The organism is Rhizobium sp. SRDI943, assembly GCF_057653695.1.
Map to the genome: position 1 here is coordinate 3241377 of NZ_CM172787.1, position 57336 is coordinate 3298712.

The window sequence follows — 57336 nt, forward strand, 5'->3', positions numbered from 1 at the left end:
CTGCCGCCCCGGCATTGCCGATGGCGGCAGCGGGCGGTGCGGCAACCGCATCGAAGGCCCGCCGCATCAGCGGCGGCAACGATCGTGAGAAAGTTGCGGGAGAAATATCGTCCCTGGCTCCACTGATATAGGTCAGCCGGGATTGCACGGCTTCCGTCACCGCCCGAATGGCCGCGCGCACGGGAGACGGATGAGCGCCGGTTCCGCCGGTTACCTCGACGAGGCGAATATCCCGGTGGCCCAGAATCGGATCTCCAGGGCCCAGCATGGCGGTGAAACAGGGGATCGCGATGTCGCTGGTGATATCGAAGAGCCTGAGCGCCAATCCCGATGTTTCGATCTTGTCGATCAGCCCGTCCAGGGCGCCGTCCTTAAAGCCGCGGGGATCGACGCAGCCGGCATAACGATCCGGTTCCGCGCCCACCTGCCACAGCACATGGGCGTCACGTTCGATACGCTCCAGGACGCCGTGGAAGATCGCTTCCTCGACATTGTTTCCCGATGCCAGGCCGTCCGACGACATCCAGTATCGCGCGTCACGTGTGCGGTCGAGCACCACCGCTTCAAAGGGGATATAGACCTCGCCGCCGGTGAGGATATCGACGCCGGCAACCCATTCCGTCTCCTCGTCCGGTCCGAGATCGGGTTTATGAAGAGCGGTGAGGCAGTTCAGCGTGTCGGTCTTGTGCCCCATTTCCTGCAGACGGGAAGAGGTGCCGCGGACAAGGTCGACGGAGGGTTCGCCGGCAACCGCCCGTTCGAGGGCTTCCATGACGGTGGAGACCTTGGCATCGAGATCGGTCAGGCCCTTTCCTTGGGCAATCACGATCGAGCGGGAATTCGGGGCGTATGCGCACCAGACGGGGATTCCGATGTCGTCCAGTCCCGTATGTCGCGCAACCCTGGTAATGCCGAACCCGGCCAAAAGAGGTTCGACGCGGGAAAGAGTTTCCCGCGGCGACATAACCCTGTCGGAATATAGGAACTGGTTTGTCAGAATGCCGGCTCAGCCGTCGACGTGACCGGAAAGGGCAACCTGCGCCGACGAAACCGCAACGGCGAGGTCGACGCCCTTGACGAAAGTGCCGCCGGCCTTGCGCAGGCCGTTTGCAGTCGCCAATTCCCCCGTCGGATTGAGAGGCTTGACCGTACCCGCGTCGAGATCGGCAAGCCAGAGACCCGCCTCACCAGGTATTCCTATAATAACAGCTTTTGCCATGTAACGCCCCTCAGCTATTGTTAAAAACCGGCCTTCAGCAGGCCCTCCCGATAAAGCTCTTTTTGCCAATCTTCCTTGAAGGGAACGATGGTGAGCCACTTCTCGACGTCGAAGACCGGGTTGATGCTTTCGGCTCGTTGCCGATGGAACAGCGCCCGTTTTCGATCGCCGATCATTGCGCAACTGGCCGCGGCGATGCGATGGGCCGGCGCCTTGTCTTTCATCGCCTCGACATAGGCGATGGCCTCCTCGTACTGTTCCAGGAAGAAGCTCGCTCCCGCAGCGCACCAGAGGTAGGCGTCAGGCGCGATCGGATTGAGCGAAATCGCTCTTCTGATCTTGGCGAGCGCGTCGCCAGGGCGGGATGCATGCACGAGCGTGTCGGCATGGCTGTAGATGACATCGGCAAAATGCGGGCTGAGTTGTTCCGCCAGATCAAGTGCGGCGACACTGGCATCGACATCGCCGAGATAGAGTTTGGTGACGCCAAGCTCGCGATGGCCCGCCGCCGAGGCCGGATCCCGCTCGATGGCCCGAAGCGCGTTCTGCTCCGCCAGATGCAGCAGCTCATTGTTACCCTGCGCCGTCACGAGCCACTCGCTGGTGAAGGTTCTCGCCAGCCCGGTAAATGACGGAGAGAAATCCGCCTTGTGCGACAGCGACTGCTTGAAAGCTTTTCGTGCCCGGCGGATATGCGGCAATGTCAATTTGCTCATCAGGCTCGAGCCGACCAGATAGGCGTGATAGGCCTCAGGATTGGCTTCGAAGCGTAAGCGCTCTTCCTCGTTTTCAGCCAGCTCGCGGGCCACCGACATGGTCAACTGCTGCGCAATCAGCCGTCTCTGACGCGGCAATATATCGGGCGTCATCGTAAAGCGATTGGCCCAGATGATCTCGTCCGTGGGAAAATAAACCAGCTGGGCGAACAATCCCTCTTCGGAAAGCCGTGTATCCAGAAGATAGGCGATCGAGTGACGGGCGACCACAGCAGCCTTCTCGGAATCGCGGCGGATCTGGCCGGCCGTATGGGGCGCTACGATGGAAATGTTTCTGAGCGCGCAGAGTTCGATCGTGACGTCTTCGATCAGGGCATTGGCAAGCGCAAGCCCGGCATCGGCATGTTTCGATGTCGGGGGAAGCAGCACCAGTCGAGGCAGGATCAGCGGCGCTGGCGACATGCGTTCGATGTCGGCAGTTGCCTCACCGCCGGCCTCGGAACGCTTCACCTGTACCCTGGCATGGCCGTCATCGTTCGGCAATCTTTCGCTGAGGGACGAACCGCCGGATAGCCGGTGCAGTAAGGCTCTGACCTGCTCGTCATTCGGATCCCGTTCGAGGATCTGCAGAGCGGCGCCGGAAATGGAGCGCGTAGCGCCGGGCTTTTGCGCATCCGGCAACGCGTCCAGCAGTGCCTGCCGCAACTGCAGCGCCTGAGCGTCCCGTTGGGCCCTGATCCAGGCGTCTATCAGCTTTGTCGCTGGTTTGATATTTCCGATGAACCCGCGCTGGGTTAATTCGGCGATTGCGTTCAGCCGCTGCAGCGGCGAACCGCCGGCGCGAAAAATATCCAGATCGCTGGAAACTGCCTGCGTGTTGAGACGAACCGTGGTGGCGGTGAAATCGAAGGGCAATTCGGCGCGCCCGCCGTCTGTCTCGCGGATGCGGGAAAGCAGTTTGCGCAGATTGAGCCGCGCCAGCTCTGGTTCGACATCATTCCACAGAAACTGGGCCAATTCGTACCGGCTGAGCTCATGGCTCGCGCCGGCATAGAGATGGGCCATCATCAACAGGCCCTTGATCGGATAGCGAACCTGGTCGCCATTCGTCTCGATCAACCGCAGATCGCCAAATGTCTGCAGATGAAGCACGATCCATCCTCAGCTGTTCACAACCGAATCTTGCAACTCATTGCCGCTGTCAGACAATCCCGTGACTGCCAGGCTTTTGGCCAACGCCACCAGCTTTTGCCTGATATTCGGGTCTTCGATGGCGATGAATGCCTTGTTGAGCGCCAACCCCTCCTTCGAGGACAAAAAGCTGTTCAATTCATTCGTCGCGCCGTCGATCGGTCCGGCGCCGCCGTTCTCGAAGAAAAAGCCGATGGGCACGCGAAGAATCTCGGATATGCGCTGAAGACGGCTGGCGCCTATTCTATTCGTTCCCTTTTCGTATTTCTGGATCTGCTGGAAGGTAATGCCCAGAAGTTCGGCCAAGCCGTTCTGGGTCATCCCGAGCGTCTTTCGCCGAACGCGCACGCGGTTGCCAACATAAACGTCAATCGAATTCGGCGATTTAGCCTTCATGTGAATAAGTCTCCCGCTTTATCAGCACGCCCGGCTGTATAATGGAGAGTTTAAGCAAGAATGCAACTAAAAGTAAATATTTCGTAAGGAATTTTTTCAGCAGCACACACAGTAAAAACAACCTGTGGATTATCGTAGCCAGCACCATCTGGCGCGGATGCGCATCGTGCTCTATCGCACCCGTCGCAGCGCACGAATGCCCTCCGAAATCAGTGTCGCTCCGACGCCATCTCTAAGAGGCTTTCGCGCAACGGCAATCATCGACTTGGCGAAAACGGGAATCCTTCCGACATATTCAAAATGAACATTGTCGAAGCCGGCATCCAGCAGCAGCGTGCTCAGCGTGTCTTTTGACCAAAACTTGATATGCCCATGATCCTTCAACGGCATGAAATGATCGTCCATTTTCCCCATCGCAGCCAGGGCCAGGTTCTTCAGATAACCGTGATAAGGCGTCGACATCACGGCGATGCCGCCCGGCTTGACGAGATCGTACATCGTCGAGGTGAAAGCCTTCGGATCGTAGACATGTTCGACGACTTCCAGGCTGATGACAGCATTGAAGGTGCCGTATTCCCTGGAAAGGTCGTCATAGGCCGAGCCGACATTCAACGGCAATTCGGGATAATTGACATTGGCCTTGGCGATGCCATCGCTGGAAGGATCGACGCCGACGACATAATATCCTTTTCCCGCAAGAGCCGCCGCCGCCCCGCCGGTACCGCATCCCAAATCAAAGACGTCGTTCTCGAGAGAACCGTCGAAATGGCTCTCCAGCACGTCGACCACCGCGGGCAAGATATAGGCGTGCGCGGTTGTTGGTTTGGCGTGAACATAGGTGGTTGCGTCTAGCTCGACGGACATGTTCCTCCCCTCGGCGATTGCGCGGCAACCCTATCGAAGAATACGTCGAAAATTTGATTGAAATCCGCCAAATCACAAGGATAGTCAGAATATAATCTATAGTTTTATAGTGCAAAATAAAACTTTTGCGTTAATGTTATTTATAAACATGATACATAATAATATAGTTTGGCATTTTACCTAATAATACCAAGGAATACCCTAGAAAATTCAACGGAATCCATAATGAGAGCGAACAAAATCTATGCAAAAGCGGACGATTCATAGGCTGAATGGCAAGATCATCCGCTATCTGCCATTGCGATTTCCCGCAGTTACATTGGAGATTGCCGATTGAAATGGTGTTACGGCGGCGGCGCCGAGATCTGTAGCCCCTGCCTGATGGCGAGGCACAAAGGTGCCCAATTGCCGACAAGAAGCCAAAGATATTTAACGGATAAATGTATACTGCTGGATTTAGACAGCCCGATCGAAACCCTTCTCGCGCCGGAGAAGACAAGCTTGCCCGATAATTCGTCGTCCGCATATGCGAAACAGCCTGTGGGAAAACCGCGGATTCCCGTGGTCTTCTGGTTGCTGCTGACGATTTCCCTCTCGCTGATCATGGGAACGGTGCTGCTTTCCAACAACATGAAACACTTAAAGACGGTCAGCCATTATTTTGGCTTCGATCTCTTCCCCCAGGAGGTCACACCGCCTCCCCCCAAAGCCCTTCCCCGCCCGACACCACCGGCCACCTTCACGCTTCCATTGCATGTCATCGAACCGCCCGTGGTAGAGACCGCGTCGACTTTCCTGCGGACATGGCGGATATCCGGCGCCGCAATGTGTGCGGCGTTGCGCAATGCCGGCATCGAAACCAGCGATTGGGCGGCGGCGAGCTTCAACGCCGATACGTTCGAATGCTTTTTCGAGCGGAGCGGCAAGCGCGAGAAGGATCAGCTCTCGAGCTCTATCTTCGTCATCGTTCGCGGCGACGCCGCCGGCACGATCAACAATATGCGCGTGAAAATCATCAATCCCGAGACCGATGAAAATGGCCAGCTCGATCCCGGCATTCTGCGAATTTTCGAAATCATGCTGCGCCAGCCGCAATGGCTCGATTTTCACGAAACCCTGAACGCGATCACGAATCTGAAGGACATCAAGGAAGACGGCTTCGGAGCCGGTATCAGCTTCAGCCGCGAGGTTCTCAATCCCGGGAATTACAACTTCACGCTCTCGCTGGATGCAACTTCAGGACCTCAGAAAAGAACCAGAAATTATTTTTCCGGCAGAAGATGGCTGCCGTTGCCGGATCCCGCAGTCGAGACCGACAGCCCACAACCGGAATCAGTCTCCAAGCCTCCCCATACCCAGGCTCCGGCTGAAAGTCAGGAACATCGGCATTAGGTTCTTCGGCTTCATGCCACGCGTCGGCTGATCACGCCATGTGACTGGCATCGTCGTGATGTCTGGCCATTATCTTGTAGAGCTCTTTCAAACTGTCCGCACTCGGCCGTTCGGTACAGTCCCCACCCGCCAGACGCCAGACACGCTCGACATTGAGGTCCTGCGTGACTTGCGCAAGGTCTTCGTTCAGCGAGCGAATGACGACCTCCGATCGGCGCAACCGCCACGACATTCTGACCAGCGCTGCGAACGGGAAAAAAATGATGCCGATAATGCCGAGAACAAGGACTGCGAACTGCCAGTCATCGAGAACAGACAGACCGTTTCGAACGGCCGCCATAAAAAAAACGGCATTTTGAAATGCCATGTGAAAATAGCTCATCAGATAGCTGGACCAATCTTCCATCACGAGCGCCCTCCCCGAGCGGTTTATATCTTGGAATATGCTGAAAAGTCTAGCAGACGCGAACAATATCCCCTGCCGGGAAAGTATATTTGAGGTTGTATTACTCTGCTGAATTGAACGCGAGGCCCCGTGATGGATCGGTGCCGACGAGCCCGGCCTTTCAAATTCCACCGCGGACATGAAAAAAGCTAACAGTGAGAGATAGAATGAATAGAAGACGTTTCCTCGCCTCGGTTCCGCTCGCCCTGTTGTATGTCCGTGCGGGCCAGGCCCTCGCACAGGTGCCTGCCTCCGCAGGGCTGCGCGTCCTTGCCGACAGGAAGTCGTTCCGATTCGGATCGGCAATCGACCTGCAAAACATCAACGATCCAACCGCTGCCGAGATCTACATCGACAACGTCAATTCAATAACGCCGCGAAACGAGTTGAAGTGGAATTCGACGGAAAAGAGACCGGGTGTTTTCAGCTTCGGCAGCGCCGACCGCATGGTTGCATTTGCGCGCAAAAACAACATGAGGGTTTATGGCCATACGCTGATCTGGTATCGCGTCCCGGGCTGGGTGTCTGACATCAACGACGCAAAGACCATTCAGGCGGCCATGAACCGTCATATAAAACAGGTTGTCACTCGCTATAAGAACTCAATCGATGCATGGGATGTGGTAAACGAACCGTTGGAGTATGATGCACCGGATCTGCGGGATTGTGTTTTCCGACGCCTTCTTGGCGACGATTATATCCGTATGAGTTTCGACATGGCGCACCAGGCCAATCCCGGCGCGACGCTGGTGCTCAACGAAACGCATCTGGAGAAAAAATCCGACGTGTTCGAACAGAAGCGCGCGCGTATCCTGAAAATCGTCGAGGATCTCGTCGCCAAAAAAACGCCGATCAATGCGGTGGGTCTGCAGGCGCATTTCCGCCCCGGACTCGACCGGATCGATCCGGAAGGAATGGGGCGCTTCTGCGCGGCGCTGAAGGACATGGGTGTCGGCGTTTTCATCACCGAACTGGACGCGTCCTGCCACTTCCTGAACCGCGACAAAGCCTTCACGCCGGCATCCTACGCCGATATTTTCAGTGACGTGATCACCGTGGCGGCCGAACATGGCGACTTGAAAGGCGTGACAGTATGGGGCATGTCGGAAAAATACGGCGAGCGCGATGAGAAAGCGGCCGATCCCGCTGCGGCTTGCACGAAGCGCGTTAATCTTTACGACGAAAATAATGCGCCAAGAAGTGCGATCGACGGTATCCGCCGGGCAATAGAGGCGATGTGATGCACAAGACAACGGAGACGCAAACAGATTCATGAAAAAAGCCGTTATTTATGTGGAAAAATTTTTGCCTGCCAGCCAGGCATTTGTTCTCAACCAGGCGGTAGCGTTTCGTTCTTTCGAAGCTGAAATTCTTGCCGGCTCGCGAATTTCTTCGGCGCATACAAAAAAATCCACTGTTCCGGTTCATGACATCCGTCGGTCTCCCATTGCGCGGGCCGGTGAACTGCTACTGAAAATCCCGCAGATCGGCCTTCCCTTCCTCTTTCCTGCGATCGGCAAAGCCGATCTCGTTCACGCCCATTTTGGCAAGAACGGGTATGTCATCGGCCCGTTGGCCCGGGCCGCCGGCAAGCCGCTGATCACGACCTTCCACGGCTTCGACGCCACCTATCGCGGCGACCCGAAAAAGCCGGGCGGCTTCAATCAGGTGCGCTTCTTCGCCAAGGGCCGGAACGAGATGGCCGGCTGGAACAGTTGGAACATCGCCGTTTCCGATTTCATCCGAGATCGGCTGCTGGCACTCGGCTTTCCGGCCGAACGCGTCTATCGCCATCATATCGGCATCGATCTCGATCTCTTCAAAATGGAGCCTCGTCCACGAAAAAAAGGGCGCGTGGTTTCAATTGCCCGCTTCGTCGACTATAAGGGCCATCGTTTCATGATCGATGCGCTTTCACGTGTGGCCGCCGCCGGCACTCCGGTCGAATTCGTCATGGTCGGCCAGGGTCCCTTGAAGGAGGAAATCGAAGCACTGGCGCGTCGTTCCTTGCCAAGCGTCACGATCCATGAAAATCTGTCGCAGACTGAGATAAGAGATCTGCTCGCCAGTGCGGAGCTTTATCTCCATGGAAGCGTGACCCTCGACAATGGTCACGCCGAAGCTTTCGGCCTCGCAAATCTCGAGGCGGAAGCCGTCGGTACTCCGGTCGTCGCATTTCGCTCGGGAGGCGTCGGCGAAGCGATCGAAGAGGGGAAAACTGGTTATCTCGTGGAGGAGCGGGATGTCGCAGGAATGGCGGAGGCGGTCGGAAGACTGCTCAACGACCAGGCTCTGTGGACAGCCTTTAGCGCGCGGGCACCGCTTCTGGTGGCCGAACGCTTCGACTTACGTCGTCAGACGGGGACGCTCGAGGACTATTACAGTTCCGTGCTAGACGAATTTTCCAGCCGGGGTCGGACTTGATGGTGCAGACAGGAAAAAAGCCGAAGTGGGGACTGAATGTATTTCGGCCACTGCGGAACGGATTTGTGAAGGCCAAGTGGCTCTACTATACGAAATTCTGGGGAATGGACATCGATCCGACGGCCAGCTTTTCCTTGAGCGTGCGTTTCGACAAGACCAACCCGAAGGGATTGCATATCGGCGCGGAAACTTACGTCGCCTTTGAGGCGGCGATTCTGACCCACGATCTCACGCGCGGGCTCTATCTTCACACGAGGATCGGCAAGCGCTGCTTTATCGGCGCCCGCAGCATCATTCTGCCCGGCGTCGAGATCGGCGACGAATGCGTCATCGGCTCGGGCTCGGTGGTGACCAAGAGCGTGCCGCCGCGCTCGCTCGTCGCGGGCAATCCGGCAAAGATAATCCGCAGCGACATCAAGATCATTTCGCGTTACGGACGCATGGCACGCGAAGACGAGACGGTCTCGCAGATCGTGACGCACTTGCCGACTGGAGAAGCGCGATGAAGATGTTTGCCTACCGGGGGAAACACGAGAATTTTGGCGACGAACTGAACCATTGGCTCTGGGAGCGTCTGCTGCCCGGCTTCTTCGATGACGACGAAGGTCAACTCTTTCTCGGCATCGGCTCGATCCTCTACGACAATTTCGACCCGAACATGCAAAAGATTGTCTTTGGCTCGGGTTATGGCGGCTACACCAACCCGCCGAAAGTCGATCGCAACTGGACGTTTTATTTCGTGCGTGGAAAGAAGACAGCCGAAATCCTCGGCATCGATCCGAGCTACGCCATCGGCGATTCGGGCATTCTCACGCGCAGCTGCTGGGATGCGAAAAGCATCGAGAAGCGTTATCCGGTCTCCTTCATGCCGCATTACGAAAGCGCCATGTACGGCAGCTGGGATAAGGCCTGCGAACTCGCAGGCATACACTATATCGATCCGCGCTGGCCGGTGGAAAAGGTTCTGACCGAAATCAGCGCATCGCATAAAGTGGTGTCCGAGGCGATGCATGGCTGCATCATCTCAGACGCGCTGCGCGTTCCCTGGCGGGCTATCCGGCCGATCGCGCCGGGGAATCGAGCCAAATGGTACGATTGGGCAAGTGCGCTTGATCTCGAGATCGACTTCGACGCGATTGGCCCGTCAAACCTCGTCGAAGCAGGAGCGTCACTGGTACGGAAAAACACCTACCTTTTGAAGAACATAACGTTCCGCCACCGCCGCATCCGTCAGCTCACTGGCAATTATGTCTTCGGGTCGACGGTCAAGACGCTGCAGCGGGTGGCGGAGAAACCAGGACAGCTGAGTTCCGACGAGTCCATGATAAATGCGCACAACAGAATGCTGCTGGAGCTGGATCGGCTGAAGCAGGATTTTTCCAAGAAAACGGCAAGCGTCCTGTGATGATGCAAACCGGATTCATGACGAGGCGATAAGGCATGATCCTTTCAAACTCCACCAACACTCCCGCCTCCCGCAAGGGGGGCAAGCACTTTGGATGGGCGCTCGGCCCGCTTAGACGGTCAGTATCCTTGACGTGCGGAGCCGTTCGACCATGAGCAGTGTTACCGATCGACTGATTCAAGGCAGCATGTGGCTGAGCCTATCCCGCGCCATCGTCAACGGGCTCTCGGCGCTCAGCACCTTCGTTCTCGCCTGGTACCTCGCACCGGCCGACTTCGGTCTCGTTGCCATTGCAACGACGATCCAGGTCATCTTGAGCTCCGTCACCGAACTCTCACTCAACCAGGCGCTCATTCGTCACGAGGCGCCGAGCGAGGTTCATTTCAGTGCGGTTTGGACGTTGAGCGTCACAAGAAGTGCGATCTTGGCGTTGCTGTTTGCCGCCAGTGCCTATCCAATAGCCGAATTTTATAACGAGCCCCGGCTGACAAGCGTCATGCTTGCTTTGAGTTTCAGCTTGCTCCTGAGTGGTCTCGCCAATCCGCGTCGCGTCATGCTCCAGCGTGATCTGATCTTCTGGCAAGAATTCGTTCTCAACGTGTCGCAAAAGCTGGTTGGCTTTGTCGTGACGGTGGCAATCGCTGCCATCTACCAGAGCTACTGGGCTCTCGTTCTTGGTACCCTCGCCTATCAGATTACCAATATCATCGTTTCCTACACCGTCTTGCCATTCTGGCCACGGGTGACCTTCCGGCATGCACGAGAATTGTTTTCGTTCTCGCTCTGGCTGACGGCCGGACAGATCGTCAACACCCTGAACTGGCGGGTCGAGTATCTGTTAATTGGCAAGATGCTGGGCGCCACGCAGCTCGGCCATTATACCGTCGGCAACACCCTTTCGACTCTGCCGACGCGCGAGGCGACGGCGCCGTTGAACCAGACGATTTACCCGGGCTTTTCGAAAGTCCGCAACGACCCGGTCCGGCTTGTCGCCGCCTATCAGCGTGCACAGGCGCTTCTGGCGGCGGTGGCGCTTCCGGCCGGAATCGGGATGGCAGTCGTAGCTGATCCGATGATGCGGCTTGCCTTGGGGGAAAAGTGGGTTCCCGCCATCTTCATCGTACAGGCACTCGCATCGGTCTTCGCTCTGCAGACCCTCGGTTCGCTCGTCCAACCGCTGGGCATGGCAAAGGGCCATACCAAGATGCTGTTCATCCGCGACACGCAGATGCTGGTGGTCCGCGTGCCCATCATCATCGCCGGTCTGATGATGGCCGGGCTTCCGGGCGTCGTTTATGCCCGCGTGTTGACGGGTCTGATTTCCACCGTAGTCAACATGCTTCTGGTCAAGCGCTTGATCAATCTGCCATTCTTCCAGCAGCTCGCGGCAAACTTCCGCGCGCTTGCCAGCGTTGCCTTGATGGCTGCCGGCGTCTGGGGATTGTCGCATCTTCTGAACACCCCTACCGACAAGCTGGCGCTGGCACTCCACCTGGCCATCCTCGTCGTCACCGGCGGCATTCTCTATCTCGGTTCCAGCTTTGTCCTTTGGCTCGCGATGAAGAAGCCAAATGGCCCGGAAACCGAAGTTCAGCGTATCTTTGTCAAGTTCCTGTCAAAAGCCAAACGTATGGCCGTACCCAAGTCGGCCTAAAAGCTAAACGAACATCAACAAGCGAGGCAGAATGACCAGCCAATCCAGAACGGAGCTGATCGCAAAACTTAATGGTATGATCCACGATTGCCTGAAAGACTATGTCTCACGCGATGAACCGCTTGCGATCCTCGATTTTCCCGACATCCGCAATTGCGGCGACTCCGCAATCTGGATGGGCGAAATGGCCTATCTGAAGGATCGCTTCGGCAAACGCCCGGACTATGTTTCGAGAACGACGGACTTCTCCGCAGATGAGCTGAAAAAGCGCGTGCCGACCGGTCCGATTTTCATTCATGGTGGCGGCAATTTCGGCGACATCTGGGTTTCCCACCAGGATTTCCGCGAAGCCATCATGGAGCGTTTCCCGGATCGGCAGATCGTCCAGTTTCCGCAGTCTATTCACTACAGTTCACCTGAGCGCATCGAGCAATCCGCACGCGCAATCGCGCGTCATAAGAATTTCGTGCTGCTCGTGCGCGACGAAGAATCGAAGGAATTTTCCGAGAAGCACTTCGACTGCACCGTACGGCTATGCCCCGACATGGCCTTCGCCATCGGGCCGCTGCCGGACAGGGCAACGCAGATTTCCGTCCTCGCCATGCTGCGAGAGGATGCGGAACGGGTTGGCGGCACCGATCGCAAGATCCCTTCTGATATTCCTGTGGAGGACTGGATCACCGAGTCGAAACGCAAGGTTGATATCGCCAAGAAATTGGGGGCAGCTTCGGCTTTCCTGGCACTGAAGCCGAGCGAAGTGGCATTGCGCAAGCTGGACGCGGCGGCGCACAACCGCTTCGAGCGCGGCATCAGCCAGATTTCACGCGCCCGCGCCATCGTCACCGATCGCCTGCACGTTCATATCTGCTCGCTGCTGCTTGGTCGGCCGCATGCCGTATTGGACAACAGCTACGGAAAGATCCGCCGCTTCATGAATGCCTTCTCCGGCGGGACGGACCTTTCTTACAAGGCAACGTCGCTTGAAGATGGAATCGAATGGGCGCGTCACCAGGCCGGGCAAGGAGCTCGCGGATGACTGAGACGCCGCGCGCTTGCAGGATCAGGAGGTAATCCGATGACCCTTGTCACCTTCATTATCCCGGTCAGACATCAGGACAATGCCCGCGACTGGAGCAGGCTGAAGGGAAATCTGACCCAGACCGTGGCCTCAATTTCCAACCAGACCAATGGGGACTGGCGTGGCATCATCGTGGCCAACGAAGGCGCCGATCTGCCAGACCTGCCGGAGAAATTCTCTGCCGTGCGTGTCACCTTTCCGCCGAACGACCTGCATGAGCTTGGAAAGGGCAGCAAGGAAGACTTCCTTGATGCCTTCCGGGCAGACAAAGGCCGTCGCGTTCTAAGTGGCATGTTGACCGCCACCGACAGTCGCTTCTTCATGATTGTCGATGACGACGATTTTGTCAGCTCTCGGATCGTTCAACACGTGTCCGAGAATCGAAACGCCAACGGATGGACGATCGACCATGGTTATATCTGGGACGATGGCGGTAGTTTCCTGTTTGGCCACGACGACTTCAGTCATCTTTGCGGTACCTCGTTGATTATTCGCGCCGATCTCTACCAACTGCCGACCCGGTTTGAAGATGCTTCGCTCGACTGGATCAAGTCGATGCTGGGCAGCCACGTCCGCATAGCGGATATTCTTGCGCAACGGGGAGCACCGCTCACGCAGCTTCCCTTTCGCGGGGCGGTCTATCGGGTCGCCCATGGCGGATCGCATAGTCAGGCACCGAGCCTGCTGCGGCAGTATTTCCTCAACCGCGGCGTACTCACCAAACCGCGGCGGTGGTTGCGCAATCTTCGTAAGCTGAGGGTAGTCGGCGAGGGTCACAGGCGCGAGTTTTTCGGCAAGACACGGTCGAACCCCGCGTAAGAGCCGATCGTTCGAACATCGCACAGGCAGTCAAAATATGAAGCTTTTCTCTTTCGACTTCACCAAGAGGGTTGGTAACTGATGTCGGATCTATTCGTCAGCGTGCTCTTTGCATCTTACAATGGCGCCAGCCGCCGGCTGCGCCACACTTTGGATTCCTTGGTGCGCCAGGAGCTTCCCCACGATCGATGGGAATTGATTGCTGTCGACAACAATAGCAATGACGATACGTTTGATCTTTTGAAATCGTACAGCGAGAAGCTTCCCATCACCATCCTGCAGCAGCGCAAGCCCGGAAAATCCGGCGCGCTGAATTTTGCTTTGGATCGGGTCAAGGGCGATCTCGTTGTCTTTACGGACGACGACATCCGCGCGGAACCCAACTGGCTGCAGGCGATCGTCGACTGCGCCATCGCCCATCCGGGTTATGGCGTGTTCGGAGGCAGAATCGTCCCCGATTGGGAAAAGGAGCCGAAGGGCCGCTTTATCGATTGGATTCCCATGGGATCCACGTTTGCGATCGTCGATGAAACGCAAAGCGGACCGTGTGACCCGACGAAAGTCTGGGGTCCCAACACGATCATTCGGCGAGAGTTGCTCGGAACGAGCGTCCGCTACCGGGAAGATATCGGCCCTCTTCCAGGAAAGATATTTGCCATGGGCGAAGATGCGGAAATCATCATTCGTCTGGCCGCAAATGGCGCCAAATCCTATCGATGCGCAGAGGCCGTGGTTCATCACTGGATACCGGCATCAAGTGTCACCGAGGATTGGGTACAGAAGCGAGGTGAACGGCTTGGCTATGGCATGCCGGCGCTTTTTCCCGACGAGGTGCCTGCAGGGGTGAGGCTGAGCGGAGTTCCGCTACCGATCTGGATCGAAAGCGCGCAGTGGGCATTTCGGGCAGCCATGCTCTATCTCTTGCCGCAATCGAAGAAGCGTTTCTGGGCTATCTGGAAATATTACTACATGCGTGGATATCGTGCTGGAATTCGCCGATATGCGCCCCAGACGCTCGCGCGGTGATCGATTGGCCCAGGAGGCAGTAATTTGAAACTCTCGGTGCTCGTCAACAATTTCAATTATGGTCGCTTTTTGCGTCCATGCATCGACAGCGTTTTGTCGCAGGCCTATCCCGACTTCGAAGTGGTGGTGGTCGACGACGGATCGACGGACGATTCCCGTGAGATCCTTGCCTCCTACGGGGAACAGATCCTGACGGTGTTGAAGGAAAATGGTGGCCAGGCCTCGAGCTTCAATGCGGGTTTTGCGGCCGCAAGCGGCGATATCCTCTTTCTCCTCGATGCCGATGATGCATTTTTGCCGGGCAAACTCGCTCGTATCGCCGAGATCTACGATCGCAACGAAATCGACTGGTGCTTCGACCGGGTGACGACCGAGGAAAGCGACCAGCCTCCCGCAGAGCTGCAAGTGACGCTGTTCGACAAGCGGGACACGCTTCGCAGGGGTGGCTTTCCCTCGCTTCCGGTTCCGACATCGGGCCTGAGCTTCCGCCGCAATCTGCTGTCCCAGATACTGCCGATGTCCGTCGCGACAGACGTCGTCCTCAGCGACAATTATATCAAGTTTGCTGCTGCCTTTCTCGGCCGCGGCGCCATCGTCGAAACACCGCTGACGTTTCAGCGCATTCATGAGTCGAACCGCTACACCGGCACAAGCCGAGCAAAAATGCTGCGCCCGCGGATCATGATCGCGACAGGGCTGGAACTGGCACGCCGCTATGATGGGCTGCAGGCACTAGGTAAGAGCCTGGTGGCCGGCGGAATTGCCGAAACGACGTCGCTGCTGAAGCTCCGGGGCGAAGCTCGCAATACGGTGGCTGGCGGTCCGTTCGGCGATGCTGCCGCGACCGAAGTGGCCTTGATGGCGGCGCGTAAGCGTTTGGGAAATATGCTGCGGAGAGGACAGTCATGAATCAGCAAGAGACTTTTCCGCATTCATCCGTCAGCACAGAAGCAGGCGCCGCACCGCTGAAGATCGCCGTCGGCGTGCTGACCTATCGCCGCCTCGACGGGATTGCCAAGCTGCTTGACGTCATGACGCGCCAGGTCAGGCATCCGGGTCGCCCCTATCATCTTACCATGGTGATCGTGGATAATGATGCGGCCGGCAGTGCAAGGGCCACGGTAGAGAGTTTTGGCCAAACAGGTGCCTACGACCTGATCTACGTCATCGAACAAAACCAGGGCATACCCTTTGCACGCAATCGCGCACTGGATTCGGCACCTCCCGGCACCGACCTCTTCTGCTTTCTCGACGATGACGAATGGCCGGTTGACGGCTGGCTGGATGCGATGCTGGAGACACGGGAGAAAAACCGCGCCGATTGCGTCTATGGCCCCGTCCAACCGGTCTATCCCGAAAACCCGCCGGAATATTTCATCAAGGCAAGGGTGTTCGAGCGCAAGAAGAACAAGGACGGTCAACGCATTTCTTATGCGGCATCGAACAACGTCATGTTCGACTATCCTCTGATCCGCTCATGGAATCTGCGTTTTGAAGAGAAGATGCGCTTCACCGGGGGCACGGATTACCTTTTCTTCAACCAAGCCATCCGCCGGGGCATGCAGGTCTTCTGGGCTGACAAGGCGCTTGTCCATGATATCGTTCCGGCTAGCCGGATGACCTGGAAATGGGTATTGCAAAGACAATACCGCCTCGGCAATACCTTCGCAGTCAGCGAGGTCCTGCATGGCAACCTCAAGCGCCGGATCTATCGCGGCGCCTATGGCGCCTCGAGAGTTATGCTTGGGCTCTTCATGCTACCCTCGATCTTGATTTCACCCTATTGGGGCATGCGAGCCCTCACCCACGTTTTACGCGGCGCGGGCATGGTTAATGGGATTCTCGGACATGCATACCAGGAATACAAGCCCGATGCCGCTCTCTGATATTGTTTGCGCCCGCGCCCTTGGAAGAGTTCTGACCCTTATTATCTTCCAGCTGAAACATCACAAGTGATTGGCTGTCCATGAACTTCAAGGCTTCAATCAACCGGGCCAAAAATGGTACACTTCTATTGAACTATCGTGACACAATCGCTGTTCGAACAGAACGGCTTTCGCCCTTATCCATCGGTCAAATATAGGAGATGCCTGTCTATGACTGAGAAAAAATTGAAGGTTCTCGCTGCCTCGTCGGGAGGCGGTCACTGGGAACAGCTGATGGCCATGCGCGGCGCATTCGAGGGCTGCGATATCGTCTTCGCAACGACCATCCCCGGACTGCTTGCAAAATACGACATTCGGGGCGGACTAGTCCTTCCCGATTGCAGCCGCGACTCGATTGCCATGTCGATCCGGTGCTTTTTCACCGCCTTCTCCATCGTCATCAAGCAGAGGCCCGACGTCATCATCTCGACCGGTGCCGCACCCGGCCTTTTTTGCCTGCTGGCCGGCAAATTGACGGGCAAGCGGACGATCTGGATCGATAGCGTCGCCAATGTCGAGAAGCTGTCCCTATCGGGTAAATTGGCCGGCCATATTGCGACGCTCTGGCTCACGCAATGGCAACATCTGTCGAGGCCGGATGGCCCCCATTACGCAGGAGCTGTCCTTTGATCCTTGTCACCGTTGGAACGCAGCTGCCGTTTGATCGCCTCGTCAAGGCTGTCGACACGTTCGCAAACGAACTGTCGAAACCGGTTCTGGCGCAGATCGGCAAGGGCACCTACACGCCACAGAATATGAAATGGATCAAGAATATCGAGCCCAAAGACTTTGATAACGTCTTTCGCGATGCAAGTGTCATCGTCTCTCATGCGGGAATTGGCACTGTGCTTACGGCCAAGCGTTTTGGGAAGCCGATCATTCTCGTTCCTCGCCAGGCGGCTCTCGGCGAACACCGAAACGATCATCAGCTCGCCACGGTGAGCCAGCTCGTGGGCCGGCCGGGCATCTATGTCGCAAACACCGATGACGATCTCCGGAACTATCTGCTCGAAGAGCTGGATAGCCCATCTCACGAAGATTCGTCGGAAGCCGGTCGGGCTTCGCTGGTCACCTACCTGAAAAACTATATTACGACAGTCTGACCCCCAAGAGCCGTCATAGACTTTGACGCTGACGAGCGAATATTTTCATTCTCCGCAATTTTTGCCGGCGATACGTTTGATGAGTTCAGGCGCGATGATTTTGGAGGCCATGTCGGGCTGAGGATGCCCGCCATCAGGAATCGCCGTGGCCAGATCATCCGGCGTCAGACGCTCCCAGTTGGGCCGGTGGTCGACAAACTCCAGACCACGTTTTTCCGCCTCTGCCTGATGGGCTGAGACATAACTGTCGACAAAGGGACGGATCAGCCCACGCAATCCTGAAAATGGATTCATGGCCATGACAATGATCCGCGCTTGCGGCAGGCGCTGCCGGAGCTGGTCGAGGATATCGCCGATATTCTTTCGGCTTTGCGCAAGCGACACGAACCGATGCAATGTCGCATCGTTGGCATAGAGTTCAATCAGGATGATATCCGGCTGCGTGGCAATGACGCGATCAACTTGGGCAAGGCCCCATAGTGACGTCTCGCCGCTCTTTGCAACGCTCTCGACTTTCACGGGCCTTTGCAGGCAGGCTGAAAGCCCTGTCTCAAGAGCGGACTGCCATCCCCCGCGGGCCGTCAAGGATGTTCCGAAAGCCACTATTTTCAGCGGTTGTGGACTATCGGCATGGCCGCTTTTGACCGCTGAAAACGCCACCAGACACGCCAGAAACAGAACCAATCCATAAACCGGTCGCCTCGCAGTCGGCCCGGCTCGCCAAGGCAGCAAACACATCATGGGGAGACCTTGCAGCAGGCTTGTGACAATTTCGTGAAACGGCCGATCATGCCCTTTCGAGCAAGGCGAAACTATCCAACCTCACCTTGGCGGATGGCTGCTTTGGGACGCCGAGGATATTAACGACGTGAAACAGCCGCCAATCACTCCTGGCGAAATACGTGCTGCATCTGATCGGTCAGCGGCTTCGTCAGATAGGATATTACGGTCCGGTCGCCGATCTTGATAAAGACCTCGGCCGGCATGCCCGGATAGAGCTTTATCGTCTTCATCCTGGCAATGCTTTCAGCCTTCGGCTTGACGCGCAGCGGATAGTAACTGATGCCTGTGCGCTCATCCTTGACGATATCGGGCGCGATCGAGGTAATCTCACCGCTCACATCAGGCGTCGTGCGTTGATCGAAAGCGCTGAAACGCACATCGACGGACTGGCCGACGTGAACCTGGTCAATATCGCGGGTGGCGACTTTCGCCTCGACCATAAGTTCGTTATTTTCGGGAACGACGAGCATCAACGTCTGACCGGGATCAATGACACCATTGACGGTGTGAACCGAAAGTTCGTGAACTCGCCCCGTCAACGGTGCGGTAATGTCGAGACGGTGCAGCTGATCGAGCGCCGTTCCGCGGCGCTCTTCATATTCGGCGATCTGCGCCTCGACGTCGGTCAGGTCCTTTGCGATCTCCGAACGACGATCCTCATCCAGCTGGATCGACTGGCGATCGATCTCGATTGCCTTACCCTCGGCCTCCGCCTTAGCTGCGATTTCCTGGCCGCTATTGCCCTGGAGATCGGCGCGGGCGCGCTTGAGCGTATTCAAACGCTGAAGCGTGACGAGCCCCTTCTTGTAGAGCGTATCAATGCCCTCGAGCTCCTGTTCGATCAAGCCCAAGGCATCGTTGGTGGCATTGATCTGAACGACCAACCCCTTTACCTGCTCGCCCAGTTGGTCCTTGCGCGATGCCAACTGGCTCTTCATTCCGATAAGCGCCGTCCTGCGACTGTCGAACAACTTCTGCTCGCCATCGAGAAGCTTCGCCGCGGAGGTGCTGGAAGTCAGATCGCTGATGTTTTCCTCGACCTCGAACGAATCGGCGCCGATTCGTTCCGCCTTCAGACGGGCGCGGCGTGCATAAAGCTGAGCGAGCGTGCTTTCGACAATCGAGAGGTTCGCTCTTGTCGTCGTCCCATCGAGCCGTATCAGCACCTGCCCTGCCGTCACATGGTCGTTTTCGGAGACTAGCAATTCCGACACGATACCGCCTGTCAGGTGCTGGACCTTCTTGACATCACCGTCGACGACGATCACGCCCTCGCCGATGACTGCGCTCGAAAGCTCTGTCGTCGCCGCCCAACCGCCAATGCCGCAAACGAGGGCTATCGACAACACACCGACAACGGCAACATGCCGATTGAGGGAGCGTTTCGATTCACTGATAACTTTATTCACAATCTTCCCTCTGGCCTATTCGGCCGCATTCATGCCGTCGACCACGACTTTAAGCTGAGCCACGCGCTCGGCAATCGGCGTGCGCGCCGCTTCCGGCCGGCTGACCCTTGCGAGAACTTCCTCTTTGGGACCGAACGCGATCATGCGGCCATCCTGCATCATCAGCACGAAGTCGCAGACCGCCAGAACGCCGGACCGATGTGCGATGACAACGACAATGCCGCCGCGTGCACGCACGCTCATGATCGCGGCACTCAGCGCCCGCTCGCCTTCCTCGTCGAGATTGGAGTTCGGTTCGTCGAGCACGACGAGGAATGGTTCGCCGTAAAGCGCTCTTGCAAGCGCGATACGCTGCCTCTGGCCGGCTGAAAGCGCGGCACCACCTTCGCCGATTTCGGTTTCATAACCGTTCGGCAGACGAAGAATGAGATCGTGAACACGCGCCGCCCTCGCTGCGGCAACCACCGTCTCTGGCGACATTTCCTTCGCGAAACGGCAGATATTCTGCGCGACGGTCCCCGAGAAAAGCTCCACATCCTGCGGGAGATAACCAATATGCCGGCCAAGTGCGTCACCGTCCCACTGGTCGAGTGCCGCGCCATCGAGGCGAATGGATCCTCTGACTGTCGGCCAGATGCCCATCATCGCCCGCGCCAGCGACGACTTACCCGAGGCACTGTAACCAATGACCCCAAGCGCGCTCCCTGCCCGTAAGCCGAAGCTGACATCGGAGATGACCAGGCGCTGGCCCGCTGGCGGTCCGCTTGCCAAGCCCTCGACGGTGACTTGCTTGGTGGGAGCCGCGAGCGCAAGGGGGGCTGGAATCTCAGGAATGGTTTTCAGCAGGCTCGAAAGCCGCGCCCAACTCTGCTGGGCAGAAACGAAACCACGCCAATTTCCGATCGCCGCTTCGACAGGCGCCAGGGCGCGAGAGGTCAATATCGAGCCGGCGATGATAATTCCCGAAGAAGCCTGTCCTTGGATGACCAGAATTGCGCCGGTCGCGAGCGTTCCCGATTGCAAAGCAATACGGAAAATCTTCGACAAGGTGGCATACCCATTGCCGACATCCGATGCCTGCCGGGTGATCGTCCGGTATTCACTGTTCTTGCGGTCCCAGATCTCGGCCATCGTACCCGCCATGCCCATGGCGTGAATGACCTCGGAATTGCGGATCGAGGTCTGCGCAAAGGCATTTCGCATATTGGCGGAGTCAGACTGCTTTTTTGAGAGCGTACGCGTTCCCTGATTGGTCAGGAAGGTCAGAATGGCGAGAACCAGCGATCCACCGATCGCGATATATCCGATCGCCGGATGAAAGAGGAAGCAGATCACGATATAAAACGGCAACCAGGGCAGATCGAACATCGCCGTCGGGCCCATGCCGGACAGGAAGGTTCTGATCTGGTCGAAGTCGCGCAGCGGCTGAAGCCCGTCGCCGCCGATCTTGACCTTCAACGGAGCCTTGATCAGCGCCCGGAACACACGTCCGTTTACCATCTCGTCAAGCGCGCCGGCAACACGCACGAGCATCCTGCTTCGCAGAACCTCGAACGCTCCTTGGAAGACGTAAAGCATTAATGCAAGTATTGCCAGGACCGCCAGCGAGGGTATGCTTTTGCTGGGGATGACCCGGTCATACACCTCAAGCATAAAAAATGAACTTGTAAGATAGAGGATATTGATAAGCGCGCTTGCTATTCCAATGAAGACAAGTCCCCCCTTGCATTTCCTCAATGCTTTGGATGGCTCGCTGACATCAGCTGCTGAACTCTGAAACACGAAGTAATCCCTCTCTTACCGCATCGCACGAAAGCAAATATGCCCGCGCACACTCTAGCTCCGGGTCCATCACGCCCGATCAATGACACGACTGCCTTGGACCCCAACGGCGCCGGACCCGCTTGCAAGCCCACGACCTATTACATGAATCCAACCAAAAAGTGACCAAAAATTCCAATTTATAACGAGCGGTTTCAGGGATTCTGACTTGACGCTACGCTAAATATACCAACCTAAGCAAGTGAAAATCGCAAATCGCCCAACAACGGCGCAGAGGAATGAACGCGTGGCGCGCATATGGGCGACGTTTACTGAGGCATTAACTATAAATTCAATCTATAGTTCATTTTTCCTATGAACGGCGGAAATATTTTTTTATCCGCATCTCCCCGGCCTTCGACCGCCGACACCCCTTCATCATCAAGCTTTCAAGTGTTGAACAGCGGGGCCGGCGCTCTCTAAATTTGGCGTGATTCAAACCAGCAGGTGCGACGCTTGGCTGCTATGGAACGCGTCCACATTGATATACACGCCGAGCGAGTCGGTATCGATGTGAGAAGCGCCGTCAGAAATCTTGTATTGGAAGGATTCACTGACCTTTCCGCTGAGACCGGCGATTTTCACCGCATCGACGGTATAGGTGTAATCACCATCGCTCTCCACGTGGATGACGCCGTATTTCCCGGTCAGCGTCAGGCCATGCTTATCCACTGCACTGTCACCGAAGCGACGAAGCAGCACGGTTCCATTGATTGCGCTATCGTTTTCGAGAAGGTTGCCATGATAGGCGCTGCCCGTGTCCGTGGAGATTTTCAGGCTGTCATGGGCTGCGACAATCCTGGGAACGGCGACGGTGGGTGCGGTCGGAACCTGCGCTTCGGCCGCGGGCGCCGGAGTGCTTGTCTGCGTCGGTGTTGACGGTTCGACATACGGCTCCACAACCGGCGTGGTAGGCGTCTGCTCATTGTTGGACTGGGTGTTGCCAGTCGCAGCGTCGACTTCGGCCTGCGCTTGCTCCAGCGTCTTATTGTCGTTGATCGAGAAGGTGCTCTGGAGGACAATTGCGACCGGCATCGTCAACGTCGACACCGCGCTGTCGATGATATTATCATAGAAAGAGCCGGATGCAGGCCTGTCGACCTTCAGCGCCGAGGACGACAGGTCGTCAAAGACATTACCATAAATATCGATATCGGTGCGTGTATAACTTGGGTAACCTGCAGCGCTGATCGACACGCCCCAGACGCCGTCATGGATATAGTTTCCACTGATATCGTAATTTGTCGCATTGCCCTGATCGCCAAGGCCGATACCGTAGGACCAACTATAGCCGCCGTATCCCGAGATGTCGTTGTCGTGGATGGCGATATTCGTGCCCGCGTTGGCACCTATCCCGAAACCGCCGCCGATCACGGTGTTGTCCTCGACCGCTGCATCCACAGCCCGAACAAGCACCAGGACGCCCTTTGCGCTATTGGTCTCCGTCTGCTCTAGGTGGTTACCCTTGATCAGGATATTGCTGCTGTCGTTCAACTGAACGGCGTCTGCCGCAGCGCCCTGGCTGTTGATGACCAGATTATTAACGATGGTAACGCCAATCACTTTATCCATCCAGATGCCGTCTCCATTTACCCCGGAAATCTTGCTGTTCTCGATGGTAATGTTCTGGCTGCTCTGGAAATTGACGGAACCGGGCTTGCCGGCAAGTCCGGTATTTTCGACCTCGACGTTGCGGACGGTCCAGTTGGAGACATTTCCCGCATATATCGCCGCACCCCCGGTATCAGCAATCTTGATGTTCTCCACGATGATGTTTGAAGCCTTCGAGCCGTGGATACCGTCATTGCTGCTGTGAATAACCGGCGCATCGCCAACGCCGTAACTGCCAATTGTAATCGGAGAACTGACAGTGCCGGAGTATTTCAGGTCGAATTGCTCGTTAAACACGCTTCCGGCGGCAAGCAGCACGCTGTCTCCCGGCTTTAGCCTCAGGGATTCGACAGCGGAAAGCGTCGCGAAAGCCGACTGCTCGCTCACTCCACTGTTCTGATTGGATCCTGTTGCCGAATTTACATAGTAGACGGTCACGCCGTGATCTCCCAAAGATACTGGAAAATCTTTTAACCGCGGACCTCTCTCTGCCTGCTAAAATGGAACACTAAAATGCGTTCTATCTCGCGATAATTCTTAAGCTGACCACAAAACATCTTCATTTCTTGAATATTTTGCATTGCAACAAAATTGCGTCGCACAGTTAGGTGCGATGTTACCAAATATCTCTAGTGTAAATAAAATTACTCTCCACGCATCGCGTATTAGTTTACGCCAATTGCGCCTCGAGAGAAGCATTACTTGATAAACAAATGTTACAAAATCATGGCACCAGTTACTTCGTCGAAAAGCAGGCGCCGGTGCGGGAGCCGAAGCAAGATTGAGTTTTCACGCTGTAACCCATAGTGATTATATCAACATCTCATCTGCGCATCAGAACCGCAACGTATTCTTATAAATTGCCCCTGAATAAACATTCTTCTCCTCTGAAGAAACAGAGGTCCGCATCTGCCATTTGGCACTTTCACTTATTATTAACACAATAATTACCATGCGTTTCATCGCCTTATGCGTGTTACAGGTGTGTCATTATTGTACTATACACCCGAATATGTTCACTTGCTGTTAACTGCACCCTTGACTCTCTGTATTAAGATATCCTTAATCGACCAGCTCGCTAAAGGTCAGAATTGACTTAGCAAAGAATAATTCAAGGAGAGAACTGATGGCTGTTCACGCAACCGACGATAGTGCAACATTCCTGGAAACCGACGCCATTTCAGGAAATCTGCTTTCCAACGATTCATCCGATAACGGACACTTGTTCCTGCGCGCCTTCGACGGCGCGAGCGTAGGCGCCAAGAGCGGCAACAGCCAGGTCACCGAGATCCAGGGCGACTACGGCACCTTCTTCGTTAAGCCCGATGGCAGCTACACCTATGTGCTAAGCGATGCTGCCAAGGTCAACTTCACCAATGGTGAGTTGCTCCAGGAGAAAGTCGCGTACAAGATCTCCGACGGCAGCGGTCATACCGATGTCGGCCTGTTCACCCTGAACATTCAGGGCGTAACCCAGGTAAAGCCGATCGCGGTCGACGACCACTACAGCTTCACCGAAGGCGACGCCATCGGCGGCAACGCTCTGGACAACGACATTGCCGGCGACAATGGTCATCTCTTCCTCCGTCAGTTCGGCACCACGACCGTAAACGGCGACCCGAGCGCAACGACCGACGTCGCCGGCACCTATGGCACGTTCCATGTAAAAGCGGATGGATCATTCACCTATGATCTGGCAGTAGATGTTGCTCCGGGCGATCACGTCACGGAAACCATCCAGTTCTACAAAATCTCCGACGGCGAAGGCCACACCGACGCCGGTGTTCTGACGCTCAACATCAATGGCGCGGACGCAGAAGTCTGATCGTCAATAGCCAATCAAAAACACGCCCGCAGCGAAGACGGCGGGCGTTGTTTTGTGCAAGTTGAGTCGCGTCAAGAGAAAGAGCCATGGGTGCTCAGCCTGTTGGCAACGAACTCGGAACAGTCTTTAAAAACCTGTCTCGATGATTTACTTGCTGCAGCGCTGTCGGAACCGCGCCGTCGCGGCCTCTCCAACGCTCGTCCAGCTTCGATCGAAGATCGGGCGAAGCTGTGGGCTGATCTCTCTTATCGTGGCATTGACCCTGCAACGATCGCCCCGTTTCAGCATGGTCATGAGATCGCTATCGAGCGCGCGCGCTGCCGCGGCGAGTGTTGCATTGGTGAAATCGTTCCAGAAATAAAATCGCGTCAGGATCATCACCTGGTCATACGGCGCAAGCGCAACCGAACGCTTCATCATTCCCGCGATCGAGGCCGGCTCTTCCGCAATTGTCGACTGCACAGCCGCAAGACGAAGCCAAAAATTGCTGTTCGTCGGCATACACGAAAGCGCATGCCGCAGATATTGGCGCGCACTCGAGGCCGCAGCGGCCCAGCCGTCGTAATTGACATTGACGTTCTGCCGATCGAGTTGCGCCAGAACGAGGGTTACGCCAGCAGCCACGATGTCGGATCGGCAATAGTGTCCGTCAACGACGTCGACACTGCGCGACGCATATTTGGTCACGACATCATCCGCAACGGTCTCGCCACGCTCGATCCTTTCGGCGACGATCGAGATGCTGGCCGTTCTTATCGAAGCGTAGAGCTCTCGACCGGCCAGCACCACCAAGACGACGCTGACGATAACGAAGGCGATCCTGGTAATCGAAACGGACTGACTGCGGAACATCAGCTTTCGGTATAGTATCGCGAATAACGCTTATAATAGTATTCGCTCGAACCGAATGTCCGGTAGAGTTTCATCTGCGACGGGTCGACCTTGGTCAAGATAGTACCGACGCACTTCGCATAGAGTTCCGGCTCGGACAGCAGGGTCGACTGCACGACCTTGCGCGATGTCTTTCCCCACTCGATAACGAAAACCACCGCATCGAGTTTCGAATTGATAGCGCGCGCATCCACGACCGGCGCCAAGGGCGGTAGGTCGACGATAATATAGTCGAAGCTTTGACGCGCCGTTTCAAGAAGCTGATCCATGCCGCGTGAGGCAAGCAGTTCCGACGAATGCGGAACACGATACCTTGCCACCGTCGGCAAAAATGCCAGCTTTGTCTTGGGATCGAGAAGGATCAGGTCCTTGAGCGGACGGCTGTCGACGATCGCCTCGAGCAAGCCGGCCTCGGCATGGCGGCCGATCGCCCGGGTGGCACCGGGATTGCGCATATCGCCATCGATAAGCAGGCAACGCGCACCCTGCATTGCCAGAAGCTTGGCGAAATTGATGGATGTCGTCGACTTCCCCTCGCCAGGCAAGCTCGACACGACGCCGATGACCTTGCAGCGCTGATCGGCAGCACTGAGGTCGATCGCAATCTTGGCGCTTCGAAGCGTCTCGGCAAATGCCGAGAGTGGATGCTCCTCGACATAGGTCGTCGTCTTTCCGCCCCTGGCGATGCTTCGCGGATTGCTGGGATCAACGAGCGTCGGATCGTCGACGTTATTTTCAATCAGCGGCATGACCCCGAGAGACTCGACATCAAGCACGTCCCGGACATCATCGCCGGTGCGGAAGAACCGATCTCGGAATTCGCGGAAGGCCGCTATACCACTGCCAAATGCACATCCTACGAACATCGCGAAAGCAACAACGAGAGCTCTCTTCGGAGCGCTCGGCTTCGTCGGCGTCTCCGCCGTCGTGATGATGCGCGCAGCGGTAATCGGAAAGCTCTGCTGCTGAATTGCTTCCTGGTAGCGCGTCAAGAAGCTCTGATAGAGATTCTTGTAGGTATCGCGCGTGCGCTCGAGCTCGCGAAGCTGTACCTGCGTTTCGCCAGCCGTTGCGGCTACGCCCGTCGCCTGTGTAACACTGTCGCGCAAAGAGTTTTCCCGCGATTTCGCGACCTGCAGCTCGCTTTGGTAGCTCTCGGCGATGCGGTTCAACTCATCGAACATGAGCCTTTTATATTCTTCCATTTCCGCACGAAGCCGAACCGCCTGGACGTGATCGGGACCGAGCCGCGCCTCAATTTCGGTCTCAAGCTTGGAAGCCTCCAGATATTTCTTGCGCAGGTCGTTGGAAATGGAGCTGTCGAGCACATCCGTGACGATCGCATCGGTCTGCTTGGCGTCGATGATCGACTTGACGCGCGCATACCGTGCCTCGGCCTTTGCCGTCTCGGCCTGCGCATTGATCAATTGCGTATTGATCTCGGAAAGCTGCTGCTCGCTGATCAGCGTACCGGATCCGGCCTCGACAAGCCCATGCTCGCCGCGGAATTTCTGAACCGCAAGGTCGGTGTCCAGCGCCTGCTGCCGGAGTTCTTCGATGCGCTCCTGCAGCCATTGGCCGGCCCGGCGCGTCGCCTCGTATTTTGAATTGAGCTTGTCGACCAGATAGACGTCGGCGATCCCAGCCGCGATATCACGCGCTAGGTCCGGCGACTGCGCTGTATAACTGACATCGAGGACGTAGGAGCGGCCGACGCGTTCGACATCGATATTGCCTGCGACAGTCTCGGCAGCGCCTCGCCGCCTCATTTCCGGATCAGGTGCGACGGCTGCGTCATCGGCAAACCACGACCGAAAATTCATAAAGGATTTCAACGTTGAAACAGAAAAAAGCGAGCTTTTCGGTCCCATGAACTCCGGATTGTCGACGAGTTTCAGCTTGTCGACAACAGCATAGGCGATGGTGTCGGACTTCAACAGCTCGACCTGACTGAGGACAGTACCTTCGTCATCGTCCATCTGGCCGAACGCCGCCAGCTGGTTGATCACCTGACTATCGCTGCGGTCGATCAGCACGCTGGTGTCGGCGGTGTAGACAGGCACCGAAGTCAAGACATACACAATGCCGAGAATGGCAAAGGCGAAACCGCACGCCGCAACCATCCGCCACTGTCGGCGGGCGATTGCGATGAGCTTGTCGAAATCGATGAAATCAGCATCATTTCCGGTATCGCGGGAGGGGTCGATACGCGGCGTAAGTTTATCTGGCGATAGCAATTTCGATCTCCAACAAAGGCGTCAAGCGCTAAGATCTAAGGGCAATTCCAGCTATTGTATGACCGGGACACTCTGACTCGTCGACTCCGTCGGGTCGGTAGACGACTGGCCTCCCGCTCCGGTGCTGACGATCGTCGTCGTTGAAGTCGACGATGAATCATCCGAGCCGGCATTCGAAACCTTCAGCGTACCCGCAGTCGTCGCAGCGCCGTCGAACGGCGTACCATCGTCCGCTCCAGGCCCGGTTTGTCCAACTTGCCCGTCATTGCCGATGCCCGATGCGGCGGCGGCACTTGCACCCGGGCCGAGCGCCGCGGTCCCGCCTTCGGCAAGGACCTTTGCAAAGGCTGCAAGCAGCGGCGCCAGGTTCGGATCAGCGCTCGCCGCGTCGGCAACAGCCTTTTCGATCGCTAGCTTGAATTGCGGATCCGTCACCTGGCAGCTGTTTGCAGCCCGCCCGAGACCGGAGCCGATCGCCGCCATCTGTACGGCGTTAGCCTTCTTGGCCTGCTCGATCACCGGCGACAGCGCATCATTACTGCTTCCGACCAGCGCGCGAACACGCGAGGACAGAACCAACGGATCGGACATGTCGAGCAGGACGGCGGGGCTAGCCGTAAACCCGCTTATATCGACGGATGTCAGATTTGCCGGTCCTAGGCAGGCTGCCGCAAAGGCGCTTGAATTCATGCCGACATACATCGCGACGGCAATTCCGCTATATGCAAGCTTACGATAAACAGCCGATCTTGCCATAACCACAATTTCCTTCATCAAATCCGCTATAAGCCTCCGGCATCGATCATTCAGACCGATGCCGGCGACCTATTTCAATCAATTTCCAAGATCCTGTACCGCGTTACGGGTATCATTCGCATCGTCGGTCACTCCGGAAACAGTGGATGATACCGAGTTCACGATGTCAAGGAACTTGACCAGTTCAACAGAGTCCGAATTGGAAATATAGATAATATCCTTGTCTTCCATCTTGAACTGCTGAACAGCAAACAAGGTTGCCGGGTCACGCATGTTCGCACGGATGATCACTGGAACCATTTCACTCGCAAATCTCGTCGTGTCCACGTGCATCGCTTGAACCGTTTTCTTCGGGACAAGACGATAGAGCAAGACCTGAGCCGGATCGGCGCGGTCGTCGCGCAGGCCGCCCGCCTTGGCGATTGCCTCTCCAAGGGTCAGGTTAGACTCTTCGAAATCGAAGCGGCCACTGGTGCCTGCGGCGCCGAGCATAAGAAAGGTACGGCGCTCATGATCGATCGAGATCGTATCATCCGGTGCGACATAGATATTTTCGGCCGGGTTCTTCAACAGCGTGGTGTAGGCGACGGTTGCCGTCTTGCCGCGGCGCTGCAGCGTCACATTCGTTTCGATATTGTTGGTCGTCAAACCGCCCGCGGCGGAAATGACATCGAGAACACGCTCACCCGCCGGGCTGATCTCAACGCGCTGCGGATTGTTGACATCGCCGAGGATGGCAACCTGACTGGAGCGGCTTGTCGTTGTCGTAATAACTACCTGCGGTTCGATCGCGCGGCTCGCCAGGCGATCCTCGACGTCCTGCTCTACGGTCTCCTTCAGGCGACCGGCAGCCGGAACCCGACCCGCATAGGGAATTGTGATCGTTCCGTTTCTATCGATGGTCTGCTCTGGCAGCGAGATGTAATTGCCGGGTCGGCTACCTGCATCGGACGGAATGAAGAGACCGCCGGACTGAGCTTCGAAGATGGCAACCGAAACGACATCGCCGTAACCGAGTGGAATTTCGGGCGCCCCGCCTCGGCCACCACCAAACCCTTTGAACGAGGTCGGCTGGGGAGCGGTAAAATACGACAGAACGTTCTTGCTGAGATCAACCAGGGCGTAGTCGATACCGACACGACGTTCCTTCGTCGTCACTTTCACCGCTGCATCTCGATCAACGTCTTTGTGATCGGGACCGGATCTTGGTAACGACGTGCAGCTTGCCAATATAGTCGTCAGCGCTACAACAATGGCGACGCGTGTACTACCGATACGAGAACAACCCATAGAATACCCTGTGTTGACGCCCTTGAAGCTACTGCTCCGCGATCTGACAAAATACAAGACAATCCCCGATCAATAACACTGAAAGCCGATTAACAATCCCCTAACTGTGGCAGGCTGGCAACGCCGAGCCCCTTAGGAAGCGAAAAACGACTTCGGCCCGACTTTTCTTGCGTCGCAACAATCCGAAGGCTGCACCCGCTATAAAATTTCTTGGGTTTCAGAGTCAACCGTTCGCACCTGCACAATCGATCTTTTCCGAAAATCTTATTAAAATCCATCCATTTAAACTTTACGTGGTTAACGGCCGCTCATATGCCATGTCCGCCTCTCCGTTGCTACGCCCGAGACATATCGCGACAACCGCACTCAGGAAGGCGGAGTAAAACACAGCAAAACCCGGTATCTGCAGCGAAAAATCGACCGCCGCATGAAGGGCGACCAAAACGGTCGCCGCTAGGCCAAGAAGAACATAGTGCCTGAGACGCCGTCTTTGGGCGAGCCCGTGCCAGAACACTCTGGCAAGCACCGACAAGGCAAGGACTGTCGCAATCGGGAACAATATTCCGAGGCCCAGAAATCCTTCGAGATAGAAATTATGCGCACGGTCGAAGACTCCAAAAATACCGCAAGCCGGATCGCGGTAGGCGGAAAACACGGTCCGGAAGGTTCCGAGCCCCGTTCCCGTCAACCAATGATCCGAGATGGCACGCCATATGCCCGGCAGAATGCAAAACCGATCGTCATCCTCGAGTCGCCGCTCTTGCGCACGCAAAATCGCCTGGCCCGCAAACACGGTCAGCAACAGTACGACGAAAGCAATCGCCGAGAGGAGCTTCAGCAGCGAACGCCATCTTGGCGCCGGTCTCAGATGACGCCTCGAGCCGTTCCAATTAATGACAAGCCATGGAAAATAGACGAGAGCGGCAACAAAGGTCGCAAATATCCCGGCGCGCGAGCGGCTCAGCATCAGCGCGGTGAAGCATGCGCATAAGAACAGGATATAGATCCACGATCTCAAGAGGAGAGCGTTTCGGCCCGGCTCGCCGGGCGGATACTTCGAATAGGCTCGGGTAATATCCCTGACCAACGTCAGCATCAGCAGCGTTCCAAGCCCGAGGAAGGTCGCAGCAGTATTACGGTTGACGAAGACCGCAGTCAGGCTGTCGAGGTAGGCGTGTTTTTCGACGACGATCAAAATTTTGGGAAACAGCAAAAACTGCATCAGGCCGAAAACAGCGATGATACCCGCCGTAAGCCCGAGCCCGGTGAGCACTTTCCTCGCGCGCTGATCGGTATCGCATAAGAGAAGCCCGGTCAGGAACGTGACGAAAGGCAGCGCGACCCAGAGGATCGACGCGAGCGTGTCGGCCGGTTCGACCGAGATCGCCGCGGACTGGGCACCTGCAAGGTCACGCGCAGCATTCCAGGCGGGATTCGCCAACCAATTGGCGGGCAGTTCGGTGGTTTGGATGAACGCCCAGCCCGCCAGGACGACGAGTAGAAACAAAGCGATACTGAAAACCCATCTGCTTTGTCTCGGCTCTCTAAACAGCAATCCCGAAATGATGGCGAGGGCAAACATCCCGATCGCGGCGAAGGCGAAGGGAAAGGGTGTAACGCTCCCGAACGGTATGAGCGTCAATATAACGAGGCCGATGAAGGCAAAAAGCAAAACCTCTCGCAAGACCCGCTTATTGATGAGGTTGGAGAACATGTGAATTCGTTTACCAGAGTAGGCAGCGACCAAAGCCATTGCAACCAAAGAGATTAATTTACTCGTACTAACATAAGTTGAACATCAAGCACTTGCGTGCTAAAGTGTAACAGAATTCCACATCGTTTAAAATTGTCGCGAAAGGTTTAAGCCAATCGAGACAAGGCCCGGCTATGCTCCTTCCAAGCAGCAGAAACGGGACAGATATTCTGCGCCCAATACTTGGCAGATCATCAGATCGCCATGCCATTGACCGAGAAAAAAGGCAAGCCTGATCTCAATCGGTTATCCTGACAGGGATTTAAGAGATGAAGAAAACATTCGTTACACTTCTGGCACTGGCCCTTACAGCAGGCAATGCGTGCTCGGCATTTGCCGCCGGTCCCGCAGGTTTTGCCCGCGGTCTGACCGGTAATTCGGCGGTCAGTTATATCTCTGAAAAAGGCAAGATCATTCCGCCTTTCGCCCAGGTGCTGTTCTGCGCCCAGAACCCGACCGAATGCCGCGACAACAACGGTTTGGCGGTCGTTGCGATGACCGACAAGCAAATGCTGCAACTGAAGGACGTCAACACCGCCGTCAATCGCACGATGGTCGGCCGGAACGACTCCCGCAACGAACTGAATGGCGACGTCTGGAAGGTGAATGTGCGCAGCGGCGACTGCGAAGATTTCGCGTTGACCAAGCGCAGCCGGCTAATCGCGATGGGCTGGTCGTCGCGCGCTTTGCGGATCGCGACGGCATATACGCCCTCCGGTGAAGGACATGCGGTCCTCGTCGTGAGAACCGACAGGGGCGATCTCGTCCTCGACAACCGGAAAAGTAGCATCAAGAACTGGCGCGATACCGATCTGCGCTGGGACAAGATTCAATCGGGAACAGACCCCTACGTCTGGTATCGGCTATAACAGCCGAGGCAGCGACATAGACTGATTGATCCAGTTTCCGGATTGAAGTCGAGCCTGCTCTGACGAGCCGCTCGACTTGTCATATCGCCCACACAAACCTATGTTTTGGCTATCGACGGGGCAGCGCGCGGTAAGCTGCGGTGCCCGGAGTTCGATTTCCGATATGGGTACCAGGCGATCTTCGGTATTGTCTTTTCGTCCAGATTAACTATGACGAACTCATGCTGCGACGCAGCATGACGTTCTACTCTAATGATTTGAGGGAAATATGCGCATCACGATGATTGGATCAGGCTATGTCGGCCTCGTTTCAGGCGTTTGCTTTGCGGATTTCGGCCACGACGTCATCTGCGTCGACAAGGATCTGAGTAAGATCGAAGCCCTTCGCGAAGGCCGCATTCCGATCTACGAGCCGGGTCTGGAACAATTGGTCGCCGAAAATACCAGCACCGGCCGACTGTCGTTTTCGACGGATGTCGGCGAAAGTGTCCGCAGCGCCGATGTCGTGTTCATCGCAGTCGGCACGCCGTCCCGGCGCGGCGACGGCCACGCAGACCTTTCCTATGTCTATGCCGCTGCACGCGAGATTGCCACCTATGTGGAAGGCTTCACGGTCATCGTCACCAAGTCGACGGTGCCGGTCGGCACGGGAGACGAGGTCGAGCGCATCATGCGCGAAACCAATCCTGCGGCGGATGTCGCCGTCGTTTCCAATCCGGAATTCCTGCGTGAAGGTGCGGCGATCGAAGACTTCAAGCGGCCCGACCGTATCGTCATCGGGCTGAACGACGACCGGGCGCGCGAAACCATGACCGAGGTCTACCGCCCGCTCTATCTCAACCAGGCCCCCTTGGTCTTCACCACCCGCCGCACCTCGGAACTGATCAAATATGCGGCCAATGCCTTCCTCGCAATGAAGATCACCTTCATCAACGAGATCGCCGATCTCTGCGAACGGGTCGACGCAAACGTCCAGGACGTTTCGCGCGGAATCGGTCTCGACGGCCGTATCGGCTCCAAGTTCCTGCATGCCGGCCCGGGTTACGGCGGTTCGTGCTTCCCCAAGGATACGCTTGCCCTTGCCAAGACGGCGCAGGATTACGACGCGCCGATGCGTCTCATCGAGACGACGATCTCGATCAATGACAACCGCAAGCGGGCAATGGGACGCAAAGTCATTTCGGCCGTCGGCGGAGACATTCGCGGCAAGAAGATCGCGATCCTCGGCCTGACCTTCAAGCCGAACACCGACGATATGCGCGACAGCCCGGCGATCGCAGTCATCCAGACCCTGCAGGACAACGGAGCCGAAGTGGTTGGCTACGATCCCGAGGGCATGGAAAACGCCCGTAAGGTGATCGAGAACATCGAATATGCGAGCGGCCCTTATGAAGCAGCCGCTGGTGCGGATGCGCTTGTCATCGTCACCGAATGGAACCAGTTCCGCGCGCTCGATTTCAATCGCTTGAAGCAGTCGATGCGCGCTCCGATCCTGGTCGATCTGCGCAATATCTACCGCAGCGACGAGGTCCGCAAACACGGCTTTACCTATACCGGCATCGGCACCAACCTTTATCAGGACGTGACCGGCGCCTGAGATAGCCTGCTGAATATCTGATCGTCCTGACGCCGCGGAGCATAAACCGCGGCGTTTGGTTTTGAGCATGATGCCGAAAGTGCAAGCGTTTCGGACGACACCATGCTCGCCGACTTAAAGAATTCCGACCCGCGTTCCCTTTATCGTCAGCACGGTCAGCCGGCCCGTCGCCGAAACCGCAGTGTCGATGCCGATGCGTTGCGGACCGAATGTCGGGATTCGCGCCGGGGTGTGCCCATGGATCACCAGGACCGGAAGCTGCGGCCCTTCATTCAGGAAGGGCTGACGGATCCACATGAGGTCACTGTCCTTCTGCTTCTTGAGGTCGATGCCCGGCTTGATGCCCGCATGAACAAAGACGACCCTTCCCATCCGCACCATGATCGGCAATGATTCAAGGAATTGGATATGCCGTTCGGGTATCATGTTGCGAATGACGCGGGCGATTGTTTCGCTTCCAGCCGCCGACTGCAGCAGATGCTCGATATCGATACCGTATGAGTGCAGCGTCTCCGTTCCGGCAAAGCCGAGCCATTCGAGAATGCTCGCCGGTTTGCGATAGAGCTTCACCAGCTCCGCGTCATGATTGCCGCACAGGACGAGACGTTGAAACCCCGGCGGCGAGGTCTTGCTCAGGAACTCCAGCACCGCGCTCGAATCGGGCCCCCGATCGACATAATCGCCGAGCATGACGATGAGTTTCGGTCCCGGAATGCGCGCGGCATCCTGCTCGATGCGGCGATGTGCCTCAACGAGTTCATTATAACAGCCGTGAACATCGCTCATCGCGTAGACCGCAGCGAATTCGCCTTCGGCAAACGTCAGCCGAGCGCGTTTTTTACGGTTGCCAGCCAGTATCTGTATCTGTTGTCGCCATGGCAATAGATAGTTAAACATGGAACCCATTTATGAGACCCGACCGAATGGCGGGTTGTCGGAAATAATCCATCTCTTATCCATCGCTGCAACGGCATGAGGCTCAGTGTTCATAAGAATTTGGCCTGATCGCGGCCCACCGAAGTTGTAACCGGAACCAATTGCCACATTCAGAGTGACATAGTCCTTCGCCATTTGCTGCACCGCCCGCGCCAGGTTGGTCTGACTGGTCGCGGCCGAACGCTGCGCATCCAGCACATCAAGCAAGGATGATCGTCCATCCTTGTGGCTCCCGATTGAAAGCGCAAGAGTCTCCTGCGTGGTCTTCATCTGAGCGCGCAGCGCCTGCGACTCGGCAACACCGATATTGGTCGTTGCAGCGGCGAGGTCTTGCGGATGTAATCATTCATACTTGGGAGGGTGCTGCGGTTAATATTACGCTATAGTTTGCTATATGATGGTTAATCCGACGTTAAACCGGCGATTATTGCGTTTCTCCCGACGTTATCGGCTAATATTCCCCAAATGGAGGAGCCACGGGTATCGGATATCCACAGGCGAGACCTTCGGAAAAGCTGCAAAAATCAACCATAACGAGAGCCATCAGGAAAAAATAAACGTTAAAGAAGATGATGCTTGACGCCCCCGCGGCGCAGCATGATGATGGCGCGTTGCGAGTGTGAATGACATTTCTTGATCAGGAATCTCAGATCCAAAACTGCGGGGTGCAAAGTGGAAACTGCGGTTGATTCGAAACTTATCGAGGCGATCACCTACGACGAAGACAGCCGGCATCTACGGGTCTATCTGACCAACGGTCAGAGGCGAGAATATGAAGGCGTTCCCAAGGGCGTCGTCGTCGGGTTGACGATGGCGGAATCACCGGGAAATTTCTACATGAAGGCAATCAGGGGCAAATATCCTCCTCGCCCCTAATGTCCTATCGATCACGACGATAGGATCATTGTTCCAGCAAAGATGCGGGACCGGCATTCCCGGTCCCGCAATCATTTTCCCGCCGAGCGGCGGTGCACACGTCAATAAAGGCCGAGAAAATCGCGGACCGCATCGATCTCGAGCGGCGCAATCTCGTGACCGCCGGGATGCCAGACCGTCCTGACCTCCGCCCCTCGGTTTTTCAGATGTTCGGACAGCGCCTCGGTCATGGAGACAGGCGCAATCGGGTCTCGCTGCCCGGCCGTCATCAGCACCTTTCTTCCCGCCAGCGGCGACTGGGCTTCGGGTTGAAACGGAATGAGCGGGTGCATCAGAACCGCGGCATCGAAGATACCCTTCTCGATCAGGACATTGGCAAGAATATTTGCGCCATTCGAAAAACCCAGGCCGAGAATATTGGAAGCCTGGTACTCGTCCGCGAATGCCTTGACGTAGGCGGCCATCTTCTCCGTCGCCCGGGAAAGGTCGGGCATGTCGTAGACCCCCTCCCCGGTGCGGCGAAAGAACCGCGCCGCGCCGTGTTCGGAAACATCGCCGCGCGGCGAGAGAATCGTCGCTTCGGGCAGCAGGTGCCGACCGAAGTCGAAAAACTGGTTCTCGTCGCCACCCGTGCCGTGCAGCACCAGCAGGATGGGTTTATCAGGTGCACCGGCATGCAGCCGGTGCACATATCCGGTTTCGGTCATATCGCCTCTCCTTACGCTTCGAGCGGCTGCAGGTGCTGCTCGAGCAGCGCGCGAAGATGGGCGTGCTGCTGCGGCAGTTTCAGGGCTTCGCCGAGATGAGCCGTATCCTCGTCGCGGTCGAAGCCAGGTTCATTGGTCGCGACCTCGAACAGCACGCCGCCCGGCGTGCGGAAATAGATCGCCCAGAAATAATCGCGGTCGATCACCGGCGTGACCTGATAGCCGGTGTCCATCAGTGCCTTGCGCACTTCGAGCTGCTTCTCGCGGTTTTCGACGGCGAAGGCGACATGGTGGACGGAGCCGGCGCCGGGAAGCGCGCGGGCAACGTTCGGCATGGTCTCGAGATCGATGAGATGCGCGCCATTGCCGGAGGGCATGATCAGCCGCCTGACGCCGTCCCTTTCCTCGGCGACCTCATAGCCCATGAACTTCAGGAGTTCGGCCGTTGCGCCCTCGTCCCTCAGCCGCATGGCGACGGAGTGGAAGCCACGAATGGCATGGTCCTCGCTGATGCCGCCATGTGTCCAGGACTGGCGGGTATCATCCTCGACCTCGACGAGGGCGAAGCCATCGCCATCGGGGCCGGAAATATTCAGCCGCATTTCGCCGAAACTTTCCTCGGCCTTCAGGCCGCCGACACCAAGCGCGGCAAGGCGATCGCTCCAGAAGCCGAGCGAACCCTTGGGAACGGAAAACACCGTCGTGCCGACCTCTCCGGTGCCGGGACGGCCCTGCGCCATCTTCGGGAACGGGAAATAGGTCATGACCGTGCCGGGCGCACCGGTCTCGTCACCATAATAGAGGTGATAGACATCAGGCGCGTCGAAATTGACAGTCTTCTTGACGCGGCGCAGGCCGAGCGCATGGGTGAAAAACTGGTTGTTGGTGCGGGCGTCCTGCGCCATCGACGTGACGTGGTGCAGACCCTTGATCTGATCGAGCATGTCAAACCCCTTTCATGCCCGCCGTTGCGGGCTTTCGATGAGGCTAAGATGCGCGCTGAAGCGCCCGTATAACAGACCCGCAGAGCAAAACGCATTGTCTTCTTTTAGTGAACGAACATCGACTTGTGTTCACACTAAAGCATGTCGCGCAAAAGTGTGCAGCAGCGAATCTGAAAGATTGCGTCCCGCTTAGGCCCCATGGGGATCGGCCGGCAATTGCCAGTCGATCGGCGCACGGCCGCGCGACTGCAGGAAGGCATTCGCCTTCGAAAAATGCCCACAGCCGAAAAACCCGTTATGGGCCGAAAGTGGCGAGGGATGCGGCGCTCTGAGCACGAGATGCCGCGTCGTGTCGACGAAGGCGGCCTTGCGTTGGGCATAGGAACCCCAGAGCATGAAGACGACGGATTCGCATTCATCGTTGACCTTGCGGATGACGGCGTCGGTGAAGCGTTCCCACCCCTTGCCCTGATGAGCAGCCGCCTGCCCTTCCTCGACGGTCAGCACGCTGTTCAGCAGGAGTACGCCCTGCTTTGCCCAATGTTCGAGAAAACCGTGACGTGCCGGCGCTATGCCAAGATCCGTCTCCATCTCCTTGTAGATATTGACCAGGGAGGGCGGTATGCGCACGCCCGGCCGGACACTGAAACACAGCCCATGGGCCTGCCCAAGTCCATGATAGGGATCCTGGCCGAGGATGACGGCCTTGACGTTGGAGATCGGCGTCAGATCGAGGGCGCGGAAATATTCGCTGCCCTTGGGGAAAATCCGCTTGCCGACCTCTTTCTGCGTGACGAGGAAGGATTTGAGCTGTTGCATGTAGGGGCTCGAAAACTCCCCCTCCAGCGCGGCCTTCCAGCTCCCCTCGAGACTGATGGATGTATCGCTCATCTAGGAAAATCCTTCGCATATGACGAAACAACGGACACACGGTTCTAACAAAATCGATCTACGCTGCAATGCCTGCCGGCTCGGCAATGGTCTACACCCTCAGAATTCGGTGAGAGAAGATTGCGAGGCTGTCCGAGGCATCGTCGTCCGTATTTAACTATATGATGGCTTTGGTATTTACGCCGGCAGGCGGCCTGAGTAGAACTTTGATGGTGAAATCGGAGCCATGTCTTCCCATGAAATTCGGCACGAGCGGCCTTCGCGGACTTTCCGTCGACCTCAAGGGACGCGCCTCTGCCCTCTACGCCACCGCGTTCGGCAAATATCTGCTGCAGACCGGCAAGGCGCGGGCCGGCGACGTCATTCTGATCGGCCGCGATTTTCGCGATTCAAGCCCTGAAATCTCGGGAAATTGTGCCGGTGCGCTTGCCGCCCTCGGCTTCCGGATCTTCGACTGTGGCACCGTCCCCACACCCGCCCTTGCCCTCTATGGTCTCAAGAGCAAGGCCGCATGCCTGATGGTGACGGGCTCGCATATTCCGGCGGACCGCAACGGCATCAAGTTTTATCGCCCGGATGGTGAGATCGACAAATCGGACGAGGCTGCTATCACCGCATTGGCGGCCGAGATCGAGCGAACCGGTGAAACGGTGGCGCAGGCGCCAGCCGAGACGGAGGAGCATGAAGCGATCTGCCGGCAGCTCTTTTTCGAACGCAATGCAGCCCTGCTTCCGCAGGGCGCGCTGTCCGACATGAAGATCGGTGTCTACCAGCACAGCAGCGTCGCCCGCGACCTGCTGGTTGATGTTCTCGCCCATTACGGCGCCGAGATCACCGCTCTTGGACGTTCGGAGAGTTTCATTCCCGTCGACACCGAAGCCGTTTCAGACGAGACGGTCACGCTGATGAAGCGCTGGGTGTCCGAGCACAAGTTCGATGCGATCGTCTCGACCGATGGCGACGGCGACCGTCCGCTGGTCGCAGACGAAACCGGCACGCCGTTGCGCGGTGACCTTCTCGGCCTTGTGGCAGCCAATTTCCTCGACGCCGGCACGGTGGTGACACCGGTTACCTCCAATTCCGGCATCGAGGCCGCGGGCTCTTTCGCCGTGCGGCGCACCCGCGTCGGCTCACCCTTCGTCATTTCAGGCATGGAAGAGGCCGTGGCGGCTGGCAAGGATCATGTCATGGGCTTTGAAGCCAATGGCGGGCTGCTGACCGCAACCGCCTTTGATATCAACGGCCGGAACGTGCGTGCCTTGCCGACACGCGATTGTTTTATCCCGATGCTCGCGATCCTGTCGCTCGCAGCCATCCGCAAGCAGCCGCTTTCGGCCGTTGCCGCCTCCTATCAGCTGCCCTTTGCCGCCGCCGACCGCCTGGAGAATTTTCCGCTGGAGATGAGTGCCGCACTGATGGAACATCTGCGTGCTTCGGACGAAAATCTCTCGGCTTTCCTGCAGCCGATCGGCGAGGTAGCGACGAAATCCGACATCGACGGACTTCGGGTGACGCTGAGAGATGGCGGCATCATTCATTTCCGCCCGTCCGGCAATGCCCCGGAAATGCGCTGCTACACGGAGGCCGGCAGCGAAGCTGCAGCCCTGGAGCTGCTGAATACAGGGCTCAATCGAATAACAGACTGGGCAGGCGCCCGGTAACATGCGACCAACAAGCCGTTTACTTCAAGGAACCCGCCAATGACGCAGAAAATCGTTCCCGTGATCATGGCCGGCGGCAAAGGCACGCGGCTCTGGCCGCTTTCCCGTGCCACCGCACCGAAACAATTCATCCAGTTCGTCGGCGACAAGACGTTGTTTCAGGAAACTCTTGAACGCGTTTCCGATCCCGAGCTCTATGAAGCCCCGATCGTCGTCACCAATGAGGAATTCCGCTTCCTGGTCGCCGAGCAGGCACGCGAGCTTGCCATCCCGCTCGCTGCCGTACTGCTCGAACCGGTCGCCCGCAACACAGCCGCAGCAGTGGCCGCCGCTGCAACGCTCGCTGGCGAGCTGTTCGGCAAGGGCACCATCATCCAGATGCTCGCCTCTGATCACGAAATTCTTGCCGACAAGAGCTATTTCGATTGCATCCGCATCGCCCGCGATGCCGCTGCCGACGGCAGCCTCGTCACTTTCGGCATCAACCCGACTGAGCCGGCGACAGGCTACGGCTATATCGAGATCGGCGATGCCCTCAAAAACGGTGCGCACAAGGTCAAGCGCTTTGTCGAAAAGCCGGCACTTGAGAAGGCCGAGCAGATGCTCGCCGACGGCGGCTTCTACTGGAACTCGGGCATCTTCATGTTCCCGGTGACGGAACTTATCGCCGAACTGCAGGAATATGCACCCGATGTGCTGAAGGCGGCCAGCAAGGCCGTTTCGAAGGCGAGCCGCGACCTTGATTTCACCCGTCTCGACGCCGACCATTTCGCCAAGAGCCCCGATATCTCCATCGATTATGCGATCATGGAAAAGACCTCCAAGGCAGCCGTCGTCCCCTCGCCGTTCAAATGGTCGGACATGGGCAGCTGGGATTCTGTCTGGAAATCAGGCGCCCGCGACGACAACGGCAATGTCGCCGCCGCAAACACCACCGTCGTCAATACCCGCAATTCGCTCGTCATGACCCGTGGTGTGCATCTTGCCGTCCAGGGCATGGAGGATGTCGCCGTTATCGCCAGCGAGGACGCCGTCTATGTCGGACCGCTCAAAGACAGCCAGAATGTCGGACAATTGGTCAAGATGCTGGCGTCTTCTTCCATTACCGCGAAATTCACCGAAACCCATCCGACATCCTATCGACCCTGGGGCGGCTATACCTCGATCTTCAACGGCGACCGCTTCCAGGTGAAGCGTATCTTCGTCACGCCGGGCAAGAAGCTCTCGCTGCAAAAACACCACCATCGTTCCGAACACTGGATCGTCGTCAAGGGAACGGCTGAGGTGACGGTCGGCGAGAACGTGCGGATGCTGCGCGAGAACGAAAGCGTCTACATCCCGCTCGGCGAAGTCCACCGCCTCGCCAACCCCGGCAAGATTCTTCTCGAGCTCATCGAGGTTCAGACGGGCTCCTATCTCGGCGAGGACGACATCATCCGTATCGTCGATGAGTTTGGAAGAACGTAAATCGCAGCCGGAGCGATGGTCGGGCCTTTTCCGGCGCGACCTTCCTCACTGTTGAATTTCCTCTTGGGGTTCTCGTAGAATGGATGTACCGACAGACATGACCGGAGATATCCCCCTGATGCGTACCTTGCCCGTCCTCGCCGGATTCCTTGCAATCATGGTGCCGGGAATGGCGTTTGCCGAAACGGCAAGCATGCGAACCGCAAACGAGTCGGAAATTCGCCAGCACCTGCCCGGTACGTCCGAACTGAAAGAAGCCAAGAACGGCTACGAATATCGCGACGGCAATAAGAATGGCTACAAGATAACCAATGGCCAGGTGTGCGTCCTGTTCCCCAGCAAGAAGACCGATTGCGTCAACGTGAAGACCGACGGCAAGAGGTTTCAGATGATCGACAAAAAAGGCGGCCGAACCAGATTCTGATTTGTGGCCCCGGCAAGATTTCCGTGCCCAGGCAAAATCATTTTGCCGGTGAAGTTTCGCGGTCCTTGTCGAGAACGAAGTCGGCGACCAGGCCCGAATGGTTCGAGCCGAGATTATCATCGAGACGTTTCAGCGATGTCAGCTGAAGCGGCGCGCGCGCAAATATGTGGTCGATGGCGATCCCGAGCGCGCCGGCGCCGATCGGCCATGTTGCTGGTTCTGGCGTGATCGTTTTCAGCTTTTGCTCGCGCAGGAAAACCTGGATGCTCGGGGCGATCGCCGAGGAGTTGAAATCACCTGACAGCACCAGAGGGCCGTCGATCGAGCCAAGCGCTTTGCCGAGATCTTCCAATTCAGCCATCTGGAAATCGTCGAAATATGGTTTGGTCAGGTGCGCCGAAACCAGATTGATAGTTTCGCCGCCGAAGTCGACGCTTGCTATAACAAGCCTGTTTTTTCGAAGACTACCCATACTTGCGACCTGACGGCTGACGAACGGGCGTTTGGAGAGCACCAGCGTATCGCATGTATCCTTCCCGGCATCGCAACCGATATGGTAGGGATAGGCCTTGAACAATTGCTGCAGGTGGAACGTCAGCGGCTTGGCTTCGAGCAGATTGACGACGTCGGCATTCGACGCGATCACCATATCGGTGATTTCAGTCGAGTTTTTCCAGTTGTCGATCGCGATGTTGAACGACATCAGACGAAAAAGCGGCGGCCTGTCGGTGCCTCTGTCGCCCTCCGAGAACTCGCGCAGCATGAGGACGCCGTGAGCGACGAGAAGAAGCGAGGCAAGCAGAAGGATGAAGCCGTAAATCTGTCTCTTGATGGCCAGAATGACGAGGCTGGCGGCGACGAACACGACGCCGAGGTGAACCTGAAAGCTGTAGACGAAGGACAGAAGCCAGAAGTTCGTGACATAGCGTAACGACACGATGGCGATGGCAACGGTCAGAAAGGCGCAGAGAATCCAATAAACTATATCTCTCATCGATCCTGACCTGCTTGCAGACGACCGGCCGGCCATAACATGCCAGCAATCATGTTGCAAAGCAGCATAACGGCAGAGAGTTGCGGCTGACCGGCAGACGATATCGATAGTCTCGTCCTCATCCGGCAAGGCAGCGGCGGACAGGCGGCCGGCAGTAGGGACAGTGCTGTGGCCTTCTCTTTCAAAGGCCTATCGACTCGGCCTCTTTTTATCTTGTAAGTGGGGTCACTTGATACGGAATCGGCTCTTTGCCGTCGGCAGGGAGCCGAGAAAAGGTGGGAATGCGCTACTTCATTACAGGGACTGCCGGCTTTATCGGTTTTCATCTGGCCAGGCGCCTGCTGCAGGAAGGGCATGACGTCACAGGCTTTGATGGACTCACTCCCTATTACAACGTCAAGCTCAAGGAGATGCGCCATGCCGCACTCTCCCAGTTTCCGGCCTTCAGACCCGTCATATCAATGCTTGAGGACCGGCCAGCGCTGGAAGCGGCGGTTCTGGCGGCCAAGCCCGATATCCTGATTCATCTCGCCGCGCAGGCCGGCGTGCGCTACAGCCTGGAAAATCCAGAGGCCTATCTTCGCTCGAATGTCGAAGGCTCGTGGAACATCATGGAAATTGCGCGGCGCGTCGAAATCCGCCATCTGATGCTGGCCTCGACATCATCGATCTATGGCGCCAATGCGACCGTCCCCTTTCACGAGACCGATCGCGCCGACGAGCCGCTGACCATCTATGCGGCGACGAAGAAATCGATGGAACTGATGGCGCACAGTTATGCCCATCTTCACAAGATTCCGACCACGGCTTTTCGCTTTTTCACCGTTTATGGCCCATGGGGCCGGCCCGACATGGCGCTGTTCAAATTCACCAAGAACATGCTTGAAGGCCAGCCGATCGAGATCTACGGCGAAGGCAACATGAGCCGTGACTTCACCTATATAGACGATCTCATCGAGGCGATCGTCAGGCTATCGGCGGTCGTCCCGTCCGAGGAAAATCGCCTCGAAAACACGGCTGTCGAAACGCTCTCGCGCCAGGCGCCCTTCCGTGTCGTCAATATTGGCGGAGGCCAGCCGGTCAGCCTGATGGATTTCGTCGAAACGGTGGAAAAGGCGCTCGGCCGTCCTGCCATTCGCAAGATGCTGGCAATGCAGAAGGGTGACGTGCCGCGCACCTTCGCAGCCCCGGATCTGCTGGTCGCGCTGACCGGATACAAGCCGGCTACGACCTTGGATGTCGGCGTCAAGGCCTTCGTCGACTGGTATCTCGACGTCCGCAGCGAACTCGACGCCTAGATCAGGATGATTCTAGGCCGGATCGACCTAGAATCTAGTCAGGTGTCAGCGCAGAAACGCAACCGCTTGTACGGCCTCGACCGCCGTCGAAAACACGTAGTCGACAACAACGGTCAGGCTCTGCGAATAGGTCTTGAGCCGGTAACCCTCGCCTTCGATCTCGGCCGGGCTGCGCAGGACGAACGGAACGCCGGGGCGCACGAAACCGGCGCGGGTCGTCAACGGAACCTCGGGCGAATGGCCGATGGCGGAGGTGTACATCAGGTCGCGGGCAAGGCTGGCTGGGCCGATGGCGAATGCCGGCTCGGCAGCGGCAGTGATGGTCAGGCTCAAGGCGATGGCGGCAAAAGTTCTGTGCATGTCGAAGTCCCCGTTTGCGGATCGGCGGGCGTTCGGTTTGCCCGGCTCCAAACGATCGACGCGTCTGTCCACGCTTCGGTCGCTTTCATGAGACCACTCTACACATCAGTATTTTCAGGGCTTTTAAGCGGATCGGTCAAATTTTACGAAATTTGATTTTCTGTCCGGAAGGGCTCGGAACGCATAAGGAAATAGATCCCGGCCGCGAGCCGGGAATGCAACATCGGCAATGACCTGGACGCTGTATCGCAGTCTACAAAATGCGATCCAGCTTCTTGTTTATATGAAGGTTCGGCATCACTCCCGCGCTTTGCGCGGCATGATAGGATTCGCGGGCCGCATCGAACGAGATCGACCACATGATGGCGCTGAGCAGTAGCGCGATGATATAAATCTGAATACGCATCGAACTGGCGATACGGAACGAGCAAGGCAGTTTTGTGTCAAAACATGGTCACAGGAATCACGAAAAAGTGGCGGGCTTTTTGTTTCGCAGTCGGTTGGCGCCAGACACATTAGTGTCGTGAAAATTAGCGATACTGTATCGCTACCTGTTTAGCAGCCGACCCCGAGGCTTGGTTCATCTTCCCTACCCCTAGAACCCTGAGAGGCCCGTTCCCACAGGCCTCTTTGCCTTCTTTCCGGACATTGCAGAACAGCTGAGACCGCCTGGTCCGAATTGACGCTGAACCGCTGAACGGCACATCTCGATCCCCAATCAGGCCAAGCATCCAGCCATGAGCGATGTCACCTTCGCATCAGCAAAGGCATCGGTCGACAACACTTGCTCTCGAAATATATCAATCGATTGACTTACTTTGTCGTCAATGTTATAAAACTGTCATGATCAAAGAACACGACAGCCAGTCACCGGCCTCCGCCCGTGCCGATATCGCGCGCCAGAAGATGCTGTCCGCCGCCCTCGACGTCTTCGGCCGCTATGGTTTCGACGGCGCCTCGACACGCCAGCTCACAGAAACGGCCGGCGTCAACCTGCAGGCAATCCCTTATTATTTCGGCAGCAAGGAAGGTCTCTACATCGCCACCGCCGAATATCTGATGATGCGGATCAATACGCATGTCGGTGACATGAGGGCGCGCGTGGGCGCGCATTTGCTGGCGCTCGACGCGGCGGGAAAATCGCTCGGTGAAGCGGAGGCTCGCCATTTCCTGACCGAGATTTTGCAGACCATGGTGACGCTGTTCGTCGGCAAGGAATCCGAATCCTGGGCGCGCTTCCTGATCCGCGAGCAGATGGAACCGACCGAAGCCTTCACACGGGTCTATCAGGGCCTCATGCGGCCGATGATCGAGATGGGCCGGCGGCTGATCGGCGCCATCCTTCATGAGGATCCCGCCTCGGAACATGTGCGCCTGCGCACCTTTACCCTTCTCGGCAGCATCCTCGTCTTTCGTGTCGCCCATGCAGCCGTGCTCGCCCAGATGGAATGGGACGGCGTCGGCCCGGAACAGGTGGAAACCGTGCGGGGCCTTGCCGCAGAGCTGGTCGATGCCATCGGCCCGCCGAAAGGAAGTGCAGCATGAAACGCGTCCTTCCCCTCGTCATCCTTCTTCTCGTTGCTGCGGGTGCCGCCGCCTGGTGGTACGCGCTGCCCCAAAAGCTCGGCTGGTTGCCTGAGGCCAGCCGCGAATTCGTCCTTTACGGCAATGTCGATATCCGCCAGGTCTCGCTCGGCTTCCGCGTCAGCGGCCGCCTCGCCGAACTCCATGCCGACGAAGGCGACCTCGTCAAAACTGGAACGGTTCTGGCAAAGCTCGATGCCGCACCCTATGAATTCGCGGTCCGCTCGGGCGAAGCCAATGTCGCAGCCCTTCAGGCAACGCTCGACAAGCTGAAGGCCGGTCCGCGGCCGACCGAGATCGCCCAGGCGCGCGCCGCCTATGACGAAAGTATTGCCGATCTCCGCAATGCCAACCTCGCCTATGACCGCGCCCGCCAGTTGCGCCCGCAGGGCACGATTTCCGAGGCGAGCCTTGATCAGGCGACCGCTGCAAGGGCGATGGCCGCCGCACGCTCCGACTCCGCCAACGAGGCGTTGAAACTACTGCTGGAAGGCTCCCGCGTCGAGGATATCGCCGCTGCCGACGCCCAGCTGAAGGCGGCGGAGGCAACGCTCGCTTCGGCCCGCACCTCGCTTGATGATACCGAACTGCGCGCGCCAAACGACGGCGTCATGCTCTCCCGTGTGCGGGAGAACGGCGCTATCGTTTCCCCCGCCGACACCGTCTTCGTGTTGTCGCTGACGGAACCCGTCTGGGTGCGCACTTATGTTGCCGAACCCGATCTCGGCCTCATCCATCCCGGCATGAAGGTTGCGGTCACCTCCGATACGGCGCCCGACAAACCCTATGGAGGCACGATCGGCTTCATCTCGCCGGTTGCCGAATTCACTCCGAAATCGGTGGAAACGCCGGAACTGAGGACAGACCTCGTCTATCGCCTCAGGATCGTCATCGACAAGCCCGGCCCGGATCTGCGCCAGGGCATGCCGGTTACCGTGCGTTTTCCCACGCCGACGGCGGGCGGACAATGACCGCCGCCGAGACCGGCCGGGGCGACAAGCCGCTCGTCCGGATCGACGGTGTCACCAAGCGCTTCGGCGATGCGCCAGCCGCCCTTGACGCCGTCTCCGGCACGATTGGCAGCGGCGCAATCACCGGTCTCGTCGGCCCTGACGGCGCCGGCAAGACGACGCTGATCCGCCTGATGACCGGCCTGATGCTGCCCGACACGGGAACGATGGAGGTTCTCGGCTTCGACACGCGCAAGAACCCCGCCGGCATCCAGGCGGCGATCGGCTACATGCCGCAGCGCTTCGGTCTCTATGAGGACCTTTCGGTGCAGGAAAACCTCGATCTCTATGCCGATCTGCGGGGCCTGCCGAAAAGCGAACGCGCAAGCGCCTTCGACGAACTGCTCACTTTTACCGACCTCAAGCGTTTCACCGGCAGGCTCGCCGGAAAGCTCTCCGGCGGCATGAAGCAAAAGCTTGGTCTTGCCTGCGCGCTTCTGAAGAAGCCGCGCCTGCTGCTGCTCGACGAGCCGGGCGTCGGCGTCGATCCGATCTCGCGCCGCGACCTCTGGAAGATGGTCGAGAACCTGACGAAGGAAGGCATCGGCGTGCTTTGGTCGACCGCCTATCTCGACGAGGCTGAAGCCTGCGACCATGTGCTGCTCTTGAACCAGGGAAAGCTGCTGTTTTCGGGAAAACCTGATGACATGACCGGCCGTGTTAGCGACCGGGTTTTCCGCGTCTCGGGCATGACAGGGCGCCGCCGGCAGGTGCTCGCCGGGCTTCTGCAGGCCGATGGCGTCATCGACGGCGTGATCCAGGGCGAAGCGATCCGCCTCGTCGCCGCCAGGGACAAGAAACCGGATATCGGCGCGGCCGGCGATGGCGCGACGCTCACCCCTGCCCCGCCGCGCTTTGAGGATGCCTTTATCGACATGCTGGGTGGTGGTCCTGGCGGCCGATCGAGACTGGCCGAGGCGCAAGGGCCGACGAAAGGCGATGACGACCGGCCGGTGATCGAGGCCAAGGGGCTGACCAAGCGCTTCGGCGATTTCACCGCTGCCGACAATATCAGCTTCGATATCCGTCGCGGCGAAATCTTCGGCCTGCTCGGCCCGAACGGCGCCGGCAAATCCACCACCTTCAAGATGCTCTGCGGCCTGCTGAAGCCGACCGGTGGCGAAGGCCGCGTCGCCGGTTTCGACCTTCGTCGCGATGCCGCCGAAGCCCGCAACCAGCTTGGCTATATGGCGCAGAAATTCTCGCTCTATGGCGATCTGACCGTCATGCAGAACCTCGAATTCTTCTCCGGCGTCTATGGCCTTCGCGGAAGACACCGGCGCGAGCGCATTGACCTGATGGCCGGCATCTTCGATTTCGGCCGCCATATCAGCCAGCCGGCCAAGGACCTGCCGCTTGGCCTGAAGCAGCGCCTGGCGCTTGCCTGCGCCGTCATGCACGAGCCACGCGCCCTCTTCCTCGACGAACCGACCTCCGGCGTCGATCCGATCACCCGGCGCGAATTCTGGACGCATATCAACGCGCTGGTCGAAAAGGGCGTTACCGTGCTCGTCACCACCCATTTCATGGACGAGGCGGAATATTGCGACCGCATCTCGCTGATCTATCGCGGCCGCTCGATCGCGCTTGGTTCGCCCGATGAATTGAAGGCCCGCGTCGCGACCAAGGAGCTGCCTGACCCGACAATGGAGGATGCCTTCATCGCCCTGGTGCAGCAATCCGAGAAGGAGGATGCAGCATGAGCACCTCTTCCGGCCGGATGCGACGTCTCTTGGCCCTCGTGCGCAAGGAAAGCTTCCAGGCGATCCGCGATCCGAGCAGCATCCTCATCGCCTTCGTGCTGCCGCTGATCCTGCTCTTTCTCTTCGGCTACGGCGTCTCGCTCGATACCACCCGCACCCGCATCGGCCTCGTGACCGAGGAGATGACGCCGCTGACGCAGGATCTCTCGGCCAGTTTCCAGGCCTCGCGCTATTTCGATGTGGCCATCGGCCGCGACCGGCGTCTGTTCGAGGAAGACCTCGTGCTCGGCAAGCTGCGCGGCATCGTCGTCATCCCCGCCGACTTCACCACGCGCTACACCGCCGGCAACCGCCCCGATATCCAGGTGATCGTCGATGGCTCCGAACCGAACACGGCGAATTTCGTGCAGAACTATGCCCAAGGCACCGTTGCCAACTGGGAGCGGCAGAGGCAGGCGGACGTCGCCTCCCACAGTCCCGCCATTTCGGTCGAACAGCGCTTCTGGTTCAATCCTGAACTGACCAGCCGCAATTTCCTCGTGCCCGGCTCGATCGCCATCGTCATGACGCTGGTCGGCACGCTTTTGACCTCGCTCGTCGTCGCCCGCGAATGGGAGCGGGGTACGATGGAAGCGATGATGGCGACACCGGTGACAGCGGTCGAACTGCTCGCCGGCAAGATCCTGCCCTATTTTCTGCTCGGCCTCACCTCGATGACGCTCTGCGTGCTGCTTGCGGTCTTTCTCTTCGGCGTGCCGTTCCGCGGCTCCGTCGCTGCTCTTTATGCGCTGTCGGCCGCTTTCCTGATCCCGGCGCTTGGCCAGGGCCTGTTGATATCGACGGCCACGAAGAACCAGTTCCTTGCCTCGCAGCTGGCGCTGATCTCGGCCTTTCTCCCTGCTTTCCTGCTGTCTGGCTTCCTCTTCGAGATCAATTCCATGCCGACCGTGATCCAGTGGATCACCTTCATCGTGCCGGCGCGCTACCTGATCCCCAGCCTGCAGACGGTGTTCCTGGCCGGCGATATCTGGCCGATGTTTCTGCAGGCGATCGGCGTGATGCTGACGATCGGCGCCATCATGTTCGTGCTTGCAGCCCGCAGCACCAGAAAGAGGATCGGTTGAGATGTGGACAAGGCTCTACGCCCTGATCGTCAAGGAACTGCTCGCCGTCCTGCGTGATCCCAAGGGCCGCGCCATCCTGATCGGCCCGCCGATCGTCCAGCTTCTCGTCTTCTCCTATGCGGCGACGCTCGAAGTCCGCAATGTCGACGTGATGATCCTCAACCGCGACAACGGTCACTGGGGCCAGGAACTGATCGAGCGCATCGATGGCTCGCCAACCTTCCGGAAAATCGAGATTGCAGGAAGCCAGGCGGAGGTCCGGGTGGCGATCGACAACCAGACGGCCATTGCGGCCGTTGAGATCGGCCCGGACTTTTCCCGCAATATTGAGGCGGGAGCGCCGGCCGACCTGCAGGTGGTGCTCGACGGCCGCCGCTCCAACGCCTCGCAGATCGTCGCGGGCTATCTCTCGCAGATCGGGGCGGCGCTTGCCGCCGAGACGCCGGCCGGCAAACGTGCCGGCGCCGACATCGTCTCGACAGTGCCGCGCAACTGGTTCAACCCGAACCTGACCTATCAATGGTTCATGGTGCCGAACCTGATCGCCAGCATCGCGCTGCTGATCGGTCTCATCGTCACGGCGCTGTCGATCGCCCGCGAGCGCGAACTCGGCACCTTCGACCAGTTGATGGTCTCGCCGCTGCGCATCCACGAGATCCTGATCGGCAAACTGATCCCGCCGATAATGATCGGCCTCTTCCACATTACCGTCTATATCCTGGCCGCCGTCTTCCTCTTCGAGGTGCCGCTGCGCGGCTCGCTCTTCCTGCTTTACGGCAGCGCGATCTTCTATCTCGGCTCGGTCGCCGGCCTTGGCCTCTTCATCTCGGCGCTGTCGATGACACAACAGCAGGCGATCCTCGGCGCCTTCCTTTTCATGGTTCCGGCCATGCTGCTCTCAGGCTTTGCGACGCCGATCGAGAACATGCCGGGATGGTTGCAGCCGGTGACCCTGATCAATCCGCTGCGCTATTTCCTGGTGATCGTCAAAGGCGTCTTCCTGAAGGATATTCCGCTGAGCGAGGTGGTGAACCAGACGATCCCGCTGGCGCTGATCGCCACTGTTACGCTCAGCGCCGCCGCCTGGCTCTTCCGCCGGCGGCTGGAATAATGCCTCCCGACTCAGGCTTCAGCCGCCTCACATAATGTGAACCGGCCTTCCAAAGCGTGACTCTCTCCTGCTGGAACCTCGGATTGGCGTGGTCGTTACCCAAACGCAACCCCAGCAGAGGAGAAGCAAAATGTACAAGGTCCTACTTGTCTCCAGCGCCCTTGCGCTGTCGTCACTTGCAACCAATGCGCTCGCTGATGGAGCCGTGACCGGTGCAGCCGGTGGCGCCATCACCGGCGCAATCGTCGGCGGCCCCGTGGGTGCTGCCATTGGCGGCGTGGCCGGCGGTGTCGCCGGTGCCGTTGTGGATCCGCCGCCGCGCGAGGTCGTCACCTATGTCCAGCAGCAGCCGGCCCCGACCGCCTCCGTGGTGGTCGAGGAACCGATCGTCGTCGGCAAGCCGCTTCCGGCAGACGTCGTCGTAACACCGGTGCCTGACAATCCGAAATATGCCTATACGGTCATCAACAATCAACGCGTGATTGTCGAACCCCGCACCCACCGTGTGGTGCAGGTCATAGAATAATCAGGCAACCGAAGCCGCCTGTTGCGGCTCGGCAACTTCCGGCCCCGCTTCGGCGGGGCCTTTTTTCGTGCGCTCGCGCCACCTGCCGATCAGCGAGAACAGAACGACAAGGGGCTGTGGCAGCTTGACCCCCTGCGGCAGCGCCTCTATCGGAATTCGGTCGCCGTAAAGCTTGCCCTGTTTGAGCGATAGAATATGCATGCTGGAAAGCATGAGCCGATCCTCCATCCTGATTGATGGTATCAGCGTGGCCGAAGCGACGAGGCTGGGTCCTTAAAGCTCCGGTTAAAAGCTGCAAAAACTTGCAAAAAGCCTATGGCCGCGGACGCATCCCGGCGCGCGCCAGCCCTTCCAGAACCGGCGCAAAACGCTGTGGATCCTTTGCCGGCTGACCCGCCAGAATGCCTTCCAGCGTCACATCAGGTGCAATCGCCTCGAGCGCATGCAGGAACTGGCGCGCCTGCTCCATATTGCCGAGATGCGCGTGTGCGGCGATCAGCATCCAGTAGGTCGGGTCGAAATGGGCGTTCAGTGCCAGCGAACATGACGCGTGTGAAATTGCAGCCTCGTAATTGCCGCGGAAGATTTCGGCCATGGCGATGCCGGTCAGCGAGAAACGTGCATCCGGATCGCGGGGTCCCAATTTCACGGCGCGATGCAGGCGCTCGAGCGCATGTTCGATATCGCCGCAGTGCAAGGCCGCAATGCCGGAGCAGGCCGCGACCAGAAGATCGTTGGGATTGGCGGCAGCGGCGGCCTCCAGCACAGCCATGCCGCCTTCATAATCCTTGCCAGTCTGCAGCAATGCCATGCCGCAATGGGCCATTACGCGGGGATCACCTGCCGAATGCTGAAGCCCGCGACGGGCAAGACTGATGCATTCCGCCTTGTCGTCCTTCCCGAGCCGCGGCCAACCCATGGTCATGCGATGTTCGAGCGCCCAGGCGGCATGCGAAAGCAGCATCGCATTTTCCGGCTCCATGGCGAGAGCCTCCTGCAGCAAGGCATAGGCGACGGCATTGTTTTCGATCGACTCGTCGATGATCGCGGCAAGGGCACGCAGATAGAGATCGTAGACAGCAGGACTGTTCGGCCTGTCGCGTCGTGACCTCTGGATCTCGGCGATCTCGATCGCCGGCTCGACGATCGAGGCGACGCGTTCAGTGATACGGTCCTGGAAGGCGAAGATGTGGCTTATGCCGTCTTCAAAATGATCGGCCCAGAGATTGGTCGCCGTCACACCGTCGACTAGTTGCACATTGATACGCACCTGCCCGCCCTCCCGCCGGATGCTGCCTTCGAGCACGTAGCGCACTCCGAGTTCCCCAGCCACTTGTCGCACATCGATGCTGCGTCCCTTGTAGACGAAGGCGGAATGGCGCGAGACAACGGAAAAGGAGCGGAAACGCGCAAGGGCGGTGATGATCTCCGTCACCACGCCATCGGCAAAATAATCCTGGTCGGCGTCACCGCCGAGATTGACGAAGGGAAGAACCGCGACGGAAGGCGGGCGCGACGCCGCAGGCGCCATCCCGCCATCCTCCTGGCGCGGCAGGCGATAACCAACCCTGGGAACCGTGACGATCCACTCCGTGCCATCGGGCCTTGCGCCGAGAATCTTCCTAAGCGTGGCAATCTGAACCGTGAGGTTGCCTTCCTCCACGGCAAGCCCCTGCCAGGCCCGATCCATCAGGTCCGCCTTGGTGACGACGCGGCCCTCAGCCTCCAGCAGCATGCCGAGCAGAGCCGCCGGCCGTGGTCCCGTCGCAACGGACTTCCCTTCCCGCCACAGGCTTCCTGTCACGGGATCGTAAACGAACGGACCGAAGGAGAGCCTCGAGCTGCCCATGCAGAAGCATAGCGTGAAATTCTCGCAAACTGAAAGCCGATGACGCGCTGATGCGTTGCAAAAGCCGCCGTCGGAACGGCGGCTTTTCAGTGACGCAGGATCAGACCTTCAGCTCGCGCCGCTCGCGCTCGGTCACCATTGCAAGGTCGAGCACCTTCTGCAGGTTGGCGGCGTGGCGGAAGTTCGGGTCCGGCTGGACGCCGCTTGCCACGGCCTCGGCAAAACGCTCATAGTTGGTCGCCACCGGTTCAACCTCGATCTTCGTCCAGGTCGCGGTTTCGACATCTTCGCCGAGGCAGCCATGCAGCTCGGAACCGCTGGGACGATGGATGACCTCAAGGCTGCCCCTCTCACCATAAATACGCAGCTTCAACTCGTTCAGATGCCCTGTCGCCCAGCGGCTGGCATGGATGACGCCGAGCGCGCCGTTGGCGAAATCGACAGACATGGTGAAGCTGTCATTGGCATCGAGCAGATATTCGCCGATCTGGCCGCCCGGCGCCTTGTTGAAGGTCTTCAGCCGGGCAAAGACGTGATCGATGTCGGTCGCCGCGCCATAGGCGGCGAAATCGAGAATATGGATGCCGACATCGCCGAGCACACCGTTCGAACCATGGCCGGTGGAAAGCCGCCACAGCCAGGTCGATTCCGTGCGCCAGTCGCCCCAGGCGCGCGACACCAGCCAGCTCTGGAGATAAGAGGCTTCCACATGTCTGATCGTGCCGAGCTCGCCGGCGAGCACCATCTCACGGGCGCGCTGCAGCGGCGCGACGTTACGATAGGTGAGGTTGACCATGTTGATGACGCCGGCCTTTTCGGCCGCCTCCGTCATCTCCAGCGCCTTCGCATAGTTCTCCGCCAGCGGCTTTTCGCAGAACACATGCTTGCCCGCAGCAATCAGCGCCATCGTCGTCGGGTGATGGATGCGGTCGGGCGTGACATTTGTCGCCGCATCGAATTCACCCCAGGCGATCGCCTCCTCCAGCGAAAGAAATCGCTTTTCGATGTTGAACTTGTCGGCAAAGGCCGACAGCCGCTCGGGATCGGTGTCGACGGCGCCGACCACCGTCACGCCGTCGATGAGGGGGAAGCGGGCGAGCTGGTTTTTCGCCATCACCCCCGTGCCAAGAACGAGTAGTCGCATGGATGCTCCTCAGCGGTAACCGGCTTCGCCGGCCTGGTGCAGTCTTGGGCCGCGTTCGACGATCGGCTCCAGTGCTTTTTCTACCGGCACATTTGGAGCATCGGTAATGCTCTTCAATGCACCCTCGGGATTATAGGCCCACTTCACGCCGTTGATCAGTACCTTCTGGACATTGACGTCATGATAGGTCGGATAGGTCTCGTGGCCGGGGCGGAAATAGAAGATGTTGCCGGCGCCGCGGCGCCAGGTCAGGCCTGAGCGGAACACTTCGCCGCCCTGGAACCAGGAGATGAACACCGTTTCGAGCGGTTCCGGCACAGAGAACTGCTCGCCGTACATTTCCTCGTTCTCAAGCTCGAAATGCTCGCCGATACCGGCGGCGATCGGATGGCGCTGGTTGATCGTCCACAGTCGCTCGCGCTCACCCGCCTCGCGCCACTTCAGCGCGCAGGGCGTGCCCATCAGCCGCTTGAAGATCTTGGAGAAATGGCCGGAATGCAGCACCAGCAGGCCCATGCCTTCCCAGACGCGCTTGGCGACACGCTCGACAACCACATCGGAGACCGCGCCGTGATCCTTGTGGCCCCACCAGGTCAAGACGTCGGTCTCAGTAAGACGTGCTTCGCTGAGGCCGTGCTCCGGCTCCTGCAGCGTCGCTGTCGTCGCCGAGATACTTGGATCGGTGTTCAGCGCATTGGCGATCGTCGTGTGCATGCCCTCGGGATAGATCCCCCGGACGATCTCATTGGTAGTCTCGTGAATATTCTCTCCCCAGACGACGGTGCGAATGGCCATGATGTGCTCCTGTAGAACCTGGAAATATCGATAGGCGGGAAGGCAGGATTCAAAGCGCTTTGGAAAACGGCGCTGGCTGCGCCTCGTCTCCTCCACGTCCAAGGAACACATAGACCTTTGTCAGTATTTTGACAAAGGGGAAAATTTATCGGCCGAAGGCGGAGAAGCCGCCTGCCAATATCACAGCAATATCAATGCGAAACGGACTTCGAGAACAGATTGACGACCATAACGCCGGATATGATCAGCCCAAGGCCGACGATCGCCGGCAGGTCGAGGCGCTGCTTGAAGAACACCAGGCCGACCGAGGAAATCAGCACGATTCCCAAAGCGCTCCAAATCGCATAGGCGATACCGACCGGGATGCTTTTCAGAGTCAGCGACAGGCAATAGAAGGCGGCCGCATAACAGGCGACGACGAGTGCCGTCGGCCCGATGCGGGTAAACTGCTGCGACAGCTGCAGTGCGGTCGTGCCGATGACCTCGAGCACGATGGCTGCAAACAGCAGCCCGTAGACGGCGGCCTGGCTCATGGCGAATTCCTTTTCGAATTACTTGCCGGTCAGTTCGACAAGGCGATCGATAAGATCCCGCCTCACAACGCCGTTGATATCATGGCTTTCCAACGTATCTGCGAACCAAAGACCGTCGGCGGCGAAACGCACGACTTGCGCGTCGAGGGAGGAGTCGGTGCCGATATATTCCTCCGCCCGCGCCTGCACCCATTGGCGCCAACGAAGACGCAGCCGGGGTTCGGCAAGAAGCGCGATCGTCACCTGCGTCCAACTCCTGGAATCGTCGGGACGCTCCTTGAGACCGGATACCGCCCTCAGATAAGCGCGGGTGAAGCGCCCCTGCGGCAGCGGATCGCCGCGCATCAGTTCCTCTATATCGGCGTCGAACTTTTCGAGCAGGCTCTCGAACAGCGCATCGAGCAGCGCATTCTTCGTCGGGAAGTGATGCAGCAGCCCGCCCTTGCTGACGCTGGACGCAGCGGAAACCGCATCGAGCGTGACGGCGGCCATGCCGTCGCTGGCAGCAAGGCGCGCGGCGACCTCCAGCAACTGCTGGCGCACGAGCACGGGCTGTTTCTTGCGATGATGAGCGTTCGACATTCAGATAAAAGATACCGTCCGGACGGTTTTGTCAAGGAGAAAACGCCGCAACCCTTGCGGTGCGGGCATTATGCGCGAAATGCCGCGGCACCTTGATGACAGTTGCGATCATTTTCCGCCCGGTGCATGAAGAGGCCGGGGAATGGTTGAGGCAATGGGGATGGTTTCGTGACGGAGAAGCTCACCACCTTATATCAGGCGATCGGCGGCGATCCCGTCGTGCGGGCACTGACGCACCGCTTCTACGAACTGATGGACAGGCTGCCGGAGGCGAGAAACGTGCGCGCCGTACACCCGCCGAGCCTTGAGGGCAGCGAA

At 58.0% G+C, this 57336-nt stretch carries 55 protein-coding genes and 1 pseudogene (2 of these 56 running past the window's edge); 28 read left to right on the forward strand and 28 right to left on the reverse strand.

What is annotated here, in order from left to right:
* The 5 genes from AC245Y_RS16650 to AC245Y_RS16670 all read right to left on the reverse strand — a co-directional run.
* Positions 1 to 964, reverse strand: partial view of a YcaO-like family protein gene (locus AC245Y_RS16650; protein ID WP_017994915.1) — the 5' portion only. The gene continues 212 nt to the left of window position 1, outside the view; the window shows 964 of its 1176 coding nt (coding positions 1-964); the start codon lies at positions 962 to 964; its stop codon lies off the left edge, out of view.
* 42 nt (positions 965 to 1006) lie between these two features.
* Positions 1007 to 1219, reverse strand: a complete 213-nt coding sequence (locus AC245Y_RS16655; protein ID WP_003561841.1) for a hypothetical protein — start codon at positions 1217 to 1219, stop codon at positions 1007 to 1009.
* Positions 1220 to 1239: 20 nt separating this feature from the next.
* Positions 1240 to 3087: a peptide antibiotic resistance protein gene (locus AC245Y_RS16660; RefSeq protein WP_017994916.1), complete on the reverse strand. Its 1848-nt coding sequence runs from the start codon at positions 3085 to 3087 to the stop codon at positions 1240 to 1242.
* Positions 3088 to 3096: 9 nt separating this feature from the next.
* Entirely contained in the window at positions 3097 to 3522 is a 426-nt protein-coding gene (locus AC245Y_RS16665; RefSeq protein ID WP_017994917.1) for a helix-turn-helix domain-containing protein, read from the reverse strand.
* Positions 3523 to 3693: 171 nt separating this feature from the next.
* Entirely contained in the window at positions 3694 to 4386 is a 693-nt protein-coding gene (locus AC245Y_RS16670; protein WP_012758601.1) for a class I SAM-dependent methyltransferase, read from the reverse strand.
* A gap of 501 nt (positions 4387 to 4887) precedes the next feature.
* On the opposite strand from AC245Y_RS16670, the gene AC245Y_RS16675 reads away from it, so the two are divergent.
* The gene (locus AC245Y_RS16675; RefSeq protein WP_017994918.1) at positions 4888 to 5778 is read left to right on the forward strand and encodes a DUF6030 family protein; all 891 of its coding nucleotides are present in this window, start codon (positions 4888 to 4890) and stop codon (positions 5776 to 5778) included.
* A 31-nt stretch (positions 5779 to 5809) separates the two neighbouring features.
* On the opposite strand, the gene AC245Y_RS16680 is transcribed toward AC245Y_RS16675, so the two are convergent.
* On the reverse strand, positions 5810 to 6184 hold the full coding sequence (locus AC245Y_RS16680; protein WP_012758603.1) for a hypothetical protein: 375 nt from the start codon (positions 6182 to 6184) through the stop codon (positions 5810 to 5812).
* Between the two features lie 206 nt (positions 6185 to 6390).
* Between AC245Y_RS16680 and AC245Y_RS16685 the strand changes: the two genes are divergently transcribed.
* The 12 genes from AC245Y_RS16685 (at position 6391) to AC245Y_RS16740 (ending at position 17657) form a co-directional block, all read left to right on the forward strand.
* Complete coding sequence (locus AC245Y_RS16685) at positions 6391 to 7464, forward strand: endo-1,4-beta-xylanase (protein WP_026157451.1); 1074 nt, start codon at positions 6391 to 6393, stop codon at positions 7462 to 7464.
* A 31-nt stretch (positions 7465 to 7495) separates the two neighbouring features.
* Positions 7496 to 8647 carry a glycosyltransferase gene (locus AC245Y_RS16690; protein ID WP_012758605.1) on the forward strand — a complete coding sequence of 384 codons (1152 nt, stop codon included), beginning with the start codon at positions 7496 to 7498 and terminating at the stop codon, positions 8645 to 8647.
* Complete coding sequence (locus AC245Y_RS16695) at positions 8647 to 9153, forward strand: acyltransferase (protein WP_003561851.1); 507 nt, start codon at positions 8647 to 8649, stop codon at positions 9151 to 9153. Before AC245Y_RS16690 ends, AC245Y_RS16695 begins: the two co-directional genes overlap by 1 nt.
* Positions 9150 to 10052, forward strand: coding sequence for an exopolysaccharide glucosyl ketal-pyruvate-transferase (gene pssM, locus AC245Y_RS16700; RefSeq protein ID WP_012758606.1), 903 nt, complete (start codon positions 9150 to 9152; stop codon positions 10050 to 10052). Before AC245Y_RS16695 ends, pssM begins: the two co-directional genes overlap by 4 nt.
* A gap of 151 nt (positions 10053 to 10203) precedes the next feature.
* Entirely contained in the window at positions 10204 to 11706 is a 1503-nt protein-coding gene (locus tag AC245Y_RS16705) for a lipopolysaccharide biosynthesis protein (protein ID WP_003561854.1), read from the forward strand.
* Positions 11707 to 11737: 31 nt separating this feature from the next.
* Positions 11738 to 12742 carry a polysaccharide pyruvyl transferase family protein gene (locus AC245Y_RS16710; protein WP_012758607.1) on the forward strand — a complete coding sequence of 335 codons (1005 nt, stop codon included), beginning with the start codon at positions 11738 to 11740 and terminating at the stop codon, positions 12740 to 12742.
* A 39-nt stretch (positions 12743 to 12781) separates the two neighbouring features.
* Positions 12782 to 13603, forward strand: coding sequence for a hypothetical protein (locus tag AC245Y_RS16715; RefSeq protein ID WP_017994921.1), 822 nt, complete (start codon positions 12782 to 12784; stop codon positions 13601 to 13603).
* 81 nt (positions 13604 to 13684) lie between these two features.
* Positions 13685 to 14629, forward strand: a complete 945-nt coding sequence (locus tag AC245Y_RS16720) for a glycosyltransferase family 2 protein (RefSeq protein ID WP_012758609.1) — start codon at positions 13685 to 13687, stop codon at positions 14627 to 14629.
* 24 nt (positions 14630 to 14653) lie between these two features.
* A complete protein-coding gene (locus tag AC245Y_RS16725; protein ID WP_012758610.1) occupies positions 14654 to 15538 on the forward strand; it encodes a glycosyltransferase family 2 protein in 885 nt (294 codons plus the stop codon).
* Positions 15535 to 16515 carry a glycosyltransferase family A protein gene (locus AC245Y_RS16730; RefSeq protein WP_012758611.1) on the forward strand — a complete coding sequence of 327 codons (981 nt, stop codon included), beginning with the start codon at positions 15535 to 15537 and terminating at the stop codon, positions 16513 to 16515. The genes AC245Y_RS16725 and AC245Y_RS16730 overlap by 4 nt, the downstream gene beginning before the upstream one ends.
* A 210-nt stretch (positions 16516 to 16725) precedes the next feature.
* Entirely contained in the window at positions 16726 to 17184 is a 459-nt protein-coding gene (locus AC245Y_RS16735) for a glycosyltransferase family protein (RefSeq protein WP_012758612.1), read from the forward strand.
* On the forward strand, positions 17181 to 17657 hold the full coding sequence (locus AC245Y_RS16740) for a glycosyltransferase (RefSeq protein WP_003561862.1): 477 nt from the start codon (positions 17181 to 17183) through the stop codon (positions 17655 to 17657). Before AC245Y_RS16735 ends, AC245Y_RS16740 begins: the two co-directional genes overlap by 4 nt.
* 45 nt (positions 17658 to 17702) lie before the next feature.
* Here AC245Y_RS16740 and AC245Y_RS16745 read toward each other — a convergent pair whose 3' ends face one another.
* The 4 genes from AC245Y_RS16745 to AC245Y_RS16760 all read right to left on the reverse strand — a co-directional run bounded on the left by AC245Y_RS16745 (position 17703) and on the right by AC245Y_RS16760 (position 23719).
* A complete protein-coding gene (locus AC245Y_RS16745; protein WP_017994922.1) occupies positions 17703 to 18398 on the reverse strand; it encodes an SGNH/GDSL hydrolase family protein in 696 nt (231 codons plus the stop codon).
* Positions 18399 to 18541: 143 nt separating this feature from the next.
* Complete coding sequence (locus AC245Y_RS16750) at positions 18542 to 19849, reverse strand: HlyD family type I secretion periplasmic adaptor subunit (RefSeq protein ID WP_012758614.1); 1308 nt, start codon at positions 19847 to 19849, stop codon at positions 18542 to 18544.
* Positions 19850 to 19864: 15 nt separating this feature from the next.
* Positions 19865 to 21631 carry a type I secretion system permease/ATPase gene (locus tag AC245Y_RS16755; protein WP_012758615.1) on the reverse strand — a complete coding sequence of 589 codons (1767 nt, stop codon included), beginning with the start codon at positions 21629 to 21631 and terminating at the stop codon, positions 19865 to 19867.
* 474 nt (positions 21632 to 22105) lie between these two features.
* Positions 22106 to 23719, reverse strand: coding sequence for a right-handed parallel beta-helix repeat-containing protein (locus AC245Y_RS16760; protein ID WP_012758616.1), 1614 nt, complete (start codon positions 23717 to 23719; stop codon positions 22106 to 22108).
* 688 nt (positions 23720 to 24407) lie between these two features.
* Between AC245Y_RS16760 and rapA2 the strand changes: the two genes are divergently transcribed.
* Positions 24408 to 25106 (forward strand): calcium-binding lectin RapA2, encoded by a 699-nt coding sequence (rapA2, locus tag AC245Y_RS16765; protein ID WP_012758617.1) that lies wholly within the window; start codon positions 24408 to 24410, stop codon positions 25104 to 25106.
* A 147-nt stretch (positions 25107 to 25253) separates the two neighbouring features.
* Here the strand turns inward: rapA2 and AC245Y_RS16770 are convergent, their stop codons facing one another.
* From AC245Y_RS16770 to AC245Y_RS16790, 5 genes are all read right to left on the reverse strand, one after another.
* On the reverse strand, positions 25254 to 25958 hold the full coding sequence (locus tag AC245Y_RS16770; RefSeq protein ID WP_012758618.1) for a hypothetical protein: 705 nt from the start codon (positions 25956 to 25958) through the stop codon (positions 25254 to 25256).
* Positions 25958 to 28234: a polysaccharide biosynthesis tyrosine autokinase gene (locus AC245Y_RS16775; protein WP_003561870.1), complete on the reverse strand. Its 2277-nt coding sequence runs from the start codon at positions 28232 to 28234 to the stop codon at positions 25958 to 25960. The genes AC245Y_RS16770 and AC245Y_RS16775 overlap by 1 nt, the downstream gene beginning before the upstream one ends.
* Positions 28235 to 28285: 51 nt before the next feature.
* Complete coding sequence (locus AC245Y_RS16780) at positions 28286 to 28990, reverse strand: hypothetical protein (protein WP_012758619.1); 705 nt, start codon at positions 28988 to 28990, stop codon at positions 28286 to 28288.
* A 78-nt stretch (positions 28991 to 29068) separates the two neighbouring features.
* Positions 29069 to 30280, reverse strand: a complete 1212-nt coding sequence (locus tag AC245Y_RS16785) for a polysaccharide biosynthesis/export family protein (protein ID WP_050563528.1) — start codon at positions 30278 to 30280, stop codon at positions 29069 to 29071.
* Between the two features lie 289 nt (positions 30281 to 30569).
* Positions 30570 to 31994, reverse strand: coding sequence for an O-antigen ligase family protein (locus tag AC245Y_RS16790; RefSeq protein ID WP_017994926.1), 1425 nt, complete (start codon positions 31992 to 31994; stop codon positions 30570 to 30572).
* Between the two features lie 308 nt (positions 31995 to 32302).
* On the opposite strand from AC245Y_RS16790, the gene AC245Y_RS16795 reads away from it, so the two are divergent.
* Both AC245Y_RS16795 and AC245Y_RS16800 read left to right on the forward strand, forming a co-directional pair.
* The gene (locus AC245Y_RS16795) at positions 32303 to 32902 is read left to right on the forward strand and encodes a transglutaminase-like cysteine peptidase (protein WP_026157453.1); all 600 of its coding nucleotides are present in this window, start codon (positions 32303 to 32305) and stop codon (positions 32900 to 32902) included.
* 268 nt (positions 32903 to 33170) lie between these two features.
* Positions 33171 to 34499 carry a UDP-glucose dehydrogenase family protein gene (locus AC245Y_RS16800; protein ID WP_012758623.1) on the forward strand — a complete coding sequence of 443 codons (1329 nt, stop codon included), beginning with the start codon at positions 33171 to 33173 and terminating at the stop codon, positions 34497 to 34499.
* Positions 34500 to 34613: 114 nt separating this feature from the next.
* Here AC245Y_RS16800 and AC245Y_RS16805 read toward each other — a convergent pair whose 3' ends face one another.
* Together AC245Y_RS16805 and AC245Y_RS16810 are read right to left on the reverse strand one after the other, a co-directional pair.
* Positions 34614 to 35405: a metallophosphoesterase gene (locus AC245Y_RS16805; protein ID WP_017994927.1), complete on the reverse strand. Its 792-nt coding sequence runs from the start codon at positions 35403 to 35405 to the stop codon at positions 34614 to 34616.
* Positions 35406 to 35720, reverse strand: a pseudogene (locus tag AC245Y_RS16810) (TolC family protein); the annotation flags it as partial. It lies immediately after the preceding gene.
* 348 nt (positions 35721 to 36068) lie between these two features.
* Between AC245Y_RS16810 and AC245Y_RS16815 the strand changes: the two are divergent.
* Positions 36069 to 36311, forward strand: a complete 243-nt coding sequence (locus tag AC245Y_RS16815) for a KTSC domain-containing protein (RefSeq protein ID WP_012758625.1) — start codon at positions 36069 to 36071, stop codon at positions 36309 to 36311.
* Between the two features lie 101 nt (positions 36312 to 36412).
* On the opposite strand, the gene AC245Y_RS16820 is transcribed toward AC245Y_RS16815, so the two are convergent.
* The 3 genes from AC245Y_RS16820 to ung all read right to left on the reverse strand — a co-directional run bounded on the left by AC245Y_RS16820 (position 36413) and on the right by ung (position 38853).
* Positions 36413 to 37018, reverse strand: a complete 606-nt coding sequence (locus tag AC245Y_RS16820; protein WP_017994929.1) for an alpha/beta hydrolase — start codon at positions 37016 to 37018, stop codon at positions 36413 to 36415.
* An 11-nt stretch (positions 37019 to 37029) separates the two neighbouring features.
* Positions 37030 to 37962, reverse strand: a complete 933-nt coding sequence (locus AC245Y_RS16825; protein ID WP_017994930.1) for a VOC family protein — start codon at positions 37960 to 37962, stop codon at positions 37030 to 37032.
* A gap of 189 nt (positions 37963 to 38151) precedes the next feature.
* Entirely contained in the window at positions 38152 to 38853 is a 702-nt protein-coding gene (ung, locus tag AC245Y_RS16830; RefSeq protein WP_012758628.1) for a uracil-DNA glycosylase, read from the reverse strand.
* A 236-nt stretch (positions 38854 to 39089) separates the two neighbouring features.
* On the opposite strand from ung, the gene AC245Y_RS16835 reads away from it, so the two are divergent.
* The 3 genes from AC245Y_RS16835 to AC245Y_RS16845 all read left to right on the forward strand — a co-directional run bounded on the left by AC245Y_RS16835 (position 39090) and on the right by AC245Y_RS16845 (position 42405).
* Positions 39090 to 40514, forward strand: coding sequence for a phosphomannomutase (locus AC245Y_RS16835; protein WP_017994931.1), 1425 nt, complete (start codon positions 39090 to 39092; stop codon positions 40512 to 40514).
* Positions 40515 to 40553: 39 nt separating this feature from the next.
* On the forward strand, positions 40554 to 41981 hold the full coding sequence (locus AC245Y_RS16840) for a mannose-1-phosphate guanylyltransferase/mannose-6-phosphate isomerase (protein WP_012758630.1): 1428 nt from the start codon (positions 40554 to 40556) through the stop codon (positions 41979 to 41981).
* A gap of 118 nt (positions 41982 to 42099) precedes the next feature.
* The gene (locus AC245Y_RS16845; protein WP_026157454.1) at positions 42100 to 42405 is read left to right on the forward strand and encodes a hypothetical protein; all 306 of its coding nucleotides are present in this window, start codon (positions 42100 to 42102) and stop codon (positions 42403 to 42405) included.
* A gap of 37 nt (positions 42406 to 42442) precedes the next feature.
* On the opposite strand, the gene AC245Y_RS16850 is transcribed toward AC245Y_RS16845, so the two are convergent.
* A complete protein-coding gene (locus AC245Y_RS16850) occupies positions 42443 to 43399 on the reverse strand; it encodes an endonuclease/exonuclease/phosphatase family protein (RefSeq protein WP_017994932.1) in 957 nt (318 codons plus the stop codon).
* A 281-nt stretch (positions 43400 to 43680) separates the two neighbouring features.
* Between AC245Y_RS16850 and AC245Y_RS16855 the strand changes: the two genes are divergently transcribed.
* The gene (locus AC245Y_RS16855; RefSeq protein WP_017994933.1) at positions 43681 to 44697 is read left to right on the forward strand and encodes an NAD-dependent epimerase/dehydratase family protein; all 1017 of its coding nucleotides are present in this window, start codon (positions 43681 to 43683) and stop codon (positions 44695 to 44697) included.
* A 45-nt stretch (positions 44698 to 44742) separates the two neighbouring features.
* Here AC245Y_RS16855 and AC245Y_RS16860 read toward each other — a convergent pair whose 3' ends face one another.
* Positions 44743 to 45057, reverse strand: a complete 315-nt coding sequence (locus AC245Y_RS16860) for a hypothetical protein (protein ID WP_012758634.1) — start codon at positions 45055 to 45057, stop codon at positions 44743 to 44745.
* An 843-nt stretch (positions 45058 to 45900) separates the two neighbouring features.
* Between AC245Y_RS16860 and AC245Y_RS16865 the strand changes: the two genes are divergently transcribed.
* The 6 genes from AC245Y_RS16865 to AC245Y_RS16890 all read left to right on the forward strand — a co-directional run bounded on the left by AC245Y_RS16865 (position 45901) and on the right by AC245Y_RS16890 (position 52115).
* A complete protein-coding gene (locus AC245Y_RS16865) occupies positions 45901 to 46602 on the forward strand; it encodes a CerR family C-terminal domain-containing protein (RefSeq protein ID WP_017994935.1) in 702 nt (233 codons plus the stop codon).
* Positions 46599 to 47612, forward strand: a complete 1014-nt coding sequence (gene hlyD, locus AC245Y_RS16870; protein ID WP_017994936.1) for a secretion protein HlyD — start codon at positions 46599 to 46601, stop codon at positions 47610 to 47612. The genes AC245Y_RS16865 and hlyD overlap by 4 nt, the downstream gene beginning before the upstream one ends.
* Positions 47609 to 49354: an ATP-binding cassette domain-containing protein gene (locus AC245Y_RS16875; RefSeq protein WP_017994937.1), complete on the forward strand. Its 1746-nt coding sequence runs from the start codon at positions 47609 to 47611 to the stop codon at positions 49352 to 49354. Before hlyD ends, AC245Y_RS16875 begins: the two co-directional genes overlap by 4 nt.
* Complete coding sequence (locus AC245Y_RS16880) at positions 49351 to 50478, forward strand: ABC transporter permease (RefSeq protein ID WP_012758638.1); 1128 nt, start codon at positions 49351 to 49353, stop codon at positions 50476 to 50478. The genes AC245Y_RS16875 and AC245Y_RS16880 overlap by 4 nt, the downstream gene beginning before the upstream one ends.
* Position 50479: 1 nt before the next feature.
* Positions 50480 to 51589: an ABC transporter permease gene (locus tag AC245Y_RS16885; protein ID WP_017994938.1), complete on the forward strand. Its 1110-nt coding sequence runs from the start codon at positions 50480 to 50482 to the stop codon at positions 51587 to 51589.
* A 130-nt stretch (positions 51590 to 51719) separates the two neighbouring features.
* Positions 51720 to 52115 carry a DUF1236 domain-containing protein gene (locus AC245Y_RS16890; RefSeq protein WP_012758639.1) on the forward strand — a complete coding sequence of 132 codons (396 nt, stop codon included), beginning with the start codon at positions 51720 to 51722 and terminating at the stop codon, positions 52113 to 52115.
* Here the strand turns inward: AC245Y_RS16890 and AC245Y_RS16895 are convergent, their stop codons facing one another.
* The 6 genes from AC245Y_RS16895 to AC245Y_RS16920 all read right to left on the reverse strand — a co-directional run bounded on the left by AC245Y_RS16895 (position 52116) and on the right by AC245Y_RS16920 (position 57018).
* Positions 52116 to 52328, reverse strand: coding sequence for a hypothetical protein (locus AC245Y_RS16895; protein WP_012758640.1), 213 nt, complete (start codon positions 52326 to 52328; stop codon positions 52116 to 52118).
* A gap of 100 nt (positions 52329 to 52428) precedes the next feature.
* On the reverse strand, positions 52429 to 53964 hold the full coding sequence (locus tag AC245Y_RS16900) for a winged helix-turn-helix domain-containing protein (protein ID WP_017994939.1): 1536 nt from the start codon (positions 53962 to 53964) through the stop codon (positions 52429 to 52431).
* 100 nt (positions 53965 to 54064) lie between these two features.
* On the reverse strand, positions 54065 to 55108 hold the full coding sequence (locus AC245Y_RS16905) for a Gfo/Idh/MocA family protein (protein ID WP_003561895.1): 1044 nt from the start codon (positions 55106 to 55108) through the stop codon (positions 54065 to 54067).
* 9 nt (positions 55109 to 55117) lie between these two features.
* A complete protein-coding gene (locus AC245Y_RS16910; protein ID WP_012758641.1) occupies positions 55118 to 55903 on the reverse strand; it encodes a ThuA domain-containing protein in 786 nt (261 codons plus the stop codon).
* 191 nt (positions 55904 to 56094) lie between these two features.
* A complete protein-coding gene (locus tag AC245Y_RS16915; protein ID WP_003542195.1) occupies positions 56095 to 56436 on the reverse strand; it encodes an SMR family transporter in 342 nt (113 codons plus the stop codon).
* Positions 56437 to 56454: 18 nt separating this feature from the next.
* On the reverse strand, positions 56455 to 57018 hold the full coding sequence (locus AC245Y_RS16920) for a TetR/AcrR family transcriptional regulator (protein WP_012758642.1): 564 nt from the start codon (positions 57016 to 57018) through the stop codon (positions 56455 to 56457).
* Between the two features lie 168 nt (positions 57019 to 57186).
* On the opposite strand from AC245Y_RS16920, the gene AC245Y_RS16925 reads away from it, so the two are divergent.
* Positions 57187 to 57336, forward strand: the beginning of a protein-coding gene (locus tag AC245Y_RS16925; RefSeq protein WP_017994940.1) for a group II truncated hemoglobin. 261 nt of this gene lie beyond the right edge of the window; the window shows 150 of its 411 coding nt (coding positions 1-150); it begins with the start codon at positions 57187 to 57189; its stop codon lies beyond the right edge, outside the window.

Excerpts from the sequence above, each read along its gene's own strand:
- AC245Y_RS16695 (WP_003561851.1), top strand. The coding sequence starts at position 8,647 with ATGGTGCAGACAGGAAAAAAGCCGAAGTGGGGACTGAATGTATTTCGG.
- AC245Y_RS16655 (WP_003561841.1), bottom strand. The coding sequence starts at position 1,219 with ATGGCAAAAGCTGTTATTATAGGAATACCTGGTGAGGCGGGTCTCTGG.
- AC245Y_RS16665 (WP_017994917.1), bottom strand. The coding sequence starts at position 3,522 with ATGAAGGCTAAATCGCCGAATTCGATTGACGTTTATGTTGGCAACCGC.
- AC245Y_RS16895 (WP_012758640.1), bottom strand. The coding sequence starts at position 52,328 with ATGCTTTCCAGCATGCATATTCTATCGCTCAAACAGGGCAAGCTTTAC.
- AC245Y_RS16730 (WP_012758611.1), top strand. The coding sequence starts at position 15,535 with ATGAATCAGCAAGAGACTTTTCCGCATTCATCCGTCAGCACAGAAGCA.
- AC245Y_RS16840 (WP_012758630.1), top strand. The coding sequence starts at position 40,554 with ATGACGCAGAAAATCGTTCCCGTGATCATGGCCGGCGGCAAAGGCACG.
- AC245Y_RS16825 (WP_017994930.1), bottom strand. The coding sequence starts at position 37,962 with ATGCTCGATCAGATCAAGGGTCTGCACCACGTCACGTCGATGGCGCAG.
- AC245Y_RS16710 (WP_012758607.1), top strand. The coding sequence starts at position 11,738 with ATGACCAGCCAATCCAGAACGGAGCTGATCGCAAAACTTAATGGTATG.
- AC245Y_RS16800 (WP_012758623.1), top strand. The coding sequence starts at position 33,171 with ATGCGCATCACGATGATTGGATCAGGCTATGTCGGCCTCGTTTCAGGC.
- AC245Y_RS16780 (WP_012758619.1), bottom strand. The coding sequence starts at position 28,990 with ATGGCAAGATCGGCTGTTTATCGTAAGCTTGCATATAGCGGAATTGCC.
- AC245Y_RS16860 (WP_012758634.1), bottom strand. The coding sequence starts at position 45,057 with ATGCACAGAACTTTTGCCGCCATCGCCTTGAGCCTGACCATCACTGCC.
- AC245Y_RS16875 (WP_017994937.1), top strand. The coding sequence starts at position 47,609 with ATGACCGCCGCCGAGACCGGCCGGGGCGACAAGCCGCTCGTCCGGATC.
- rapA2 (WP_012758617.1), top strand. The coding sequence starts at position 24,408 with ATGGCTGTTCACGCAACCGACGATAGTGCAACATTCCTGGAAACCGAC.
- AC245Y_RS16910 (WP_012758641.1), bottom strand. The coding sequence starts at position 55,903 with ATGGCCATTCGCACCGTCGTCTGGGGAGAGAATATTCACGAGACTACC.
- AC245Y_RS16855 (WP_017994933.1), top strand. The coding sequence starts at position 43,681 with ATGCGCTACTTCATTACAGGGACTGCCGGCTTTATCGGTTTTCATCTG.
- hlyD (WP_017994936.1), top strand. The coding sequence starts at position 46,599 with ATGAAACGCGTCCTTCCCCTCGTCATCCTTCTTCTCGTTGCTGCGGGT.
- AC245Y_RS16705 (WP_003561854.1), top strand. The coding sequence starts at position 10,204 with ATGAGCAGTGTTACCGATCGACTGATTCAAGGCAGCATGTGGCTGAGC.
- AC245Y_RS16835 (WP_017994931.1), top strand. The coding sequence starts at position 39,090 with ATGAAATTCGGCACGAGCGGCCTTCGCGGACTTTCCGTCGACCTCAAG.
- AC245Y_RS16890 (WP_012758639.1), top strand. The coding sequence starts at position 51,720 with ATGTACAAGGTCCTACTTGTCTCCAGCGCCCTTGCGCTGTCGTCACTT.
- AC245Y_RS16865 (WP_017994935.1), top strand. The coding sequence starts at position 45,901 with ATGATCAAAGAACACGACAGCCAGTCACCGGCCTCCGCCCGTGCCGAT.
- ung (WP_012758628.1), bottom strand. The coding sequence starts at position 38,853 with ATGAGCGATACATCCATCAGTCTCGAGGGGAGCTGGAAGGCCGCGCTG.
- AC245Y_RS16915 (WP_003542195.1), bottom strand. The coding sequence starts at position 56,436 with ATGAGCCAGGCCGCCGTCTACGGGCTGCTGTTTGCAGCCATCGTGCTC.
- AC245Y_RS16795 (WP_026157453.1), top strand. The coding sequence starts at position 32,303 with ATGAAGAAAACATTCGTTACACTTCTGGCACTGGCCCTTACAGCAGGC.
- AC245Y_RS16770 (WP_012758618.1), bottom strand. The coding sequence starts at position 25,958 with ATGTTCCGCAGTCAGTCCGTTTCGATTACCAGGATCGCCTTCGTTATC.
- AC245Y_RS16820 (WP_017994929.1), bottom strand. The coding sequence starts at position 37,018 with ATGACCGAAACCGGATATGTGCACCGGCTGCATGCCGGTGCACCTGAT.
- AC245Y_RS16900 (WP_017994939.1), bottom strand. The coding sequence starts at position 53,964 with ATGGGCAGCTCGAGGCTCTCCTTCGGTCCGTTCGTTTACGATCCCGTG.
- AC245Y_RS16670 (WP_012758601.1), bottom strand. The coding sequence starts at position 4,386 with ATGTCCGTCGAGCTAGACGCAACCACCTATGTTCACGCCAAACCAACA.
- AC245Y_RS16720 (WP_012758609.1), top strand. The coding sequence starts at position 13,685 with ATGTCGGATCTATTCGTCAGCGTGCTCTTTGCATCTTACAATGGCGCC.
- AC245Y_RS16785 (WP_050563528.1), bottom strand. The coding sequence starts at position 30,280 with ATGGGTTGTTCTCGTATCGGTAGTACACGCGTCGCCATTGTTGTAGCG.
- AC245Y_RS16905 (WP_003561895.1), bottom strand. The coding sequence starts at position 55,108 with ATGCGACTACTCGTTCTTGGCACGGGGGTGATGGCGAAAAACCAGCTC.
- pssM (WP_012758606.1), top strand. The coding sequence starts at position 9,150 with ATGAAGATGTTTGCCTACCGGGGGAAACACGAGAATTTTGGCGACGAA.
- AC245Y_RS16850 (WP_017994932.1), bottom strand. The coding sequence starts at position 43,399 with ATGAGAGATATAGTTTATTGGATTCTCTGCGCCTTTCTGACCGTTGCC.
- AC245Y_RS16685 (WP_026157451.1), top strand. The coding sequence starts at position 6,391 with ATGAATAGAAGACGTTTCCTCGCCTCGGTTCCGCTCGCCCTGTTGTAT.
- AC245Y_RS16735 (WP_012758612.1), top strand. The coding sequence starts at position 16,726 with ATGACTGAGAAAAAATTGAAGGTTCTCGCTGCCTCGTCGGGAGGCGGT.
- AC245Y_RS16715 (WP_017994921.1), top strand. The coding sequence starts at position 12,782 with ATGACCCTTGTCACCTTCATTATCCCGGTCAGACATCAGGACAATGCC.
- AC245Y_RS16845 (WP_026157454.1), top strand. The coding sequence starts at position 42,100 with ATGCGTACCTTGCCCGTCCTCGCCGGATTCCTTGCAATCATGGTGCCG.
- AC245Y_RS16805 (WP_017994927.1), bottom strand. The coding sequence starts at position 35,405 with ATGGGTTCCATGTTTAACTATCTATTGCCATGGCGACAACAGATACAG.
- AC245Y_RS16920 (WP_012758642.1), bottom strand. The coding sequence starts at position 57,018 with ATGTCGAACGCTCATCATCGCAAGAAACAGCCCGTGCTCGTGCGCCAG.
- AC245Y_RS16690 (WP_012758605.1), top strand. The coding sequence starts at position 7,496 with ATGAAAAAAGCCGTTATTTATGTGGAAAAATTTTTGCCTGCCAGCCAG.
- AC245Y_RS16885 (WP_017994938.1), top strand. The coding sequence starts at position 50,480 with ATGTGGACAAGGCTCTACGCCCTGATCGTCAAGGAACTGCTCGCCGTC.
- AC245Y_RS16745 (WP_017994922.1), bottom strand. The coding sequence starts at position 18,398 with ATGATGTGTTTGCTGCCTTGGCGAGCCGGGCCGACTGCGAGGCGACCG.
- AC245Y_RS16880 (WP_012758638.1), top strand. The coding sequence starts at position 49,351 with ATGAGCACCTCTTCCGGCCGGATGCGACGTCTCTTGGCCCTCGTGCGC.
- AC245Y_RS16790 (WP_017994926.1), bottom strand. The coding sequence starts at position 31,994 with ATGTTCTCCAACCTCATCAATAAGCGGGTCTTGCGAGAGGTTTTGCTT.
- AC245Y_RS16680 (WP_012758603.1), bottom strand. The coding sequence starts at position 6,184 with ATGGAAGATTGGTCCAGCTATCTGATGAGCTATTTTCACATGGCATTT.